Here is a 41181-nt window from a genome sequence, read left to right as displayed (position 1 = left end):
GAACCTCCAGGAAGTCCCCGTCGTCGACGAGCTCCTCGATCACCTTGTGCATGTCATACGGACGGTTCCCGTCGGCGGGGACGAGGTCGAGGAGGGCCTCGGAGCGGCGGTCGGCCGGGTCGTCGCTCGGGTGGACCGGCGGGTTCTCCCGGTTGTTCGACGGCAGCATCGAGATCAGATACCGCNGGTGATCTCCTCACCCGTCACCGCCCGCACCACATCCGGACCCGTGATGAACATCTGCGAGGTCTCCCGCACCATGAACACGAAGTCCGTCAGGGCGGGGGAGTACGCGGCGCCGCCGGCGCACGGGCCCAGCATCACGCTGATCTGCGGGATCACCCCCGATGCCCTCGTGTTGCGCTGGAAGATCCCTCCATACCCCGCCAGCGCGCTGACACCCTCCTGGATACGCGCACCCGCACCGTCGTTCAGCGACACCAAAGGCGCCCCCGCCGCGATCGCCATGTCCATGATCTTGTGGATCTTCGTCGCATGCGCCTCACCCAGCGCGCCGCCGAAGATCCGGAAATCATGGGCATACACGAAGACCGTCCGGCCCTCCACCGTGCCCCAACCAGTCACCACACCATCGGTGTACGGCTTCTTCGCCTCCAGACCGAAACCGACCGCACGATGCCGGCGCAGCTGCTCCACCTCGTGAAACGAGTCCGCGTCCAGCAGCAGATCGATCCGCTCACGCGCAGTCAGCTTGCCCTTCGCATGCTGCGCCTCGGTCGCACGCTCACTCGGCCCACGACGGGCCTCCTCACGCAACGCAAGTAGCTCGGTGACCCGGTTGCGGGTCGCCGTCGGCTGCGGGGTGTTCATGTCGGATCCCTCTCGTCACGTACAGCACATAGGTCACGTACGGCGCACAGGTCACGTACCACGCTCATCAGCCCACCCGCCCGACGACGGCCATGCCGCCCCGGCCGGCGCCCTGTGCCGCCCAGCGCTTCTCGCTGGCGCCGTGGAGGATCTCCCGTTGCAGGTCCTGCAGTTCGGGCATCGGGTCGATGCCGAGCTCCTCGCGCAGGGCGGTGCGCAGCCGGGTGAAGGCTTCCAGGGCCTGGCCACGGCGGCCGGTCCGGTGCAGGACGAGCATCAGCTGGGCGTGGAATCCCTCGTGCAGGGGGTGGTTCTCGGTTAAGTAGCGGAGCTCGCCGAGGACTTGGCGATGGCGGCCGATGCGGATGTCCGCCTCGATACGGCCTTCGAGAGCGGTGAGCCGGAGCTCTTCGAGGCGCGAGACCTCCAGGGAGAGGCGCGGGCCGAGCGGGACGCCGTCCAGCGGTGCCGAGCCGCGCCACAGGGACAGACCGCGTTGGAAGGCCTGGGCCGCCTCGGTGTTGTCGCCCTCGCTGAGCGACTGGCAGCCCTCGTCGACGGCCTCCTCGAAGAGGTCGGCGTCCACGGTGCCGGTGCCCAGGTCGAGCCGGTAGCCGCCGCGCGAGGTGATCAGGACGTCCTTCGGATCGAGCCGCCCGTGCGAGAACCGTGAGGTCATCAGCGCACGCAGGTTCATGACGTACGTCTGGACCGCGGTGACCGCGCTACGCGGGGGCACCACTCCGAACCAGAGCTCGTCGATCAGGCTCGACATGGTCACCACGTGACCGACGGCGAGGGCCAGGGTGGCGAGCAGCTGCTGCTGCTTCGGCGCCGTCGGCCCCCAGCCCAGTTCTCCGTCCATTATCTGGACGTCACCGAGCACTCCGATATCCAAGACAACTCCCCCTGAGCTATTGATTGCTCTGTCTCGTCCATTTTCCGAACGTACCGATCGGTTTAGTTCCGGGTACCCCATCCCGCCTCCGACCTGCACGGACGGGGTGCAGGCTACCCAGATTTGGCAACGCCTGTCGCGGAAATCAGATGAGTGGAACCGAAATTATTGGAGGCCGCCCCGAGGCCGGGCACGTAAAAGCGCCCATCCTTCCCCATGAGATGACATCCATCGCGGTCCGTCGCCACTCCGAAATCGGCGTACGGAATCCTTCGACCGGTTCCCATCGCCTTGGCATAGGAATTCTTCAGGGTCAGGAAGCGGAGCAGCAGCGGGTGGCGGGCGGACGGCCGGGCCGCGTGCAGGCGGTCCAGCTCGTGCCGGGTGAGCAGGTGTTCCACGGACGGCAGCCGCAGCAGCGGCGGTTGCAGCGGTGCCACGTCCACGCCGACCCGGCCGCCGTCCATCAGGCCGACGGCGACCAGGCCTTCACAGTCGCCGACGCTGATGTCCAGCTCGTCACAGCCTCTTAAATAAGGGCGCCCGGTCACGGTGTAGGCGACCTCGAAGAGGGCGGGATCGGCGCCCAGCAGGGCGCCGGCGGTGGCTCTGAGCATCAGCCGGGACACGATGAAGCGGATGCGTCGCTCCGGCGTGGGCTGCCGGTCGGCCCGGGCGCGGTCCGCGCCGAGCAGCACCCGCAGGTCCTCCGCGTCGGGCCCGGCCCCGTGCGGCCACCAGTCCTCGGTCCGGCCCGCGACGACGACGCACCGGCTCTCCTCCAACTCCTTCCTGATCGTTGCCACTTCCAGGTCGTCCGGGCCCCGCGCCGCATAGAGCGCGGGTGTCGGCCCTTGTGTCAAGCCGTACTCCCGATCTCCAGGTCGATCCGTTCCCGGGACAGGTCGTAGGCCAGTGCCTCACGGTCACGGACGATCAATTCCTTGAGGACGAGCCCCACTTGGCCCCTCGGCAGCCGGGACGTCGCACAGCCCAGGCGCCGCAGCACCCTGGTGAGGGCCAGCAGCAGCCAGGCGCGCTCGGTGTCGTCGCCGGTGAGCCGCAGCCTGCCGAGTCCGCAGGCCGCCGCGGTGAGCAGGGCGAGCCGGTCGGCAACCGCGAGTGCCGCCGGGTCGGGGCGGCCGGGCGTGGAGCCACCGAGGTAGGAGCGGCGCCGTTCCAGGCCCCGCAGTTCCCGGTTGAGCGTCCGGATGAGCTCCCGGAAGCTTCGGCCGGCCGGGTCGCGCCCCTCCGGCAGACCGGAGAAGTCGCGGAACTCCCGGCCCAACAGGCGCAGTTCGCGGCCGCCGGATCCGTCCTGGAACTCGGCGAGGAGCTGGGGCAGCCGGGCTCCTGCCGGGCCGGCCGCCGCCATCAGGGCCTCGCCCTCGCGGGCGGCCGAGAAGTCGTAGGCGGACCGGGCGAGGCTGCCGTCCCGATCCCGCGCGTTCAGCGGAATCAGCTCTTCCGCGCTCTCTCGCAGCAGCCGCGGCACCAGGTGTCCGCAGACGGCGGACAGGGCCCGGCTCCCGGTTCCGGCGCGCAGGGCGTCGGTCGCGGCGCCGACCACGCAGTCGGCCAGCAGTACGTCGGCGAAGGCCCCGGTGAGCGCCCCGACCGCGGACAGGTCGTCCACGGGCGCGTAGTGCTCCTGGTAGGCGCGCACCGCGGTGCGCAGCCGGGTGTCGGCGGCAGCCACGAGCCAGCCGGGGAGCACGGTACGCATGAACGCCTCCGTCAGCTCCGGGTCGCAGCGGCAGTCCGCTTCGTGATCGGCTGCCGCGCAGCTCGGGACGGTGAGCCAGACCCGGGTGTCGGGCTCTGCGGCCGCCCCGTGGGACTGCCGTGTGCCGACCCGGGTGCCCGGATCCGCGCCGTCCGCGTACTGCCGTGTGACGGTCCGGGGGGCCATCGCGTCCCCGCCGTCTTCGTACGGCTGCCGGTCGCCGTCCGGACCGGGAACGGCCAGGACCAGTCGTCCGTTCTCCTTGAAGGAGGCGGCCAGTTGGGCGGCCGTCGGCGGGTGCGGGGCCGGGGGTGGCGGCCAGCCGCGCTCCACGGTGGGTGTCCCGTGGGAGCGGATGACCGCCCGCATCCGGTGGATGGTCTCGTCGCTGCGGTGCGGATCGCCCCGCAGGACGGGCGGGGAGCCCGCGCCGGTGCTGCCCTGGGGCAGCCCGGCGCCGTTGAACCGGCTCGCCCGCCGCTCGCTCACTGGGCGGTGCGCCGGCCGATGTACCCGACGGCGAGCAGGGCGCCCACCGCGAGGGCCGCCGCGGCGACCGACAGGGCGACCTTGGTGCCGCTGTCGCCGGGAGATGCCTGGAGTACGGAGCCGAGTACGGCGACTCCGACCACGGCGCCGGTCTGGCGGGCCGAGTTGAGGGCGCCCGACGCGATGCCCGCCTGCTCCTTGGGCACCGACGAGACAAGGGTGGTGACCAGGGACGGGATGGCGAAGGAGACGCCGAACCCGAAGATCAGCAGGCCGACCGCGGTCAGGGCGTACTGGCCCGCGCCGTCGCCGCCCACGAAGAGCAGCTGGATGATCGCGCCCACCGTCATCAGCGAGAAGCCGAGGATCGAGGGGATGCGCGGACCCTTCCTGGCGACCAGGCGCCCGGTGTAGATCGGGTTGAACGCGGTGGGCAGGGTCAGCGGCAGGAAGGCGAGGCCGGCGGCCATGGCGGTGTAGCCGAGGCCCTGCTGGAAGTGGAGCGACATGACGAACAGGACGCCGGAGAGGCCGAAGTTGACGAGCAGACCGTTGAGCAGGCCGACCGAGAAGGTGGCCTTGCGGAAGAGCTGGAGCGGCAGCATCGGGCCGCGCACTCCGGGCTCGCGGCGCTCCACCATGACGAAGCCGATCGCGGCGGCGACACCGACGGCCAGGGCGATGAGCACCGGCGCGGACGTCCAGCCCTCGGGCTCGCTCTGGATGACGCCGAACGTCAGGCCCGCCAGGGCGAGTACGGCGAACAGCTGGCCGGGCAGGTCGATCGCGCGGTCCGGGTTGCGGGGCGACTGGGGTGCGAAGGCGCGGGTGATCAGCACGCTGAGCAGGGCTACGGGCACGTTGATGACGAAGATGAAGCGCCATCCCAGCGTGTCCGTGAGGACGCCGCCGACGACCGGGCCCGCGGCGAGCGCGACACCGGTGATGGCAGCCCACGACCCGAGGGCGCGGGCCCGCTGGGCGGGGTCGGTGTAGGCGGTCGCGATGACGGCCATCGAGGCCGGGAGCAGGGCGGCGCCCGCGATGCCGAGGACACCGCGCATGCCGATCAGAACGCCCAGGTTCGGGGAGGCGGCGGTGAGTCCGGAGGCGATGAGGAAGGCCCAGGTGCCGGTGAGGAAGACCTTGCGGGCGCCGAAGCGGTCCGAGAGCGCACCCATGGTGAGCAGCAGCGCGGCGAAGGTGAGGGTGTATCCGTTGACCACCCACTGGAGCCCGGAGAGGCCGCCGCCGATATCATCGCGGATGGCGGGCAGTGCCACGTTCACCACGCTGGTGTCGAGCAGCACCATGAAGTAGCCGAGCGAAAGGCCCAGAAGCAGAAGCCCCTTGCGCCGGACGCCGGCCTCGGGCTTGACGCCCGCCGCAGCGCTCCCTCCTTGTGCGGCCGTCACCGTCGATGACTGCGAGGACATAGTTGTTCCCTTCTCAATTACTGATGCGGAAAAGCGAATTCGAGGCGGCCGGGGTCGAGAACCTGCGGCTGTTACAGCCTGGCGGGGACCCGGGCGAAAGAGAAACGGGAAATTCCGATTGCACCATCGGAAGCGCCGATGGATCGGGGGAGGCCGAGAGATGCAGCTCCGTCAGTTGAACACGTTCCGCACCGTTGCCGAAACCCTCAATATCACACGGGCGGCCGAGCGCCTGAATTATGCCCAGTCGAGTGTCACCGAGCAGATCCAGTCGCTCGAAGCGGATCTGGGGGTGGCGCTCTTCGACCGCTCCGGCCGCCGGATACGGCTCACCGACGCGGGCAATCGCCTGGTCGAATACGCCGAGCGCATGCTCCAGCTCGCCGAGGAGGCGAGGGCCGCGGTGTCCGGAATGGCGGACCCGGCCGGCGAACTCACCATCGGCGCACCGGAAACACTCTGCGTCTACCGATTGCCTTCTTTGCTGACGCGGTTCCGGGAAACCCATCCGAAGGTCCGGGTCGTGCTTCGCCCGGGCAATCGGTCGGAGTCCCGCGGCGGGGTGCGCGAGGGAACCCTGGATCTGTGCTTCACGTTCGGACCGCCGCCCACGGAGCCGGAGTTCGAGAGCATGGCGCTGGCTCCCGAGACCGTCGTCGTGGTGGCGCCCCCCGGGCACCCGCTGACCAGGATGAACGAAGTGACCACGGCCGAACTCGCCGGCGTGGATTTCCTGGTCACCGAACCCGGTTGCAGCTACCGCCGGATGTACGACGAGACGCTGGGCTCCGTGCGGGGACCCCGGCCGCACGTGGTGGCCGAGCTGACCAGCATCGGAGCCCTGCGCAGCTGCGTCGCCGAGGGGATGGGCTGCGCGCTGCTCCCGCAGATCGCGGTGGCGGCCGACCTGGCGCGGGGAGCCCTGGAGACGGTGCCCTGGATCAATGCCCGCCGGGAGACGGAGGTGCACGTCTCCTGGCGAGCGCAGGGAGCCGAGTCGCCGGGCCTTCGCCCGTTCCTGGACACCGCGCGCGAACTGCTCGGCACCCCGGCCCTGTAGCCGCCCGCCCCGGTGCGGCGAAGCCTGCCGCACCGGGGCGGCCTCAGCCCTCGTCCAGGCAGAGTTCGTCCTCGTCGAGGTGGACGAGCCGGCCACTGTAGCCGCCGGTCAGCGCGGCGAACCAGATCGCGGGGCGGGCGCCGACCGCGTCCCGGGCGAGCACCAGGGGCCCGTCGGCGGTCACCTCGACGTAGTCGCCCGCGGAGCGGATGCCGTACCCGGTGTCGCGGGCAACGCGTACCAGGTCGTCGAACTCGGGGATGTCCAGTACGTACAGCGTGGTCATCGGATGCTCACCTTCTCCTCGGCCGCAGCGGCCTGCTCGGCGTGGTCGCGGGCGAGTTCGCCCTTGCGGCGCCACATGTCCTCGACGGTGGGGCGCTCGCCCTTGGCGATGTCGCTCAGGGCCCGGAGCGTCAACTCGGCGTCGCGGGCGTCGACGTCGGCGAAGGGGCGCAGCGGGCGGGTGATCTCCAGCTGGATTCCGTTGGGGTCGTCGAAGTAGAGGGATTCCAGGAGCTCGTGGGCGAGCGGCGGGGTGACCCGTACGCCGTGCTCCTTGAGGCGGACGCGCCAGGCGGTCAGCTCCTCCTCCGTGTCGACGTGCAGCGCCAGGTGGCGCGAGCGGTGCATGAGGTCGCCCGGGTCCTCCTCCTCGGGGAGCCCGAAGTAGTAGAAGAAGGCCAGGTGGTTGCCCTTGCCGAGGGCGAAGAAGAAGTGCACGAAGTCGGGGAAGTCCTCGGTGACCCAGCCGGTCGCGGTGATGGCGTGGACCAGGGGCAGGCCGAGCACATCGCGGTAGAAGTGCAGGGTCTCCTCGGGCTTCCAGGTGACGTGCGCGAGGTGGTCGACGCCCTTGAGGCGCAGCGATCCGGTGTCGAGCGGCGCACCGGCCGCCGGGATCTGCGTCATGGCTTGTTCCTTTCGCTGTGGAGCGGGGGAAAGAGTGCGGGGTCGTTGGCCGGTCAAGCCGGGGCCGGGGCCTCGCTCGGCTGGGCCTTCGGCTGGGCGGGCACGCTCACCTCGGCGAGCGCCAGGACCCGCTCGCGCAGGGTGCGGCGGTCCACCTTGCCGACCGGGGTGAGCGGGAACTCCTCGACCAGGTAGAGGAGTTCAGGGGTCTTGAAGGCCGCTACACCGCGTGCCGCGAAGAAGGCGTGGACGGTTTCCAGCGTGGGCCGCGGCCCGCCCCCGGGGATCACGCAGATGCCGACGCGTTCGCCGAGCGCCGGGTCGGGCAGGGCCAGGGCCGCCGCGTCCGCGACGCCGGGCACCGCCCGCACCAGGTCCTCGACCTCGTCGATGGAGACCTTCTCGCCGCCCCGGTTGACCAGGTCCTTGAGCCGGCCCTCGACGACGAGGTTGCCGCTGGGGTGCCACCGCACGAGATCGCCCGTGCGGTACCAGCCGTCGGCGGTGAAGGCCCGCTGGTTGTGCTGCGGTGCGCGGTAGTAGCCGCGGGGCGTGTACGGGCCACGGGTGAGCAGTTCGCCGGTGGCGCCGTCGGGCACGGGCCGTCCGTCGGCGTCCACCACGAGGATCTCGTCGGCCTCGGAGATCGGCCGGCCCTGGGTCTCGCGAAGGACCTGCGCAGGGTCGTCCGGCCGCGTGTAGTTGAGCAGGCCCTCGGCCATTCCGTACACCTGCTGGAGGGTGCAGCCAAGACCCGGACCGAGATCGCGGGCGAGCTCTGCGGGCAGGACGGAGCCGCCGACCTGGACGAGTTCGAGGCTGGTCAGGTCGTACGTCCGGTCGCCCGCGTGTTCCAGCCAGCGGTGGGCCACGGCGGGCACCACCGAGGTGATGGTGACCCGCTCGCGGGCGATCTCGGCGAAGGCGGTCCTGGGGTGCGGCGAGGGCGACAGGACGGCCAGGCCGCCCACCGCGAGGGTGCCGAGCACGCCCGGGCAGCCGAGCGGGAAGTTGTGTGCGAGGGGAAGTGCGGCCAGATAGGTGGTTTCGGCGGTGAAGCCGCAGACCTCGCCGCTGCGGCGGAAGTTGTACTCGTAGTCGTTGTGCGTCCGGGCGATGATCTTGGGGAGTCCGGTGGTGCCGCCCGAGAGCAGGAACAGCGCCACCTCCCCGGCGTCCGGGGCCCGTTCGTCGAGGCGGCCGCGGCGCTCCTCGGCGTCGCCCTCGATGCGCAGGGCGTCCCGCAGATCGACGTGGCCGGGCTCGACGCGGTCGCCGACGACCAGGACGGGGACCGGCCGCGGCCGGGTCCCGGCGATCTTGGCGGCGAGCGTCTGGTGGTCGAAGTCTCGGCAGGTGTCGGGGACGGCGATGGCCGCGACGTCGGCGAGTTCGGCGAGGTACTCCAGCTCGTGCTCGCGATGCGGCATGAGGGCGAGGACCGGTGCCACGCCGATGCGCTGGCAGGCCAGGAACAGGGCCACGAACTCCCAGCAGTTGGGGAGCTGGACCAGCAGATTGTCGCCGTCGCGAAGGCCCAGCGACACGAGCCGCTCCGCCAGCGCGTCGGCGCGGACGGCCAGTTCGCGGTAGCCGATCCTGGTCGCGCCGTCCACCAGCGCCGTACGGGATCCGTAGCTGTCGCTCCAGCTCCACATCCAGTCGCCCAGCGGGCGGCCGCGCCAGTAGCCGGCCGCGGTGTAGCGCTCGGCCTCGTGCTCGGGCCACGGGACGGTCCCGGCGCGCTTCATCTTCTCCTCCTTCGCTCGATCGGGTGGATCCGTGCAGGGGGGCGGCCCGGCCCCGACCTCTTTCGGACGGGGCCGGGCCGCGGTCTCAGGCAGCGAGCTGCTCGGCGAGGAAGTCGGCGATGGCGGTCACGGTGGGCCGGTCCCACAGGAGCGTGGCCGGAAGCGCGAGCCGGAAGAGCTTCTCCAGGCGGCGCCGGATGACCAGGGTCATCACCGAGTCGAGGCCCATCTCCATGAGCGGGCGCCGCACGTCGAAGGAGTCGGGCGCCCACTTCATCTCGGCCGCGACCAGGCCGCGTACCGCGTCCACCAGGTGCGCGTGCAGCTCCTCGGGTTCGAGCGTCGCCCAGGCGGCCTCACCCTGGTCGGCGCCGGACTCGGCGACCTCCACGGCCAGTTCGTCGAGGAGCGCCGGGCGGACCGCGGACGGCTCCAGTTCGATGGTGCGGAGCACCGCGTAGTACGGGGCGTCGTAGCGGGAGGCGAACTCCCAGCTGCGGAACGCCTCGGCGGCGGAGATGTCGGCGGTGCCGCGGGCGGCGAGTTCGGCGTCGATGAGCTCCGAGGAGGTCGACATGCCGAGCCCGCGCCACGAGGTCCAGGCGTAGCTGACGGTAGTGGTGTCGCCGAGGGCGGCGCGGTGGGCGGCGAGCGCGTCCAGGAAGGCGTTGCCGGAGGCGTAGCTGGCCTGGCCGGGCAGGCCGAGGAGCAGCCCGCAGGAGGAGAACAGGGTGAAGAAGTCCAGGCTGCCGGGGGCGAACAGCTCGTGCAGGACCATCGCTCCGGCCACCTTGGGGCCCATGACCCGGTCGAGCGACTCCTCGTCGACGTTGACGGCCATCCGGTTGTCGAGGACACCGGCAGCGTGCACGACACCGCGGATGGGCGGCAGGTCGAGGGCCTGCGGGGAGAGCGCTCCTGCCACGGCCTCGGCGTCGGTGATGTCGACGGAGACGACGCGGACGCTGACGCCGAGCCCCTCCAGGGCGCGGACCGCCTCGATCTGGCGGCGGGTCGTCATGTCGGTCATCTCGTCCCAGGCGGACCGCGGCGGCAGACCGCGCCGGCCGGCCAGGACCAGGCGCCGGGCGCCGCGTCCGGCGAGCCAGGTGGCGACCTCCAGGCCGAGCACCCCGAGTCCGCCGGTGATCAGGTACGTGCCGTCGGGCCGGCATTCCAGAGCGGCCCGCACGGGCTCGCGCTCGACGGCCACCAGGCGGGCGGTCTCGATCGCGGCGCCGCGCACCGAGACGAGGTCCTCGCCGGGCTGGGCGCGTACGACGTCGACGAGGGCGGCCAGGGTCTCCGGGTCGGTGTCGTCGGACAGGTCGACGGTGCCGCCCCACAGTTCGGGGTGCTCGCCGCCGATGACCCGGCCGAGTCCCCACAGCGGGGCGTCGCCCAGGGCTTCCGTGGCGAGGGATTCGCGCACGCCCCGGGTGACGCACCACAGGCCGGGGTGCGCGTCGGGCCCTGCCGCGGCGAGCTGCTGCGCGGTGCGGGTGACCAGCCAGGCGGCGTCCACGGCGGCGCCGCTGACGCTGTCGGCGGCGCCGGCGCGCTCGGGCACCACGAGTACGGCGGTGGAGGAGGTGAGCGGCTCGGCGAGCGCGGTCAGGTCGTCCGGGGTGTCGATGGCCGTCCAGGGCAGGCCGGCGGCGGACAGCGCCTCGCCGATGCGCAGGCCGGTCTTGCGGTCGCCGACGATCACGGCGGCGGTCACCGCGGCTCGCTCGCGGGCGGGCTCGGCGGGCAGTTCGAGGGGCCGCCAGGTCATCTCGCTGACCAGGCGCCGGGGGCTGGCGGTGGCGCCGGGGTCGCCGTCCAGGACGCCGTAGCGCAGGCCGCTGAGGCGGGCCAGGAGGCGGCCGTCGGTGCCGGCGATGGAGACGTCGACGGTGTCCACGGCGGCCGCGCCCTCGACGGTCGAGACGTGCAGCAGCACCTCGGCGGGGCAGTCGCCCGAGACGACGGCCTCACGGATGTGGGCGGGCATCCGCAGGATCGGTTCGCCCGGGAAGACGACGGAGGCGATGGAGAGCGCCGCATCCAGCACCGAGCCCCAGGAGCCGGGCAGTTCGCCGTCCGGCTGGGCCGCGACGACGGCGAAGATCTCGCCCTCCGCGCGCCGCATCTCCTTGACCTCCCACGGGAATCCCATGGCGGCGACGCCGATGCCGGCGAGCCGGTCGATGGTGAACCTGTTGTCGAGCACTTCGGCGCACGTGGTACGCAACTGGTCGGCGTCCAGGGTGCGTTGGCCGACCGCGGTGCCGGGCGAGACGACGGCGGTGGTGTGGGTCAGCCAGGACGCGTCGGTGTCGTCGGCCGTGCCGTCGCCGATGATGCGCGAGGCGAGGCGGACCGTGCCCTCCTGGTGGACGACCTGGAGCTCGCGCGGGGTGGAGACGGCGACCGGCACCTTGAGGGTGACATCGGCGAGGCCGGGGCGCTCGCCTTCGTGGGCCGCGGCCGTGAAGAAGGTGTTGAGCAGCACCGTGGCCGGGATGATCTCGACGCCCTGGACGGGGTGGTCGCCCGGGTAGGGGCGGCACGACTCGTCGAGGTAGGTCTGCCACAGGCGGGCGGGAGTGCTGCCGTTGACGGCGGTCTGGCCGCCGAGCAGGGTGTGGCTGTCGACGTCGTGCTGGGTGCCGCCACCGACCGCGCCCGCCGACTCGTACCAGTAGCGCTGGTGCTGCCAGACGGTGTGCGGCAGATCGGCGAACCGGCCCGGGGTCGCCGCGTCCCAGTCGAGGGACACGCCGTGGCAGTGCAGGGCCGCGGCGTTGGCGAGCAGGATGTCCCGCTCGGGCTTGTTGCGGCGCAGGCTGTGCGCGACGACGGCGTCCTCGATGCCGAGGCCGTCCAGGATCTCGCCGATGGAGTGGGCGACGACGGGGTGGCCGGATATCTCGACGAAGGCGCGGAAGCCGTCCTCGGCGGCGGCGGTGACGGCCTGGGTGAAGCGGACCGGGTTGCGCAGGTTCCCGGCCCAGTAGATGCCGTCGCGCGGGGTGTCGCCGCGCGGGTCGGTGAGCATGGTGCTGTACACGGGCAGCGAGGGCTCGCCGATCGTCAAGTCGTGGGCAGCGGCGCTCAGTTCGGCGAGCAGCGGGTCCATGTGGGCGCTGTGGAAGGCGACGTCGGAGGCGACGCGGCGCACCACGAGCGGCTCCGCCTCCCAGGCCGCGGCGAGCTCCTCGACGGCGTCGGTGTCACCGGCGACGACGGTGGAGCCGGGCGAGGCGGAGATGGCCGCGGTCACATCGGTGCGGCCCTGGAGGCGGTAGGCGACCTCGTCGAAGGGGAGCGCGACCATGATCATGGCGCCCTTGCCGGCGACCCGGCTGAGCAGCGCCGAGCGGCGGCAGATGAGGCGGGCGCCGTCGGCCAGGGAGAGGATGCCGGAGACCACGGCGGCGGCGATCTCGCCCACGGAGTGGCCGATGACGGCGGCGGGCGCCAGGCCGCGCTCGCGCCAGACGGCGGCGAGGCCGACCTGCATGGCGAAGATCATCGGCTGGATCTTGTCGACGTCGCTCAGGTCGCCGTCGAGCAGCACCTGGCGCGGCGAGAAACCGATCTCGGCCAGGAAGACCGGGTCGATCTCGTCGAGGACCTTGGCGAACTCTGCCTCCTCGGCGAGGAGTTCGCGGCCCATGCCGGCCCACTGCGAGCCGTGGCCGGAGAACACCCAGACGGCGCCGCGGGACGCGGCGGACAGGACGGTGCCCGTCTCGATGCCGTCCTCGCTCTCCTCGTCGGCGAACGCCCTCAGGCGGGTGGCGAGCTGGGCGGTGTCGGACGCGGCGGCCACGGCCCGGCTCGCGGCGTGCCCGCGGTGCACGGCCAGGGTGCGGGCGATGTCGTCGAGCGGGGTCTCGGCGCCTTCGGAGTCCAGCCAGTCGGCGAGGGCCGCGGCCTGGGCGCGGGTGCCGGCCTCGGTCGCACCGGACAGCGGGAACAGCCGTACGGCGTCCTCGGCGGCCGGGGCCCCGGCGAGCGCCGTCCCCTCGACAGCGCAGTCGTCGGGCGCCTGCTCCAGGACGATGTGGCCGATGGTGCCGCCGTAGCCGTAGCCGGAGACACCGGCGCGGCGCGGGCGGCCCGTCACCGGCCAGGGCGTCGGCTCGGCGACGACCTTGAGGCGGGACGCCTCCCAGTCGATGGCCGGGTTGGGGGTGTGGAAGTTGGCCTGCGGCGGGATGTGCGCGTGGTGCAGCGCGAGCACGGCCTTGATCAGGCCCGCGACGCCGGCCCCGGCCTCCAGGTGGCCGATGTTGGGCTTCACCGAGCCGACCAGGACGGGCCGGTCGGCGGGGCGTCCGGCGCCGAACACCTCGGCCATGGCAGTGGTCTCGATGGGGTCGCCGGCCCGCGTTCCGGTGCCGTGCGCCTCGATGTAGTCGACGGTGAGCGGGTCGACTCCGGCGCTGCGGTAGGCCTGGCGCAGGAGGTGGGCCTGGGCCTCGGAGCTCGGCGCCATGATGCCGTTGGTGCGGCCGTCCTGGTTGACGGCGGTGCCCTTGATGACGGCGAGCACGCGGTCGCCGTCGCGGCGGGCGTCGGCGAGCCGCTTGAGCACCACGACACCGGCGCCCTCACCGCGTCCGTAGCCGTCGGCGGCCGCGTCGAAGGACTTGCTGCGCCCGTCCGGCGAGACGGCGCCCGCCGCGTCCAGGACCATGGTCAGGCCCGGGCCCGCCATGATGTTGACGCCACCGGCGAGCGCCACCGGCACGTCGCCGTCGCGCAGTGCCTGGACGGCGAGGTGGAAGGCGACCAGGGAGGCCGAGCACGCGGTGTCGACGGCGAGGCTGGAGCCGCGCAGGTCCAGGGTGTAGGAAACGCGGTTGGCGACGGCGCAGAACGCGGCGCCGATCCCGGTCCAGGCCTCGATGCGCGGGAGGTCCTCCAGCATGCGGCGGCCGTAGTCGTCGGAGCCGACGCCGATGAACACCCCGGCGTCGGTGCCGGCCAGGGACTGCGGGGCGATGCCCGCGTGCTCAAGAGCCTCCCAGGACACTTCGAGGACGATCCGCTGCTGCGGGTCCATGAGTTCGGCCTCGCGCGGGGTGATCCCGAAGAACTCCGCGTCGAACCCCTCGATGTCGTCGAGGAATCCGCCGTTGCGGGTGGTGCGGCGCAGGGCCGCGGCGTTCTGCGGCGAGGCGGCCTCGTAGGCGGCCCAGCGCTCCGGCGGCACCTCGGTGATCGCGTCCGTGCCGGCGGTGAGCAGCTTCCAGAACGACTCGGGTGAATCCACGCCGCCGGCGAATCGGCAGCCCATGCCGATGACGGCAATGGGCTCGGAACCGGACCGGATGTCGCGGGGACCTTCGATCGGGGTGTTCACGTGCTCCTCCATGGGGCAGCTTTCTGCGGTTGACGGGGGATGTGCCGTGCGGGTGGAAAGAAGTTGCGTGCGGGGGGAAGAGGGAAAGTCAGGGGGGTGGCCGGGTCAGCGGCCGGGGCCGGTGAGCGGCCAGCCGGAGACGGCGTCGATCCGTCCGGCGACCAGGGCGGTGTGCAGCAGGGAGTGCCGTCCCTCGGCGCGGCCGGCGGGCACCTCCAGCGCCCAGCCGTCCCTGCACGCGAGCACCACGGGGAGCCCGGTGGCGGTACGGATCCGGTCGGCGTGCTCCAAAGCGTGTGTGAGATCCGTGCTGTCAAGGGCCCGCAGATGCAGGGCGCAGGCACCCGCCTCGGCCGCCCCGAGAGCCCGCTCGACCAGGCGATCGTTCTCGTACGCGCCGGTCTCGGGGCAGCCGAGACCGGCGATCAGCGCGGCGCCCGCGGGCAGGGAGCCGAGGAACTTCCGCTCCAGGAGCGCGTGTTCGGCGGCCTCGGCCTCGCCGTAGTGGCCGATGTCGTCGAGGACGACCTCGACGACGGGGAAGCCGACGGCCTCGGCCCGGTCGGCCACCGCCGTGTCGAGGGCGCGCAGGACCACGCCGAGCGTGGTGTCGTCCAAGGAGACGCGCTCCAGGGCGGCGCGCCAGGCGTCGCTCTCACCGGCACCGACCGGGCGCCGCCAGTCGGCGAGCACCAGGGAGCTGCCGGCCACCGAGTACGCCTCGCAGGCGCGGATCTGGCGCTCGGCCCGGTCCGCGGCGACGACCACGAGCCGGTTGCGCAGGAGCGTGCCGCCGAGCCGCAGCGGCGCGCCGAGCGCATGCCCGCCGGGGACGGATGCCGCGGTGCGCGGCGCCTCGTGGGCGTAGGCCTCCTCGGCGGCGGCGATGCGTTCGGGGTGGCGGCGGCGCAGGCCGGCGAGGCCGATCGCGCTGGTCCTGGTCAGGAAGTGGAATCCGAAGCGGTCGGGGTCCCGGTCCATGCGCGAGCCGAACGTCTCCCACCAGCGCATACTCGGCAGCGCCCAGCGCTGGGTGCGCTCGGTCTCCGGGCGGCGGCGCGCCTCGTAGCGGTGGAGCGCGCCCTCGACGGGTTCTTCCGCGCCTCTTGACGCCAGTTCGGCGGCGAGCCCTATGGCGTCCTCCATCGCCATCTTGGTGCCCGAGCCCACGGAGAAGTGCGCGGTGTGCGCCGCGTCCCCCAGGAGGACGAGATTGCCGTGCGACCAGGACCGGTTGCTCACGTGCAGGAAGTTGGCCCACTTGCTGTTGTTCACCAGGAGCGGGTGTCCCTGGAGCTGTTCGGCGAAGACCTGCTCCATGAGCTCCTGGGCGTAGGTGTCGCTGACCCCGGGGGCGGCGGACCGCTCGGTCGAGGTTTCGAGTCCCGCCGCCCGCCAAGTGGTCTCGTCGGTCTCGACGATGAAGGTGTGCAGCCCCTCTCCGTACGGATAGGCGTGCGCGGCGAAGGCGCCGAACGCGGTCTGCACGAACGGGAAGGTGACCACCTCGAAGGGGGCCCGGGTGCCGAACCAGACGTACTTGCCCGCGCCGGGCCGGGCCAGCGTGCCGAAGCGGTCCGCAAGGGCGTTGCGGGTGGCCGAGTTGACCCCGTCGGCCGCCACCACCACATCGTGTGCGGAGGTGAGCTCCAGGGCGTCGGCCGGGTCCTCGAAGTGGAGCTCGGCCCCGGCCTCGGCGGCCTGCTCCTGGAGGATGGCGAGCAGCGTCTTGCGGGCGATGGCGGTGAATCCGTACCCGCCGTAGCGCAACGACCGTCCGCCGTACCGCAGTTCCATGTCGGTCCAGGCGACGCTGGCCTCGACGATCCGGCGGTGCGTGTCGGGGTCGGCCCGCTCGAAGGCGGACATCGTACGGTCCGAGAAGACGACCCCGAATCCGAAGGTGGCGTCCGGCGCGTTGCGCTCGTGGACGGTGACCTGCCGGGCGGTTCCCCGCAGCATCAGCAGCCTGGCGAGGAACAGCCCTCCGGGCCCTCCCCCGACGACAGCGGCATCCAGCACGGCCAGCACCCTCTTTCCCTGCTCGGCGGCATCTGCCCGGGGTGTTCTCCGGGCGACGTGAGGGAGCTTCGCCCGACCCGCTCAAGCCGTCTTCAAGCCGTCTTCAAGCCGTCTTCAAAGTGCTTTCAAGGTGGGTTCAAGCCGGCCCCTCCCGGCCGTGGCGGGCCGGCGCGCGCCTCGGTGACCAGCGGGAATGGCCGATCGGGAACGGTTCGTTCCGCGATTGTCAGAGGTGTCCTGTTGTATGGGGGCATGGAGCACACGAGCAACGCGGAACTGCGCACCGAGGCCGACGCGGTCCTCGCCCGTCTGGTCGGGGACGCCACCGGCACCGCGCGGCTGCGCGAGGACCAGTGGCGGGCGATCGAGGCGCTGGTCGCCGACAAGCGGCGGGCGCTCGTCGTGCAGCGCACGGGCTGGGGCAAGTCCGCGGTGTACTTCGTGGCGACCGCGCTGCTGCGGGCCCAGGGCGCGGGCCCCACCGTGATCGTCTCCCCGCTGCTCGCCCTGATGCGCAACCAGGTCGAGGCCGCGGCCCGGGCGGGCATCACCGCCCGGACGATCAACTCGGCCAATCCCGAGGAGTGGGACACCATCCAGGAGGAGGTCGCGGCGGGTGCGGTGGACGTGCTGCTGGTGTCGCCGGAGCGCCTGAACAACCCGGATTTCCGGGACAACGTGCTGCCGAAGCTGTCCGCGGCCACGGGCCTGCTCGTGGTGGACGAGGCGCACTGCATCTCCGACTGGGGCCACGACTTCCGGCCCGACTACCGCCGACTGCGCACCATGCTGGCCGAACTGCCGCCCGGCGTCCCGGTGCTGGCCACCACCGCCACCGCGAACGCCCGGGTGACGGCGGACGTGGCCGAGCAGCTCGGCACCGGAGGCGGCTCGGACGCGCTGGTGCTGCGCGGCCCCCTGGACCGCGAGAGCCTCAGCCTCAACGTGGTGACGCTGCCGGACGCGGCCCACCGGCTCGGCTGGCTCGCCGACCACCTCGACGAGCTGCCGGGCTCGGGGATCATCTACACGCTGACCGTCGCGGCGGCCGAGGAGATCACCACGTATCTGCGGCGGCGCGGGCACACGGTCGCCTCGTACACCGGCAAGACGGAGAACGCGGACCGCCAGCAGGCCGAGGACGATCTGCTCGCCAACCGGGTCAAGGCCCTGGTCGCCACCTCGGCGCTCGGCATGGGCTTCGACAAGCCGGACCTGGGATTCGTGGTCCACCTGGGCTCGCCCTCCTCCCCCATCGCCTACTACCAGCAGGTCGGCCGCGCGGGCCGCGGCGTGGCCCACGCGGAGGTGCTGCTGCTCCCGGGCCGCGAGGACGAGGCGATCTGGAAGTACTTCGCGTCGGTGGCCTTCCCGCCCGAGGAGCAGGTGCGGCGCACCCTCGACGTCCTCGCGCAGGCCGGCCGCCCGCTGTCGCTGCCCGCCCTGGAACCCCTGGTGGAGCTGCGCCGCACACGCCTGGAGACGATGCTCAAGGTGCTCGACGTGGACGGCGCGGTGCACCGGGTCAAGGGCGGCTGGACGAGCACGGGCGAGCCCTGGGTGTACGACACCGAGCGGTACGCGTGGGTCGCCCGGCAGCGCTCCGCCGAGCAGCAGGCGATGCGCGACTACGCGTCGACGACGGGCTGCCGCATGGAGTTCCTGCGCCGCCAGCTCGACGACGAGCAGGCGGCGCCGTGCGGGCGGTGCGACAACTGCGCGGGCGCCCGCTTCACCGCGGACGTGTCCGGCACGGCCCTGGACGAGGCGCGCGGCGAGCTGACCCGGCCCGGCGTGGAGGTGGAGCCCCGCAAGATGTGGCCCACGGGTCTCGCCGCGATCGGCATCGACCTGAAGGGCCGCATTCCGGCGGGCGAACTGGCCTTCTCCGGAAGGGCGTTGGGGCGGCTTTCGGACATCGGCTGGGGCAACCGGCTGCGCCCGATGCTCGCGCCGGGCGCTCCGGACGGGCCGGTACCGGACGATGTGGTGCAGGCGGTGGTGAGCGTGCTCACCGACTGGGCGAAGGGCCCGGGCGGCTGGGCCTCGGGCCGTCCCGACGCACCGCAGCGGCCGGCCGGAGTGGTGACGGTGCCCTCGCGCACCCGGCCCGCGCTCGTCGGGTCGCTGGGCGCGCGGATCTCCGAGATCGGCCGGATGCCCCTGCTCGGCTCCCTCGAGTACGCCGAGGGCCCGGCGGGCGAGCGGATCGCCCAGTCCAACAGCGCCCAGCGGGTGCGCGCGCTGCACCACGCCTTCGTCGTGCCGGACGCGCTGGCGGCCGCGCTCGCCGAGGCCCAGGGCCCGGTGCTGCTGATCGACGACGCGTCCGACACGGGCTGGACGCTGGCGGTGGCGGCCCGGCTGCTGCGCCGCTCCGGAGCCGAGGGGGTGTTCCCGCTGGTCCTCGCGGTCCAGTCGTGACGGCAGGGGTGACCGGGGGTGCCGCTGGGCAGGGATATGAGTGCCATACCCGTCGATTCAGGTCAGCGGCGTCAATTGCTCGTTGCCGCCTGACCTCGCGGCGGCAAGAATTGGAGCCACCCCCGCACGGTCCCCCTGTGGTCCGGAAGGGCTGTGCCGTGGTGCGCCCTCACCCGACCCTGCCCGCACTGTGGGCGCGTATCCGGAAGGGAGGACCGTGACCTTCGGATTCGCTCCGTCCGCAGCCTCGGCAGCAGCGTCCACCCCGATGTCGGCCGACTCCGCGAACCGCTTCGGCCGGATCCTGGAGCCCGCCGAGTGGGCCGCCGCCGGAATTCCTCTGCTGCGCAATCCCCGTGAGGTCGTCAGCGGGCTGCACGCCCGGCACCGGCCGACGCCCACGACCGCCGTCGTCGCGGTCCTCGACCACGAGGAACGGCTCGCGGCCAGCGCGTCGTTCACCCGCCGTGCGGCTCCGGCCGACGGCTGGGAGTTCCGCAACGCGCTGCTCGCGCATCTGCGCCGGGTGATCCCGCACGATCTGCGCCGCCGGGCCCCGGTGCGCACCGCTGTGCTGCTCTACTGCCGCGACGGCGACGAGCGCTGGACGGAGGAGGACGGCGCCTGGATGTGGGGCCTGCGCGACGCTTGCACCCTGCACGGGCTGCGCTGCGGCGCGTACATCACGCTGACGCGCGGCGGCTGGCAGGTGCTCGGCGAGGGCCGCGGCGGCCGCCGCCCGAGCTCCATATCCGGGCCGGGCTCGCTGGCCGACGCCGAGAACGAGCTGGCCGCGCCGCTGCCGCTGCGTTCCGGAACCGGCGCGGTGGAGATGCTGCGGCGCACCGCCGCACGCTGAACGGCCCCGGCACGGCCGCGAGCACCGGCATGACCCGCTCGCGGGTCCGGCCGCCGCCCCGCCGGACGGATCCGGCCGGGGGCATGGCGGCACGGCCTCCGGTCCTCGGGCTCCGGAGCATTCGCCCCGGATTCCCGACTCGGGCCCGCGGCGCCCGGACGATCGCGCGCGAAGGCCGGAGCGCCTGAGCGCGAGCTCAGACTCCGGCGCCCAGCGCCGCGTTGATCCGCTGCGGGTCGCCGCACACGATGAGCAGCGCCTCGGCACGGGCCAGGGCGAGCGGCAGCGCGCGGGCGGCGGCGTCATCGGCCGAGTCGGCATTGACGGCGACGACGACCACGGGCCGGGCCGAGGCCCGTTCCACGGCGGCCGCACCGGCGTAGAAGACGTCGTCGCGGGCGTCGTGCTGAGCCCAGTAGGCGTCCTCGCCGAAGGACAGCTCGTGCGCCGCCCACGGGTGCGCCTCACCGGTGGTGAGGACCAGGATGTCGCCCGGCGCGCGGCCGGTGTCGAGCAGCAGGTCCACCGCTTCGCCCGCGGCGTCGAGCGCGCCGTCGGCCGGAGCCGGGATCAGCTGGATCTGCGGACCGGCAGGGCTCGGTGGCCGAGTCGGCGGGGTCTGCGCGGCGGCGCTGTGCGACCGCTGCGCGGGGGGCGTGGGCCGGGCCGGGCCGGGGCCCGGACGTCCGGGACGCGGTGCGGCCGCGGGACGCGGACCGGGTACGGGGCGAGGGGTCTGCGCGGTGCGGCCGGCGGCCGGGGTGGCGCGGGGACCCTGGGCACTCTCGTGAATCTGAGGCTCCTCGGGGCTGAGAGGCATGAGTTGATGTCTATCAAATGCCGGTGAAGGCGTCACCGGCGGGTGGGCACAAAGGTGCGATCGGGGCGGAGTCTCCCCGCAAGTGGGCGGGAAAGTCCAGGGATTTCGGGATGCGGACCCGGACTGTCCCCCCGTCCGCGAAGCGGACCGGAAGACTCCGGGAACGCGGTCGCACCGTACGGAATACGGACCGAAAACCTCCGGAAATCGTCCGGAATCCGGGGCACTCCGGGTCAGAAGTCGAAGCCGAGCTGTCCCCCGCTTTCGAGTGCGGCCGCCTCAGCGGACAGCCGCGTCTTCTTGAGGTGCCGCCACTGGGGCAGCGCGTCCAGGTACGACCAGGACAGCCGGTGGTAGGGCGTCGGCCCGAGCTCCTCGAGCGCCGCCTTGTGCACGGGCGAGGGGTAGCCGGCGTTGTCGGCGAAGCCGAATCCGGCGTACTGCCCCTGGACACCCGCGAGTTGGGCCATCATCGCGTCCCTGCGCACCTTGGCGATCACCGAGGCGGCCGAGACCGCGATGCAGGACTGGTCGCCCTTGATCACCGTACGGACCTGCCAGGGCAGGCCGAGGTAGTCGTGCTTCCCGTCCAGGATCACCGCGTCCGGCCGCACCGGCAGCGCCTCCAGGGCGCGCACCGCGGCGAGCCGCAGGGCCGCGGTCATGCCCAGCTCGTCGATCTCCTCGGGCGAGGCGTCGCCGAGCGCGTAGGCGGTGACCCAGCCTTCGAGGACCGCGGCGAGCTCGGTGCGGCGCTTGGGGGTGATCAGCTTGGAGTCGGTGAGCCCGGCGGGCGGGCGGCGCAGCCCGGTGATGGCGGCGCACACCGTGACGGGACCGGCCCACGCCCCGCGTCCGACTTCGTCGACACCGGCGACGATCTTGGCCCCGGTCGTGGCGCGAATCGAGCGCTCGACGGTGTGGGTGGGTGGTTCGTACGGCATGTCGCTTGCAAGGTTACGCCGCCGGGGGCCGCCCGCGACACCCAGGTCCGCGCCGACCGCCCGAAGGCGTCGGTCAGCCCCGGTGGGGACGCAGCAGCGGCACCATGACCTGGTCGATCATCGCGGCGATGTCCTCGTCGCTCCATTCGCTTCCGCACACCTTCTGCCGGTACATCATCAGCCCCGGGATCACATCGAAGACGAGCTCGCCGGTGGCGTCGGGGCGCACGTCCCCCCGCTCGATCCCACGGCGCACCACCTCGCGGAAGAGCCGGTTGGCGGGCTCGATCACCCGCTGCAGGATCAGCTCGTGGAACCGGCCCGCCGAGGTGCTGTCGCATTCGTAAAGGACCGAACGCAGTGCGTAGCCGGACCGCGAGTACATCGTCCCGCGGACTCTGCGGCACAGCTGGTAGAGGTCCTCGCGTACGGAGCCGTGGTCCGGCGCGTCGTCGAGGCCGGGGAAGCCGGACCGCAGCGCGTCCGCGACCAGCTCCACCTTGGAGGCCCAGCGGCGGTAGACCGCGGCCTTCCCGGTCTGCGCCCGGGCGGCCACCCCCTCCATGGTGAGGCCGCTCCAGCCGACCGTACTGAGCTGCTCAAGAGCGGCATCCAGGATCGCCCGCTCCAGGACGGGGCCCCGGCGGCGCAGGGAGACGGGCTGCGCCCCGGCGTCGGTCCAGCGCGAAGTAGCCATCTTCTTCTCTCCGTTGGGGATGCTCCGCGGGGACGGATATCCCCTGTTGGGGACGGGTGTTCCACCGTTGGGGACGGGGTGTCGAAGCGTACGCGGGCAGCGGCGCCCCGCCTTTCATGGTGACCTCGCGTCACCGGATGTTCCAGACGCCGCCCGGCCTCACCGGCGCCCGGACCGGCCCCGGGACACGAGCGATCCGGGCCCAACTCCCAAGGAAGGGGCTTGTGTTCATTCCCGGCCACTCACTATCGTCGGCCATTAGTGAACGGAAGCGTTCACTACAGTTTTCAGGGGGACCCCAGTGACGCCCGATCGAATAAGCACGGTCAAGACCACAGAAGCCCGCCCCGGCCCCAAGGACCGGCCGGCCCGGCCCGGCATAGCCCTGACCGTCATCGCGGCATGCCAGCTGATGGTGGTGCTCGACGCCACCATCGTGAACATCGCTCTGCCCCACATCCAGACCGCCCTCGGCTTCTCCACCAGCGACCTCACCTGGGTCATCAACGCCTACGCGCTCACGTTCGGCGGGCTGCTGCTGCTCGGCGGCCGGGCCGGTGACCTGCTCGGCCGACGCCGGATGTTCATCACCGGAATCCTGGCCTTCACGCTCGCCTCGCTGCTCGGCGGTTTCGCCCAGGAGCCCTGGCAGTTGCTCGCGGCGCGCGCCCTTCAAGGCATCGGCGGCGCCATCGCCTCACCGACCTCGCTCGCGCTGATCGCGACGACGTTCCCCGAAGGCCCCGAACGCAACCGCGCGTTCGGCGTGTTCGCCGCCGTCTCGGCCGGTGGCGGCGCCATCGGTCTGCTCGCGGGCGGCATGCTCACCGACTGGCTGAACTGGCGCTGGGTGCTGTTCGTCAACGTACCCATCGGTGTCTTCATCGCCTTCCTCGCGCCCCGCTTCATCAAGGAGTCGGAGCGCCATCCGGGCCGCTTCGACCTCACGGGCGCACTCACGTCCACGCTGGGCATGGCGGCGCTGGTCTACGGATTCATCCGGGCGTCCACGGACGGCTGGAGCGACTCGCTCACCCTGGGCTCGTTCGGAGCGGCCGTGCTGCTGCTCTTCGCGTTCATCGCGGTGGAGCGCCGCTCGGCCCAGCCCATCACGCCCCTGCGGATGTTCGCCGACCGCAACCGTTCCGGTACGTACGTGATGATGCTCAGCCTGGCCGCCGCGATGTTCGGCATGTTCTTCTTCATCGTGCTCTTCGTGCAGAACGTGCTGCACTACAGCCCGATCAAGGCGGGCCTGGCCTTCCTTCCGGTGACGGTCGCGATCGTCACGGGCGCCGGGATCTCCTCCAGCCTTCTGCCGAAGCTCGGTCCCAAACCCTTCATGGTGACCGGAACCACGCTCACCGGCCTCGGCATGGCCTGGCTGACCCAGATCGACCCGGACAGCTCGTACGCGGGCGGAATCCTCGGCCCGATGCTGATGTTCGGCTTCGGCATGGGGCTCAACTTCGTCACCCTGACCCTGACCGCCGTCTCCGGTGTCGCGGACAAGGAATCGGGCGCCGCCTCGGGCCTGTTGAACACCACCCAGCAGGTCGGCGGCGCGCTCGGCCTGTCCATCCTGACCACCGTGTTCGGCACCGCGAGCCGCCACGAGGCCACCGCCCAGGTCAACGACTTCCTGGCGAACGGCTCACCCGAGCAGAAGGCCGCGTTCCTCAAGTCCCGTCAGCTGCCCGCCCCTTGGAGCGACGCGGTCCTCGCCCACGGCATCGGCATCGCGTTCATCGCGGCCGTCGCGCTGGTCGCCCTGGCGATCCTGACCGCCGTCTTCGTCATCCAGGTCCGCAGGAGCGACCTGGAGGCCCTGAGCGGCAAGAACGCCGGCGCCGCGCTCTGACCACGAAAGAGCCGCCCCGTCCGCAGCGCGCGGGCGGGGCGGCTCTCCATGGGACAGGCACGTCAGGCAGCCGGCACCCAGTCCGGCAGCTGCTCGGTGTGCTCCAGCCACTCGGCGGGCGGCGCCCCGGCCGGGGCGGCCGCGACCACCCCGCCCACGATCGCGCAGGTCGTGTCGACGTCGCCGCCCACCTGCGCGGTCGTCCAGAACGCCGACGCGTAGTCGCCGAGCCCGCGCGCCGCCGACCAGAGGGCGAACGGCACGGTGTCGTGTGCGCTGGTGCGCCGTCCCGAGCCGAGCACCGCGGCCACCGTCGCCGCGTCGTCGTAGTCGAGCATGTCCCGCGCCCGCCGCAGCCCGGCGCCGACCGCGCTGCGCGGCACGAGCGCGATCACCGCGTCGAGCAGCTCACCCGGCCCGGGAGGACCTGCGGGGGCGGCGACCAGGGCCGCGGCCGCCGCGACGGCCATGGCGCCGACGACGGCCTCGCGGTGCTGGTGAGTGGTGTACGAGGAAATCTCGGCCTGGTGGGTGGCCTGCTCGGGATCGTCCGCGTACCAGGCGCCGAGCGGCGCGATCCGCATGGCGGAGCCGTTGCCCCAGGAGCCCTGGCCCTTGAACAGCGCGGAGGACAGCTCGCGCCAGTCCCCGCCCTCCCGGACCAGGCGGAGCATCCGGTTGACGGCGGGACCGTAGCCCCGGTCGAAGTCGTGGTGGTGCGCGAAGGACTGCGCGAGCGCGTCCTGGTCGATGCGGTCGTGCGAGGCGAGCACGGCGAGGACCGAGCAGGCCATCTCGGTGTCGTCGGTCCACTGCCAGGGGCCTTCGGGCAGTTCCCGGCGCTTGAGGCGGGGATAGTTGACGGGGACGAAGAACTGGGAGCCCAGTGCGTCGCCGACGGACAGCCCGCGCAGGCTGCCCAGCGCGCGTACGAAACGCGGGTCGAGTGATTCGGTGGAGGAGTCAGCGGTCATCTCAGGGCCACTCTATCCGGTGATCCCGTACGGTTCCGGGGCACGCCACCGCTGGAACGGCCGGTCGAGCGAGTACCGCCCGTCGGCGCCGAGCAGCAGCGTCCTGGTCTCGGCGTTCCCCGGATTGGACAGCGACTCGAAGTCGGCCACGCTCCAGTGGAACCAGCGCATGCAGAACAGCCTCATGGTGAGCCCGTGTGTCACGAGCAGCACGTTGGGCGGATGGTCGGGCGCCTCGAAGCTCCGATAGAGGCTCTCCAGGAACGCCCCCACCCGGTCGTAGACGTCGGCCCCGGACTCGCCCTGCGCGAACCGGTAGAAGAAGTGCCCGTACGCGTCCCGGTACGCCTTCTGCAGCTTGACGTCGTCGCGGTCCTGCCAGTTCCCCCAGTCCTGCTCGCGCAGCCGGGGCTCCTCCCGGATCCGTACCTGGTCCGGGTCGAGACCGAACGCCCGGAACGTCTCGTGGGTGCGCCGGTAGGGCGAGACGTAGACGCTGACCCTCTCGTTCCCGAACATCGCGCGCAGCCGCTTCCCCGTCGCCTCGGCCTGGCGCAGCCCGGCCTCGGTGAGCCTCAGCGCGTGGTCGGGCTCGCGCTCGTACACGGTGTCGTCGGCGTTGCCCTCCGACTCGCCGTGCCGGACGAGGACGATGCGTCGCGGTCTTGCCATGCCCAAACCCTAGATCGCCCGCGCGGCGATCGAGCACTTGTCCGGCCTCCATCCGGCGTACGCGCTCCGGGAGCCGCCTCAGACCGTCCAGTCCGCGTCGAGCCGGACCACATCGCCGGTGAGGGCCGCGACATCGGTCTCGGTCTGCGCCCGCAGCGAGAGCCGCTCCACCCGGTCGGCCCGGTACTTGCCGTGTTCGGCTGCCGACTGCCACATGGAGAGCACCAGGAACTCATGGCCGGGCGCCTCGGCGAACACCCCGCGCAGCATGCCCGGAGAGCCGGCCATCGCCGGGTTCCAGACCTTCTCCTGCATCAGCGCGAAGTGCTCGACCCGCTCTTCGTGCACCCGGCAGTGCGCGACGCGCACCACGTCCGCGTCGGTGAAGCGGGGCTCGAAGCCGGTCTTCACATCGAAGCGGTGGTCGAAGAGCTTCACCTCGATGTCCTTGTACGTGCCGGACTGCGCGGCGGCGAGCCGGTCGTGCGCCCGCGCCATGAAGGAGTCGTAGAACGCGCGGCTCTCCCAGAAGCCGAAGACATGGGCCACTTCCGGCCGCCTCCGGCTCCAGCCGCCGCCCTGCCCCCGGAAACCGGGCTCGCCCAGCAACCCCGCCCATTTCCGCTGCCCCCGCTCGAAACCGCGGCGGTCCACCACGGTGCAGCGAATCCACTTGACCAGCACCGCGCCATCGTACGGCGCACCACCATGCCCCGGTCAGGCTCCGGCGGAGTACTTCCGCGGGAATATGACGCGCGCCCCGAATCCCAGTCCACCGCCGAACACAGGGCCGACATCACCGGCCATTCAACCCACCTCCCAATGCGCCCAGTTGTGCGAGTTCTTCACGCTCCATCACGATATCGAAGACCTCTGACAACACCCCTCCGAGCTCGTCGGCGGGCACCTGGATCCGCTCCTCGGTGCCATCCGTACGAACGGTGGTGAGCTCGTCCCGGACCAGCGCCCGGCGCACTCCGGGCGCCGTCCGCTGCGCCACGACCTGGCCCACGAAACGGGATTGGGGGTGTGAGGAGCTGTAGTGGTTCATGACCGTGAAGTCGGCCGGGTAGAGCGTGTGCGGGGCGAAGGCGTAGAGGTCGAGCCACCCCTCGGGCCGCAGCGAGCGCAGGACGTGGGTGCCGTCGTCCTCGATTCCGACGCCGAAGGTCCACCCGCCCTGCTCCACGACCGCGCCGTCCCGCAGCGGCACCGGCTCCAGCGGCCCCTGGCCCCCGAACCCCGTGTCGCACAGCCAGGGTCGACCTTCGACGGTGACCGCGAGCAGCGCGTGGGTGACCGGCGGAAGCCACGTCCCCCGGGTCCGGTTGCGGGCCCCGCGCCCGCCGAACTCGAAGCCCAGGCGCTCGATGACGGCGGCGAACAGCGAGTTCTGCTCGTAGCAGTAGCCTCCGCGAGCCTGCCCGACGAGCTTGCCGACGAGGCTCTTCGCCTCCAGCGGGACGGGCCGCCCGAGGGCCACGTCCAGGTTCTCGAAGGGGATCGCCGCCACGTGTGCCCGGTGCAGGTCCCGCAAGGTCCGGAGCGTGGGCGACGCATCGCCGTCGTAGCCGATCCGCTCGAAGTAGGCGTCCAGATCGACGTCCTGGCCGTTCCACATCATGATCCCCCCGGAAACCCGAGGACCCCCGTGGCCCCCGCCGCGCACAATGATCACCGCCCGAACGCCGCGCACCAACACCATTCTTCGAACGGCTTCGCAACGGCGGGCGTGACAGCATGAGAGGCGCGCGGGGGCGGCAGGTCAGGCACGGGGAGGGGTTTGAATGAGCAGCATCAGCAAAGGGCTCGGCACGGTCGAGGTGGCACTGCGATGGGACCCTGCCCCGCTCGGCTCGCCCGCCCACGACCTGGATGTGGTCGCGCTGGTCTATCCGGCGGCCGCCCCGTACGGACCACCGGACTACTGGGTGTACTTCGACAGCCGCTCCCCCGACGGCACGATCAGCCTGAACCGCGACAGCCGCACCGGCCAGGGCCTCGGTTACGACGAGGTCATGACCCTGGACCTCGGCCGCATGCCGACGGAGCACGCCCGCGTGGTGGTCGGCGTGATCATCCAACAGGGGGCGGGGCGCCTCGTCTTCGGCGATGTGGCGAACCCCGGCATCCGTATCCGGGACGGCTACACGGAGCTGTCGAACCACGGCTTCGCGCAGGTGGCGGGCTCCCGGGCGGCGACGGTCGCGGAGTTCACCCGCGCCGATTCCGGCGCGTGGGTATTCCGCGAGGACATCCGCGGCTTCGCCCTTGACCCGGACGCGTTCATCGCCGCCATGGGGACGGCCTGACCCGTGGGCACGACCGAGGGGACCGGCGATTGCCGGTCCCCTCAGTGCACTTCTTCTCAGCTGAACCTGCGCACTACGTCGGGCTGTCCGCCCCACGCGGTGCGCCCGTGATCAGCTGCAGCCGCTGGTCGAGCCGCAGCCCTCGCAGATGTAGCAGGAGCCGGCCCGCTGCATCTTCGTACCGCAGGAGAAGCACAGCGGGGCGTCCGCGCTGACGCCGAGCTGCATCTCGACGAGCTCGGCCGAGTTGTGCGCGACCTTGGGGGCCTCGACCGCGACCGGCTTCGGTGCGGCGACGGCCTTCAGGGTCTCCGTCTGGCGCGGGGCCGACTGGGCCAGGCTCTCGACGTCCAGCTCCTCGTCCTCCAGGGTCGGCTCGTACGAGCCGGTGTCCAGGTGACGCTGGCGCTCCTCGGCGGAGTGGATGCCGAGGGCGGAGCGGGTCTCGAACGGCAGGAAGTCGAGCGCCAGGCGGCGGAAGATGTAGTCGACGATCGACTGCGCCATCCGCACGTCCGGGTCGTCCGTCATGCCGGCCGGCTCGAAGCGCATGTTGGTGAACTTCGAGACGTAGGTCTCCAGCGGCACGCCGTACTGGAGGCCGACCGAGACGGCGATGGAGAAGGCGTCCATCATGCCCGCGAGGGTCGAGCCCTGCTTGGACATCTTCAGGAAGACCTCGCCGAGACCGTCGTCCGGGTAGGAGTTGGCCGTCATGTAGCCCTCGGCGCCACCGACCGTGAAGGAGGTGGTGATCCCCGGGCGGCCCTTGGGAAGGCGCTTGCGGACCGGGCGGTACTCGACGACCTTCTCGACCGCGGTACGGATGGTCTCCTCGGCCTTGGCGGTGACCGCCTCCTTCTCCTTCTCCTTGGTCTTGGCGGAGAGGGGCTGGCCGACCTTGCAGTTGTCGCGGTAGATGGCGAGCGCCTTGACGCCCATCTTCCACGCCTCGAAGTAGACCTCTTCCACGTCCTCGACGGTCGCCGTCTCCGGCAGGTTGACCGTCTTGGAGAGCGCGCCCGAGATCCACGGCTGGATGGCCGCCATCATGCGGACGTGGCCCATCGCGGAGATGGAACGCTCACCCATGGCGCAGTCGAAGACCTCGTAGTGCTCGGTCTTCAGGCCCGGGGCGTCGATGACGTTCCCGTTCTCGGCGATGTGGGCGACGATCGCCTCGATCGCCTCCTCCTGGTAGCCGAGGCGGCGCAGCGCCTGCGGCACCGTGCCGTTGACGATCTGCATCGAGCCGCCGCCGACCAGCTTCTTGAACTTGACCAGGGCGAGGTCGGGCTCGAGGCCGGTGGTGTCGCACGACATGGCGAGACCGATGGTGCCGGTGGGCGCGATGACCGAGGCCTGCGCGTTGCGGAAACCGTTCTTCGCGCCGAGCCGGATCACGTCCTGCCAGGCCTCGGTGGCCGCGGCCCAGATCGGGTTGTCCAGGTCGTCCACGTGCACGGCCGTCGCGTTGGCGTCGGCGTGCTGCTTCATGACGCGCTGGTGCGGCTCGGCGTTGCGGGCGTAGCCGTCGTACGCGCCGACGACCGCGGCGAGCTCGGCGGAGCGCTTGTACGAGGTGCCGGTCATCAGGGAGGTGATGGCGCCGGCCAGCGCGCGGCCGCCGTCGGAGTCGTACGCGTGGCCCGTCGCCATCAGCAGGGCGCCGAGGTTGGCGTAGCCGATGCCGAGCTGGCGGTAGGCGCGGGTGTTCTCGCCGATCTTCTGGGTCGGGAAGTCCGCGAAGCAGATGGAGATGTCCATGGCCGTGATGACGAGCTCGACGACCTTGGCGAAGCGCTCGACCTCGAAGGACTGGTTGCCCTTGCCGTCGTCCTTGAGGAACTTCATCAGGTTCAGGGACGCGAGGTTGCAGGACGTGTTGTCCAGGTGCATGTACTCGCTGCACGGGTTCGAGCCGTTGATGCGGCCGGACTCGGGGCAGGTGTGCCAGTGGTTGATGGTGTCGTCGTACTGGATGCCCGGGTCGGCGCAGGCCCAGGCGGCCTCGGCCATCTTGCGGAAGAGCGACTTGGCGTCGACCTCTTCGATGACGTCACCGGTCATGCGGGCCCGCAGGCCGAACTTGCCGCCGGTCTCGACGGCCTTCATGAACTCGTCGTTCACCCGGACCGAGTTGTTGGCGTTCTGGTACTGGACGGACGTGATGTCGTCGCCGCCCAGGTCCATGTCGAAGCCCGCGTCGCGCAGCGCGCGGATCTTCTCCTCTTCCTTCACCTTGGTCTCGATGAAGTTCTCGATGTCGGGGTGGTCGACGTCGAGAATGACCATCTTCGCCGCGCGGCGGGTCGCGCCGCCGGACTTGATGGTTCCGGCCGAGGCGTCGGCGCCGCGCATGAAGGAGACCGGGCCGGACGCGTTGCCGCCGGAGGAGAGGAGCTCCTTGGAGGAGCGGATGCGGGAGAGGTTCAGGCCGGCACCGGAGCCGCCCTTGAAGATCATGCCCTCTTCCTTGTACCAGTCGAGGATCGACTCCATGGAGTCGTCGACGGCCAGGATGAAGCAGGCCGAGACCTGCTGCGGCTGGGGCGTGCCGACGTTGAACCACACCGGCGAGTTGAAGCTGAAGATCTGGTGCAGGAGTGCGTACGCCAGCTCGTGCTCGAAGATCTCGGCGTCGGCGGGCGAGGCGAAGTAGCCGTAGTCCTCGCCGGCCTTCGTGTAGGTCTTCACGATCCGGTCGATGAGCTGCTTGAGACCGGTCTCGCGCTGCGGGGTGCCGACGGCCCCGCGGAAGTACTTGCTGGTGACGATGTTGACCGCGTTCACCGACCAGAAGTCGGGGAACTCGACGCCACGCTGCTCGAAGTTGACCGAGCCGTCGCGCCAGTTGGTCATGACGACGTCACGGCGCTCCCAGGCCACCTCGTCGTACGGATGCACGCCGGGGGTGGTGTGGATGCGCTCGATGCGCAGCCCCTTGGTGGCCTTGGATCCCTTGGCTCGGGAGCCTCGTGCCGGGCCGCTCGCCGTCTCTGTCATTGCCGCCTCCCATACGCGGGCAAAAACGCCCAAAAGTGCCTGAATGTTCCCAAGGCACGGTGTTTGTCTGTTGCCACGGGCGCAGCGCAAGCTCACCCCTGGCAGGTCCTGGATTGCCGCCGATCGGCGACCTCGGGCCCGGTCCGGGCCCCTCGGTCAGTCGGCAGCGGTGGCGGGCACGGGGACCTCGGGGGTCACTCCGGCCCCGCACTCGTCTGATTGGTCTGCGGGAGGACGCCGCTCGCGGAGTTCCACGATGGCGGCCTCGAAGTCTTCGAGCGTGTCGAAAGCCCGGTATACGGACGCGAAGCGCAGGTACGCGACGAGGTCGAGCTCCTGCAGGGGGCCGAGTATGGCAAGCCCCACGTCGTGGGTGGTCAGCTCGGCGCTGCCGGTGGCGCGCACCGCCTCTTCGACCCGCTGGCCGAGCTTGGCGAGGGCGTCCTCGGTGACGGGCCGTCCCTGGCATGCCTTGCGGACGCCGGAGATGACCTTGGTGCGACTGAAGGGCTCGGTCACGCCGGAACGCTTGATGACCATCAGCGAGGCCGTCTCCACCGTCGTGAAGCGACGGGAGCAGTCGGGGCACTGGCGGCGCCGGCGGATCGACGTGCCGTCGTCGGTCGTACGACTGTCGACGACACGGCTGTCGGGGTGCCTGCAGAAGGGGCAGTGCATGGTTCCCAACCCTCCTTCACAGCACGACTGAATAGCCTCAGCAGGCTCGGAAACCTCCCGCGAAGCGACCACAAGCATAGGCGATGGCCAGGGTCTTGAAGGACCATGGACCACAACTTCTGGGTGGCTGCACCAATCCAACCACTAGATCTAGGGTTTCTCCGGTTATCCGGCCCTACCGCGTGTCGCGAAACCCCAGCTGAGGCCCGGCGGTTTCCGGCCGCCCAAGAGGTTACGGGAAGCGCGTCGCAGCACTGGATCGCGGGGTGCCGGATGACAGACTGTGCGCCGGCACGCCGTCGTCCTGAGCGACACGCGGCCGCCACCGGAACGGTCCCCGAGGGAGTGGTCGCCAAGCGTCCGACCCCGGCGGTGAAGGGTACCGTAATGGACCGAATTGCCGTTCGACGGGCCCCCAATCGGGACTCGCACATACACCCACCCGCAGGGCTGCGTAGCGCGTTCTGCGATTTTTCACTCGAACGTGTGTTTGGCGCAACCTTTCGAAAGCAACTACCGTTGTCCAGCTAGGGAGACCATTTCGAGAGGGGCCGACGTGACCACCACCGCAGACAGTGCCACCATCACTGCCCAGGACCGCTCCCAGACCCGACTTGAGCCGGTGCATGCCATGAATGACGCAGTCACGAACCAGGGGGCGGACGCCGGGCGTGCCCGCTCGCTGCCCGGCCGACCTCCAGGGATCAGGGCGGACAGCTCGGGGCTCACCGACCGGCAGCGGCGGGTCATCGAAGTCATCCGGGACTCCGTGCAGCGGCGTGGCTACCCGCCGTCGATGCGGGAGATCGGCCAGGCCGTCGGCCTCTCCAGCACCTCGTCCGTCGCCCACCAGCTGATGGCCCTGGAGCGCAAGGGCTTCCTGCGCCGCGACCCGCACCGGCCCCGCGCGTACGAGGTCCGGGGCTCCGACCAGCCGAGCAGCCAGCCCACCGACACCGCCGGCAAGCCCGCCGCCTCCTACGTGCCGCTGGTGGGCCGGATCGCCGCCGGTGGCCCGATCCTCGCCGAGGAGTCGGTCGAGGACGTCTTCCCTCTCCCCCGCCAGCTCGTCGGCGACGGCGAACTGTTCGTCCTGAAGGTCGTCGGCGACTCGATGATCGAAGCCGCGATCTGTGACGGCGACTGGGTCACGGTGCGCCGCCAGCCCGTCGCCGAGAACGGCGACATCGTCGCCGCGATGCTGGACGGCGAGGCCACCGTCAAGCGCTTCAAGCGCGAGGACAACCACATCTGGCTGCTCCCGCACAACGCCGCCTACCAGCCGATTCCCGGCGACGACGCGACCATTCTGGGCAAGGTCGTGGCGGTGCTCCGGCGGGTCTGACCCCTCCGCCGGCTCTGACCGGGCCCCGGGACCCCCTGCGCCGGTCCCGGGGCCCTGCTGTGTCCGCAGCGCAAAAGGAAGCGCAAAAGGAGGTGCTCCCGCCCGCGTGCTGCGGACGGGAGCACGCGGGCGGGAGCAGCACCCGTCCTACTTGCCGTCGGCCTTGGCCGCCGCGTCGATGGCCGCGAGCGAGCGACGCGCCTGGTTACGGTCCGTGGTGTACCAGAAGTCGGGCAGTGAGGCCCGCAGATAACTGCCGTAGCGGGCATTGGCCAGCCGCGGATCGAGCACCGCGACCACGCCCCGGTCACCCGTCGCCCGTACGAGCCGGCCCGCGCCCTGGGCCATCAGAAGCGCGGCATGCGTGGCTGCCACAGCCATGAAGCCGTTGCCGCCGCCCTCCTCCACCGCCTTCTGGCGGGCGCTCATCAGCGGGTCGTCGGGGCGCGGGAACGGGATCCGGTCCATGACCACCAGCTGACAGCTCGGGCCGGGCACATCCACGCCCTGCCACAGGGACAGCGTGCCGAACAAGCAGGTCTTCGGGTCGGCCGCGAACGACTTGATCAGCTCGCCCAGCGTCTCCTCGCCCTGGAGCAGGATCGGATTCTCCAGGCGCCCGCGCAGCTCCTCGGCGGCGGCCTGGGCGGCCCGCATCGAGGAGAACAGGCCGAGCGTGCGGCCCCCGGCCGCCTCCACCAGCTCCGCCAGCTCGTCCATCATGTCCCCGCGCGAACCCTCCCGGCCCGGGGTGGCCAGGTGCTTGGCGACGTAGAGGATGCCCTGCTTGGGGTAGTCGAAGGGCGAGCCGACATCGAGGCCCTTCCACTGCGGGACGTCCTCGCCGCCGGTGCCCTCCGGGGAGAGGCCGAGCGAGGCACCCACCCCGTTGAAGTCCCCGCCCAGCTTGAGCGTCGCGGAGGTCAGGACCACCGAGCGGTCCGCGAAGAGCTTCTCCCTGAGCAGGCCCGACACCGAGAGCGGGGCGACCCGCAGCGAGGCGCCGAAGCGGTCATGGCGCTCGTACCAGACGACGTCCCACTCGGAGCCGTTGGTGATGCGCTCCGCCACGCCGTGCACCGTCTCCAGCATGGCGACGGCCTGCTTGCGCACGGCGTCCTCGTCCTGGACGGACTTGTCGCGGGTGGAGCCGAGCGCCGAGATCACCTCGCGGGCGGCGTCGCGCAGCGCCATCAGCGCATACCCGAGGTCCTCCGGGACCTCCTCCAGGCGGCCCGGCAGCGCCAGCTCCATCACCCGCTCGAAGCCCTCGGAGGCGGTCTGCAGCTGGTCGGCCACCTTCTCGTTGACCAGCTTGGCGCTGCGCCGCACGGCCCGGTTGACCTGGCCGGGGGTGAGCTCGCCGGTCGCGACGCCGGTGACCCGGGAGACCAGCTCATGGGCCTCGTCGACGATCAGCACCTCGTGCTGCGGGAGCACCGGGGCGCCCTCGATCGCGTCGATGGCGAGCAGGGCGTGGTTGGTGACGACGACGTCGGAGAGCTTGGCGCGCTCCCGGGCCATCTCCGCGAAGCACTCCGCCCCATAGGCGCACTTGGTGGCGCCCAGACACTCGCGGGAGGAGACGGAGACCTGTCCCCACGCCTTGTCCGAGACGCCCGGCGTCAGGTCGTCACGGTCGCCGGTCTCGGTCTCGTCCGCCCAGTCCCGCATCCTCAGCAGGTCCTGGCCCAGCTTGCTGGTGGGCGCGGCCGACTCGAACTGGTCGAAGAGCCCCTCGTCCTCGTCCTGCGGCGCGCCCTCATGGAGGCGGTGCAGACACAGGTAATTGGAGCGGCCCTTCAGCATCGCGAACTGCGGACGGCGCCGCAGCAGCGGGTGCAGCGCGTCCACGGTGCGCGGCAGGTCGCGCTCCACGAGCTGGCGCTGGAGCGCCAGGGTGGCCGTGGCGATCACGACGCGCTCCCCGTGCGCGAGGGCCGGCACCAGGTAGCCGAGGGACTTTCCGGTGCCCGTCCCGGCCTGGACCAGCAGGTGGGAGCTGTCGTCGACGGCATCGGCGACAGCCGTGGCCATGGTGACCTGGCCAGGCCGCTCCACGCCGCCGACGGCGGTGACGGCGGCGTGCAGGAGCTCGGGGAGTGAAGGCTTTGTCATAGCCAGACCACCCTACGGCTCGCCACTGACAATCCGATCACTCAGCCGCTGCGAGAGGGTTCGCCACGGTGCCGTGCACGGTGGCGTGCGGCCGCTCGGGGCGGTCCCGGTAGCCGTCCGTGTGCAGCCGGTTCCGGTTGAGGCAGAGCCGGTCGATCCGGGGCGTCAGCAGGTCGAACGTCTCGTGGCGGTCCTTCTCGTGCGGGAAACGCGCCTGGTGGCGCAGGATCTCGTCGCGCACCAGGGCCCAGAAGTCGGCCTCGGGGACGTCCAGTTGGGCCTCGCAGAGCGGGGCGAGGAACCGGAAGACGCCCACGAAGAGCCCCGAATGAATGAATTGCGTGAGGAACGAGGGCGCCTCCGTAAGGAGGACGTTCCGCACGTCCTCGGGCATCGAGTCGTGCTCGGGAAGGTGCTCGGCGCTCACATTGATGTCGTCGACGAAGTCCTTGATCGCCAGGCGTACGGGCACGTCCTGGTCGTCGAAGACGACGATGGCGTTCTCCCCGTGCGGCGAGAAGACGGTTCCGTAGCGGTAGAGGAAGTGCAGCAGCGGCGGCAGCAGGGCACTGAACAGCCGGCGCAGCCACACCTGGGGCGCGAGCCCCGAGCGGGCGACGAGTTCGGCCGTGAAGGCGCGTCCGTCGGGGTCGGTGTGGAGCAGCGCGGCCAGGGTGCGGGCCCGTTCGCCCGCCGCGAGCCGTTGCGGCAGGGGCTCGCGCCAGATCGCCCCGAGCAGCTCCTTGTACTGGTAGGGGACTTCGGCGATGCGGTCGTACAGCGGGTGCTCCACGGCGACCGAGGCGACCTCGCCCAGCAGGATCACCCGGCATTCGTCCCGCAGGAAGGCATCCCGCTCGCACAGGCCCTGCACCCAGGCGGTGACGGCGGGCGCGGCCACGGTGCGCTCGGTCGGCAGGCCCCGCCAGACCAGGGTGTTGAGGATCGACAGCGGCAGTTTCACCGTGTGGCGTTCGGGCCGCGACAGGTTCAGGAAGGTGCGGATGGACTGCTGCGGCAGCCGTACGTCGCCGTCGGTGGGCAGCGGCACGATGGCGTTGTCGGCGACGGCCGGGGCGAAGAGCGGAAGGATCATCTCCGTCCACTGCCAGGGGTGGACGGGCAGGTAGAGGTAGGCCGCCGGGTCGAGGCCGCGGGACCGGAGGGCTGCGGCGAACGCCTCACGGACGGGGGCGTCGAGCTCACGGTCGTAGAGCCGGTCCGGCGTGGCCACCGGCTCGACGCCCCGGTAGCGCGCGAGGTCCGTGCGGACCGCGATCCAGGGCAGCCTGGCCTCCGTGCGGGCTTCCGGGCTCCAGCGCGCCGCGTCGTCGGCGGAGAACCCGAGCCGGCCCTTGTTCAGCACCAGCCAGGGATGGCCGGTCTGGTGGCCCTCCAGCTCGGCGTAGCCCAGGTCGGCGAGCTGGGCCGCGGGCAGCGCGGTGGAGTGCAGGCGGGCGTCCGCGGCCAGGGTGGCGGTGAGTTCCCGTACGAGGTGTCCGAAGGTGGCCCCGTCGACGCCGAGGGTCCGGCGGGCGAGCCCGAGGAAGCGGATGGGATCGCCGAAGGCCTCGACGGACGGGAGCGGATGCCCTGGGGTGCTCCGGTCGTCCGGCTCCCCCGCGCTCGGGACGCCCTGCTCGGTGCGGCGGACGGAGTCGGGGTCCACCTGCCAGCCGCCGTACGCACCGCGCCGGGCCAGGAAGGTCAAGGTGCTGCCGTCGTCCAGCGAGAACCCGTACTGACCTGTGCTTTTTCCGTCCGGCCCGGCATTGTCAGTGGTGGGTTCTACCGTTGGTTGCACGATCTCCTCGTAGGCGAAGGCACCGATCATCTTCGCCAGGAGGAGGCGTCCCGCACGGTCCCAGGCCTCGCGGTTCAGCTCGGGAGGGGCCAGCAGCCCGGGCGGGGCTTCGGGGTCGAGGAGGCCGCGGGATTCATCGGGGGAAGGAGGGTTCGGCATGGGGACTCCTCGGGATCGAACCGATTCGGGGCTAGAGGTGTATGCGGAGCGGCGGGGCGTTCACAGCAGGTTCCTGAGCGCGCGGTCGCGGACCATCAGGGCGGCTCGCTTGTCGGGCAGGTCGACCTCCGCGTGGAAGCGGAAGCCGGCGCTGAGGAACGCGGAGACGGACGGGGTGTTGCGCAGATCGGGTTCGGCGATCACACGCGGGCAGTGCGGACGGTTGTCGATGACCAGGTCCGCGACGGCCCTGAGCAGAGTGGTCCCGACGCCCCGGCCTCGGTCGGCGACGCCGCCGATGAGCAGATGGAGACCGGTGTCGTGCGGGCGGGCCGGATAGTGGCGGGCCAGCGGGTCCAGGTCGGCGCGGTAGATCTCCCAGTAGCTCATGGGCGTTCCGCCGAGGACGCCCACACAGGGCACGCTGCGGCCGTCGCCGTCGAGCTGGTTGCGCAGATGGTCGGCGGTGACGGACGCGGGTCCCTCCAGGTCCCAGAAGGCCGCCACGGCGGGGTCGTTCATCCACTGGGCGAGGAGGGCGAGGTCGCGTTCGAGACGTACGGGTACGAGCTGGAACACGCCGAGGGAGGTCGTGACCGGCGCCCAGTCGCCGGGGGAATCGAGCAGGTCCTCGACGACGGGGTAAGCCGACCGGGCAGCGCTGCCTGACGGCGGTAGCAGGTCGCTGCCGGGCCACTGCCGGGCCACGTCGCCGGTGAGAGGTTCCGCCCTCCCGATCCCCGGGTCCCAGGGGGCGGAAGCGATGCCCGGCCCGCGGAGCCCGGCCCCGACGGGCCCACCGGCCCCGGGCCGCTCCGCGCCCGGACCGTCCGGCCGGGCAGCGCTGTCGCCGAACAGGGCGGTCAGTTCGCCGGGCAGCTCCAGGTCCAGGGTGTCGTCGGCCGCCGCTCCCGGGTGGGGGGCCGGGTCGGCGTCGGCGTCGGTGCTCGCATCGGTGGGAGGCACGGCGACGTTCCTCTCGCAGTTCGTACGGGTCAAGTGCCGTTGGTGTGAAGGGGGTTGGTGATGGTGACGTAGACGGACTGGGTGTCGACCGGGCCCACGAGTTCGTCGAGGCCGTGCAGCCGGGTCAGCAGGTTGGCCTTGCAGCGCAGCGTCGCGCTGTCCAGCAACTGGGCGGGCAGGGGCGAGCCGAGGCCGGTGGCCTTGGTGAGGAACTGGCGCAGGGCGGCGAGCAGGACGCGTTCGTCGGCGAGGTGCTGGGCGCCGAAGGCTCCGATGAGGCCGAGGACGTTGTTGATGCCGAGGTAGTAGGCGAAGCGCTCGTCGGTCACGGCGTCGGGGACGAAGGTGTCGCTGGTGGCGCCGATGCCGGGCAGCCGCCGCTCCAGGGCGGCGCGGTGCGACTCGCGGAAGTAGTAGCCCTGGTTGTCGCGGTAACGGCCGCCCACGGGCCAGCCGTCGGGGTCGAGCAGGACCAGCGTGTTCTGCTGGTGGGCCTCCAGGGCGATGCCTGCCGTGCCGTCCAGCCAGAGCAGCGGGCGTACGACCTGGTCGAGGTAGCGCAGGAACCACTCGGCACAGACGGCCGCGGTGGGCCTGCCGGTGCGGGCGGCGAGCCGGCCCACCAGGGCGGCGAGGCGCGAGTGCATCCCGGCACGGCCCGGCATGGGGCGCGGGGCGGTGAGTGCGGCGATGCAGACGGCATCGTCGCCGGGCGCGAACGGGTTGTGGCGGACCATGACGTCGAGGCCCGGCAGGGGTTCGCCGTCCGGGGTGTCGACGGCGAGCCAGGCGGGGTCGCGGACGATGTCGAAGCAGGGGTGGGCGGACTGCCACTCCTCGCCGAGACCCGCCCGCAGCAGGCGGTGGACCTCCACGCCCCGGTGGAGTTCCTTGCGGAGGTTCTCACGGCGGGAGTTGGTGATGCGTACGCCGAGCGACAGCTTGAGCATGGCGTCGGCGCCGGGGCGGTGGACGGTGCGGACGGAGGACGTGGGGTGCCAGTCGCCGCCGTGCGGGCCGAGGTCGTGCAGGAGCCCGGCATCGAGCAGCGCGGCGACGGCCGGGCGCTGGGCGACGTCGCGGGCCTGCCAGGGGTGCAGGGGCAACGGCACGGTGCCGGGCGGGAGTTGGAGGCCGCCCGCGATCCGGTGCGCCAGCTGGGCGGCGTCGATGGTGCGGCCGCCCTCGGTCCAGGCCGAGTCGGCGGCGAGGACGGAGGGGTCGACGGCCATCCAGTGCAGAGGAAAGGAGCCGTACAGCTCGGGTGAGTAGCGGCGTACTTCCGTCTCGGAGAGGCCCTCGCGGCTCTTCGGGGTGGGGTGCAGCGGATGGCCCAGGAGGAGGGACTGTTCGGCGGTGAGGAAGAGATCGGCCGTGTCGCGGGGGCCGGGGCTGGTGCGTCGGTCGGCGATGAAGTCCGCGGTGCGGCGCACGGAGTCGGCGACGCGGCCCACCAGGTCGGCGCCTTCGCTCCGGCCCGCCTCGCGGCCGAGCAGGGCGGCGACCGTGACGGCGTCGGCGGGCGGGGCGCCGGCGGAGCCGCCTTCCAGGGTGGGCCTGGCGAACCGGTGCCAGCCGGTGGCCGACCAGTACGGCACGGGCACGAGCAGGGCGGTGCCGCTGGCCGGGAGCGGGATGCGCAGGACCGGACCGTCGGGCGCGGCCAGGTCGTTCTCCCGTACCCAGCAGCGCAGCAGGTTCTCGACAGCGGCCGCCTCGGCGGCGGCCTCGGGGTCGACGGCGTCGAGCGGGTCCGGATCGTTGCGGGCGGTCAGTCGTTCGCCGTGGATCCCGGCCTTCTGGCGCGGCACCGTCGTCGGCTCGGCCACCAGCGGGCCGCGGTGGGCGGTGACAGGGCCGTCGGCCTCAGGCGCATCAGGTGCGGGAGTGGGATTCACGGAGGTCTTCCTTGGGAGCTCGTGGGGTGGTCCGGGATCAGTGGGACGGTCCGGTCTCGGCCCGGTGGTGCACGCCTGCCCCCGGGTCGGTGCGCGGGTGCGGGGAGCGTGCGGCGGCTGCCAGTGCGTCGGCGAGCCGGTCGAGGACGGCGACGGCCTGTTCGTCGGTGAGGGTGAGCGGGGGCAGCAGCCGTACGACGCCGGAGTGGCGGCCGCCGAGCTCGACGATGAGCCCGCGCCGCAGGCACTCCTGCTGCACGGCGGCGGCCAGGGCGGGCGCGGGCGGCGGCGGGTTGCCGGAGCTGAGGTCCTCGCGCTCCGGGTCGACGAGCTCGACGCCGATCATCAGGCCCCGGCCGCGTACGTCGCCGATGCAGGGGTGGTCGGCGGCGAGGCCCTGCAACTGGCCGAGCATGCGGGCGCCGAGGACGGCCGCGCGGTCGGCGAGTCGGTTCTCGCGGACGTACGCGAGGGTGGCCGCACCGGCCGCCATGGCGAGCTGGTTGCCGCGGAACGTACCGGCGTGCGCGCCCGGCTCCCACGCGTCGAGGCCGTCCCGGTACACGATCACGGCGAGCGGCAGCGAGCCGCCGATGGCCTTGGAGAGCACCATCACGTCGGGCACCACCCCGCTGTGCTCGACGGCCCAGAACGTGCCGGTGCGGCCGACGCCCGTCTGCACCTCGTCGGCGATCAGCGGGATGGAGCGGCTCGCGGTGATCTCGCGCATCCGGCGCATCCAGGCGTCGGGCGCCGGGATCACGCCGCCCTCTCCCTGCACCGGTTCGAGGATCATCCCTGCCGGGGCGGGGATGCCGCCCTTGGGATCGTCGAGGAGGTTCTCCGTCCAGCGGGCGGCGGTCTCGGCCCCGCGTTCGCCGCCGATTCCGTACGGGCAGCGGTAGTTCTGCGGGTAGGGCAGGCGGGTCACCCCGGCGTCCCGGGCGCCGCCGGAGACGGCGAGGGCGCCTGCGGTCATGCCGTGGTAGGCGCCGGTGAAGGCGAGCATTCCGGTGCGTCCGGTGGCGGTGCGCACCAGCTTCAGGGCCGCCTCGACCGCGTCCGTGCCGGCCGGTCCGCAGAACTGGATCCGTCCGTGCTCGGCGAGTTGGCGCGGCAGGGTGGCGAACAGCTCGGTGGTGAAGGCGTCCTTGACCGGC

Annotated in this window: 29 protein-coding genes and 1 pseudogene (1 of these 30 cut by a window edge); 6 read left to right on the top strand and 24 right to left on the bottom strand. The window is 71.8% G+C overall.

Features of this window, described 5'->3' with window-relative positions; genetic code table 11:
- From ABD346_RS31480 to ABD346_RS31460, 5 genes and pseudogenes are all read right to left on the bottom strand, one after another.
- Window positions 1–831: pseudogene (locus ABD346_RS31480) on the bottom strand (acyl-CoA carboxylase subunit beta); the annotation flags it as partial.
- A 67-nt stretch (window positions 832–898) separates the two neighbouring features.
- Window positions 899–1729 carry an AfsR/SARP family transcriptional regulator gene (locus tag ABD346_RS31475; protein ID WP_344379484.1) on the bottom strand — a complete coding sequence of 277 codons (831 nt, stop codon included), beginning with the start codon at window positions 1727–1729 and terminating at the stop codon, window positions 899–901.
- Window positions 1730–1842: 113 nt separating this feature from the next.
- Window positions 1843–2592 (bottom strand): 4'-phosphopantetheinyl transferase family protein, encoded by a 750-nt coding sequence (locus tag ABD346_RS31470; protein WP_344379483.1) that lies wholly within the window; start codon window positions 2590–2592, stop codon window positions 1843–1845.
- Entirely contained in the window at window positions 2589–3944 is a 1356-nt protein-coding gene (locus ABD346_RS31465) for a hypothetical protein (protein WP_344379482.1), read from the bottom strand. Before ABD346_RS31465 ends, ABD346_RS31470 begins: the two co-directional genes overlap by 4 nt.
- On the bottom strand, window positions 3941–5380 hold the full coding sequence (locus ABD346_RS31460) for an MFS transporter (protein WP_344379481.1): 1440 nt from the start codon (window positions 5378–5380) through the stop codon (window positions 3941–3943). The genes ABD346_RS31465 and ABD346_RS31460 overlap by 4 nt, the downstream gene beginning before the upstream one ends.
- Window positions 5381–5540: 160 nt before the next feature.
- Here ABD346_RS31460 and ABD346_RS31455 point away from each other — a divergent pair, with 160 nt between their 5' ends.
- Window positions 5541–6440 (top strand): LysR family transcriptional regulator, encoded by a 900-nt coding sequence (locus ABD346_RS31455; RefSeq protein ID WP_344379479.1) that lies wholly within the window; start codon window positions 5541–5543, stop codon window positions 6438–6440.
- A gap of 43 nt (window positions 6441–6483) precedes the next feature.
- Here the strand turns inward: ABD346_RS31455 and ABD346_RS31450 are convergent, their stop codons facing one another.
- The 5 genes from ABD346_RS31450 to ABD346_RS31430 form a co-directional block, all read right to left on the bottom strand.
- Window positions 6484–6726, bottom strand: coding sequence for a hypothetical protein (locus tag ABD346_RS31450; RefSeq protein WP_053726360.1), 243 nt, complete (start codon window positions 6724–6726; stop codon window positions 6484–6486).
- The gene (locus ABD346_RS31445; RefSeq protein ID WP_344379478.1) at window positions 6723–7352 is read right to left on the bottom strand and encodes a VOC family protein; all 630 of its coding nucleotides are present in this window, start codon (window positions 7350–7352) and stop codon (window positions 6723–6725) included. The genes ABD346_RS31450 and ABD346_RS31445 overlap by 4 nt, the downstream gene beginning before the upstream one ends.
- A 53-nt stretch (window positions 7353–7405) precedes the next feature.
- Window positions 7406–9103, bottom strand: coding sequence for a (2,3-dihydroxybenzoyl)adenylate synthase (locus ABD346_RS31440; protein WP_344379477.1), 1698 nt, complete (start codon window positions 9101–9103; stop codon window positions 7406–7408).
- Window positions 9104–9188: 85 nt separating this feature from the next.
- Window positions 9189–14462 carry a type I polyketide synthase gene (locus ABD346_RS31435; protein WP_344379476.1) on the bottom strand — a complete coding sequence of 1758 codons (5274 nt, stop codon included), beginning with the start codon at window positions 14460–14462 and terminating at the stop codon, window positions 9189–9191.
- A gap of 105 nt (window positions 14463–14567) precedes the next feature.
- Complete coding sequence (locus ABD346_RS31430; protein WP_344379475.1) at window positions 14568–16484, bottom strand: FAD-dependent monooxygenase; 1917 nt, start codon at window positions 16482–16484, stop codon at window positions 14568–14570.
- 252 nt (window positions 16485–16736) lie between these two features.
- Between ABD346_RS31430 and ABD346_RS31425 the strand changes: the two genes are divergently transcribed.
- Window positions 16737–18908 carry a RecQ family ATP-dependent DNA helicase gene (locus ABD346_RS31425; protein WP_344379474.1) on the top strand — a complete coding sequence of 724 codons (2172 nt, stop codon included), beginning with the start codon at window positions 16737–16739 and terminating at the stop codon, window positions 18906–18908.
- 217 nt (window positions 18909–19125) lie between these two features.
- Window positions 19126–19767, top strand: coding sequence for a hypothetical protein (locus ABD346_RS31420; protein WP_344379472.1), 642 nt, complete (start codon window positions 19126–19128; stop codon window positions 19765–19767).
- A gap of 196 nt (window positions 19768–19963) precedes the next feature.
- Here the strand turns inward: ABD346_RS31420 and ABD346_RS31415 are convergent, their stop codons facing one another.
- The 3 genes from ABD346_RS31415 to ABD346_RS31405 form a co-directional block, all read right to left on the bottom strand.
- Window positions 19964–20587 (bottom strand): hypothetical protein, encoded by a 624-nt coding sequence (locus tag ABD346_RS31415; protein ID WP_344379471.1) that lies wholly within the window; start codon window positions 20585–20587, stop codon window positions 19964–19966.
- A gap of 233 nt (window positions 20588–20820) precedes the next feature.
- On the bottom strand, window positions 20821–21531 hold the full coding sequence (locus ABD346_RS31410) for a ribonuclease HII (protein WP_344379469.1): 711 nt from the start codon (window positions 21529–21531) through the stop codon (window positions 20821–20823).
- A 73-nt stretch (window positions 21532–21604) separates the two neighbouring features.
- A complete protein-coding gene (locus ABD346_RS31405) occupies window positions 21605–22228 on the bottom strand; it encodes a TetR/AcrR family transcriptional regulator (RefSeq protein WP_344379467.1) in 624 nt (207 codons plus the stop codon).
- 316 nt (window positions 22229–22544) lie between these two features.
- Between ABD346_RS31405 and ABD346_RS31400 the strand changes: the two genes are divergently transcribed.
- On the top strand, window positions 22545–24089 hold the full coding sequence (locus ABD346_RS31400; RefSeq protein WP_344379486.1) for an MFS transporter: 1545 nt from the start codon (window positions 22545–22547) through the stop codon (window positions 24087–24089).
- Window positions 24090–24151: 62 nt separating this feature from the next.
- Here ABD346_RS31400 and ABD346_RS31395 read toward each other — a convergent pair whose 3' ends face one another.
- From ABD346_RS31395 to ABD346_RS31380, 4 genes are all read right to left on the bottom strand, one after another.
- Window positions 24152–25063, bottom strand: coding sequence for an ADP-ribosylglycohydrolase family protein (locus tag ABD346_RS31395; protein ID WP_344379466.1), 912 nt, complete (start codon window positions 25061–25063; stop codon window positions 24152–24154).
- Window positions 25064–25075: 12 nt separating this feature from the next.
- A complete protein-coding gene (locus ABD346_RS31390) occupies window positions 25076–25735 on the bottom strand; it encodes a histidine phosphatase family protein (RefSeq protein ID WP_344379464.1) in 660 nt (219 codons plus the stop codon).
- A 78-nt stretch (window positions 25736–25813) separates the two neighbouring features.
- Complete coding sequence (locus ABD346_RS31385) at window positions 25814–26419, bottom strand: YdbC family protein (RefSeq protein ID WP_053726373.1); 606 nt, start codon at window positions 26417–26419, stop codon at window positions 25814–25816.
- A 112-nt stretch (window positions 26420–26531) separates the two neighbouring features.
- Complete coding sequence (locus ABD346_RS31380) at window positions 26532–27359, bottom strand: arylamine N-acetyltransferase family protein (RefSeq protein ID WP_344379463.1); 828 nt, start codon at window positions 27357–27359, stop codon at window positions 26532–26534.
- A gap of 163 nt (window positions 27360–27522) precedes the next feature.
- On the opposite strand from ABD346_RS31380, the gene ABD346_RS31375 reads away from it, so the two are divergent.
- Window positions 27523–28047 (top strand): TerD family protein, encoded by a 525-nt coding sequence (locus tag ABD346_RS31375; RefSeq protein ID WP_344379462.1) that lies wholly within the window; start codon window positions 27523–27525, stop codon window positions 28045–28047.
- Between the two features lie 111 nt (window positions 28048–28158).
- Here ABD346_RS31375 and ABD346_RS31370 read toward each other — a convergent pair whose 3' ends face one another.
- Together ABD346_RS31370 and nrdR are read right to left on the bottom strand one after the other, a co-directional pair.
- Window positions 28159–31053: a vitamin B12-dependent ribonucleotide reductase gene (locus ABD346_RS31370; protein ID WP_344379461.1), complete on the bottom strand. Its 2895-nt coding sequence runs from the start codon at window positions 31051–31053 to the stop codon at window positions 28159–28161.
- A 156-nt stretch (window positions 31054–31209) separates the two neighbouring features.
- A complete protein-coding gene (nrdR, locus tag ABD346_RS31365) occupies window positions 31210–31731 on the bottom strand; it encodes a transcriptional regulator NrdR (RefSeq protein ID WP_344379460.1) in 522 nt (173 codons plus the stop codon).
- Between the two features lie 556 nt (window positions 31732–32287).
- Here nrdR and lexA point away from each other — a divergent pair.
- Window positions 32288–33076, top strand: a complete 789-nt coding sequence (gene lexA / locus ABD346_RS31360; protein WP_053726378.1) for a transcriptional repressor LexA — start codon at window positions 32288–32290, stop codon at window positions 33074–33076.
- Window positions 33077–33223: 147 nt separating this feature from the next.
- Here lexA and ABD346_RS31355 read toward each other — a convergent pair whose 3' ends face one another.
- The 5 genes in view from ABD346_RS31355 to ABD346_RS31335 are tightly spaced (at most 60 nt apart) and all read right to left on the bottom strand, a layout consistent with a single transcriptional unit that may run on beyond the window.
- Window positions 33224–35194: an ATP-dependent DNA helicase gene (locus tag ABD346_RS31355; protein WP_344379459.1), complete on the bottom strand. Its 1971-nt coding sequence runs from the start codon at window positions 35192–35194 to the stop codon at window positions 33224–33226.
- 37 nt (window positions 35195–35231) lie between these two features.
- Window positions 35232–37157, bottom strand: a complete 1926-nt coding sequence (locus ABD346_RS31350; protein WP_344379457.1) for an IucA/IucC family protein — start codon at window positions 37155–37157, stop codon at window positions 35232–35234.
- A gap of 60 nt (window positions 37158–37217) precedes the next feature.
- Entirely contained in the window at window positions 37218–38123 is a 906-nt protein-coding gene (locus tag ABD346_RS31345; protein WP_344379455.1) for a GNAT family N-acetyltransferase, read from the bottom strand.
- A gap of 29 nt (window positions 38124–38152) precedes the next feature.
- Window positions 38153–40021, bottom strand: a complete 1869-nt coding sequence (locus tag ABD346_RS31340) for an IucA/IucC family protein (RefSeq protein WP_344379454.1) — start codon at window positions 40019–40021, stop codon at window positions 38153–38155.
- Window positions 40022–40058: 37 nt separating this feature from the next.
- A protein-coding gene (locus ABD346_RS31335; RefSeq protein ID WP_344379452.1) for a diaminobutyrate--2-oxoglutarate transaminase family protein crosses the window boundary here: on the bottom strand, window positions 40059–41181 show its 3' portion. It continues 287 nt past the right edge of the window; 1123 of the gene's 1410 nt are visible here — the last part of the coding sequence; its start codon lies off the right edge, out of view; it ends in the stop codon at window positions 40059–40061.

This window comes from Streptomyces mauvecolor (assembly GCF_039532965.1).
Lineage (GTDB): Bacteria > Actinomycetota > Actinomycetes > Streptomycetales > Streptomycetaceae > Streptomyces > Streptomyces violascens.
This window is presented reverse-complemented; position numbering and strand designations above follow the sequence as displayed.

Bases quoted from the DNA above. Each gene is read 5' to 3' on its own strand.
- ABD346_RS31460 (WP_344379481.1), bottom strand. From the start codon at position 5,380: ATGTCCTCGCAGTCATCGACGGTGACGGCCGCACAAGGAGGGAGCGCT.
- ABD346_RS31455 (WP_344379479.1), top strand. From the start codon at position 5,541: ATGCAGCTCCGTCAGTTGAACACGTTCCGCACCGTTGCCGAAACCCTC.
- ABD346_RS31450 (WP_053726360.1), bottom strand. From the start codon at position 6,726: ATGACCACGCTGTACGTACTGGACATCCCCGAGTTCGACGACCTGGTA.
- ABD346_RS31445 (WP_344379478.1), bottom strand. From the start codon at position 7,352: ATGACGCAGATCCCGGCGGCCGGTGCGCCGCTCGACACCGGATCGCTG.
- ABD346_RS31440 (WP_344379477.1), bottom strand. From the start codon at position 9,103: ATGAAGCGCGCCGGGACCGTCCCGTGGCCCGAGCACGAGGCCGAGCGC.
- ABD346_RS31425 (WP_344379474.1), top strand. From the start codon at position 16,737: ATGGAGCACACGAGCAACGCGGAACTGCGCACCGAGGCCGACGCGGTC.
- ABD346_RS31415 (WP_344379471.1), bottom strand. From the start codon at position 20,587: ATGCCTCTCAGCCCCGAGGAGCCTCAGATTCACGAGAGTGCCCAGGGT.
- ABD346_RS31410 (WP_344379469.1), bottom strand. From the start codon at position 21,531: ATGCCGTACGAACCACCCACCCACACCGTCGAGCGCTCGATTCGCGCC.
- ABD346_RS31405 (WP_344379467.1), bottom strand. From the start codon at position 22,228: ATGGCTACTTCGCGCTGGACCGACGCCGGGGCGCAGCCCGTCTCCCTG.
- ABD346_RS31395 (WP_344379466.1), bottom strand. From the start codon at position 25,063: ATGACCGCTGACTCCTCCACCGAATCACTCGACCCGCGTTTCGTACGC.
- ABD346_RS31390 (WP_344379464.1), bottom strand. From the start codon at position 25,735: ATGGCAAGACCGCGACGCATCGTCCTCGTCCGGCACGGCGAGTCGGAG.
- ABD346_RS31380 (WP_344379463.1), bottom strand. From the start codon at position 27,359: ATGATGTGGAACGGCCAGGACGTCGATCTGGACGCCTACTTCGAGCGG.
- ABD346_RS31375 (WP_344379462.1), top strand. From the start codon at position 27,523: ATGAGCAGCATCAGCAAAGGGCTCGGCACGGTCGAGGTGGCACTGCGA.
- ABD346_RS31370 (WP_344379461.1), bottom strand. From the start codon at position 31,053: ATGACAGAGACGGCGAGCGGCCCGGCACGAGGCTCCCGAGCCAAGGGA.
- nrdR (WP_344379460.1), bottom strand. From the start codon at position 31,731: ATGCACTGCCCCTTCTGCAGGCACCCCGACAGCCGTGTCGTCGACAGT.
- ABD346_RS31355 (WP_344379459.1), bottom strand. From the start codon at position 35,194: ATGACAAAGCCTTCACTCCCCGAGCTCCTGCACGCCGCCGTCACCGCC.
- ABD346_RS31350 (WP_344379457.1), bottom strand. From the start codon at position 37,157: ATGCCGAACCCTCCTTCCCCCGATGAATCCCGCGGCCTCCTCGACCCC.